At 43.6% G+C, this 40,822-nt stretch carries 30 protein-coding genes; 3 read left to right on the forward strand and 27 right to left on the reverse strand.

What is annotated here, in order from left to right; all coding sequences use genetic code 11:
- The first annotated feature begins 338 nt into the window (after nucleotides 1–338).
- The gene (locus LI074_RS13155) at nucleotides 339–1,202 is read left to right on the forward strand and encodes a serine hydrolase domain-containing protein (RefSeq protein WP_173698259.1); all 864 of its coding nucleotides are present in this window, start codon (nucleotides 339–341) and stop codon (nucleotides 1,200–1,202) included.
- 91 nt (nucleotides 1,203–1,293) lie between these two features.
- Here LI074_RS13155 and LI074_RS13160 read toward each other — a convergent pair whose 3' ends face one another.
- The 7 genes from LI074_RS13160 to LI074_RS13190 form a co-directional block, all read right to left on the reverse strand.
- The gene (locus tag LI074_RS13160) at nucleotides 1,294–1,500 is read right to left on the reverse strand and encodes a hypothetical protein (protein ID WP_173702530.1); all 207 of its coding nucleotides are present in this window, start codon (nucleotides 1,498–1,500) and stop codon (nucleotides 1,294–1,296) included.
- 81 nt (nucleotides 1,501–1,581) lie between these two features.
- Complete coding sequence (locus LI074_RS13165; RefSeq protein WP_118593413.1) at nucleotides 1,582–2,271, reverse strand: hypothetical protein; 690 nt, start codon at nucleotides 2,269–2,271, stop codon at nucleotides 1,582–1,584.
- Between the two features lie 449 nt (nucleotides 2,272–2,720).
- Entirely contained in the window at nucleotides 2,721–5,054 is a 2,334-nt protein-coding gene (gene feoB, locus LI074_RS13170; RefSeq protein ID WP_020993852.1) for a ferrous iron transport protein B, read from the reverse strand.
- A gap of 476 nt (nucleotides 5,055–5,530) precedes the next feature.
- Complete coding sequence (locus tag LI074_RS13175; protein ID WP_008704312.1) at nucleotides 5,531–6,190, reverse strand: DUF6465 family protein; 660 nt, start codon at nucleotides 6,188–6,190, stop codon at nucleotides 5,531–5,533.
- 223 nt (nucleotides 6,191–6,413) lie between these two features.
- Entirely contained in the window at nucleotides 6,414–8,468 is a 2,055-nt protein-coding gene (recG, locus tag LI074_RS13180; RefSeq protein ID WP_173679487.1) for an ATP-dependent DNA helicase RecG, read from the reverse strand.
- A 454-nt stretch (nucleotides 8,469–8,922) separates the two neighbouring features.
- Nucleotides 8,923–10,557, reverse strand: a complete 1,635-nt coding sequence (locus LI074_RS13185; protein ID WP_179961419.1) for a DAK2 domain-containing protein — start codon at nucleotides 10,555–10,557, stop codon at nucleotides 8,923–8,925.
- Nucleotides 10,558–10,615: 58 nt separating this feature from the next.
- A complete protein-coding gene (locus LI074_RS13190) occupies nucleotides 10,616–10,975 on the reverse strand; it encodes an Asp23/Gls24 family envelope stress response protein (RefSeq protein ID WP_020993850.1) in 360 nt (119 codons plus the stop codon).
- A gap of 208 nt (nucleotides 10,976–11,183) precedes the next feature.
- On the opposite strand from LI074_RS13190, the gene rpmB reads away from it, so the two are divergent.
- Nucleotides 11,184–11,372, forward strand: a complete 189-nt coding sequence (rpmB, locus tag LI074_RS13195) for a 50S ribosomal protein L28 (protein ID WP_019161496.1) — start codon at nucleotides 11,184–11,186, stop codon at nucleotides 11,370–11,372.
- Between the two features lie 332 nt (nucleotides 11,373–11,704).
- On the opposite strand, the gene LI074_RS13200 is transcribed toward rpmB, so the two are convergent.
- The 16 genes from LI074_RS13200 to rsxC form a co-directional block, all read right to left on the reverse strand.
- Complete coding sequence (locus LI074_RS13200) at nucleotides 11,705–12,076, reverse strand: GerW family sporulation protein (RefSeq protein ID WP_020993849.1); 372 nt, start codon at nucleotides 12,074–12,076, stop codon at nucleotides 11,705–11,707.
- 2 nt (nucleotides 12,077–12,078) lie between these two features.
- Nucleotides 12,079–13,107 carry a DUF2953 domain-containing protein gene (locus LI074_RS13205; protein ID WP_173698260.1) on the reverse strand — a complete coding sequence of 343 codons (1,029 nt, stop codon included), beginning with the start codon at nucleotides 13,105–13,107 and terminating at the stop codon, nucleotides 12,079–12,081.
- A gap of 4 nt (nucleotides 13,108–13,111) precedes the next feature.
- Entirely contained in the window at nucleotides 13,112–13,423 is a 312-nt protein-coding gene (locus tag LI074_RS13210; RefSeq protein WP_062807661.1) for a hypothetical protein, read from the reverse strand.
- Between the two features lie 104 nt (nucleotides 13,424–13,527).
- Nucleotides 13,528–13,983, reverse strand: a complete 456-nt coding sequence (locus LI074_RS13215) for an NUDIX hydrolase (protein ID WP_055060056.1) — start codon at nucleotides 13,981–13,983, stop codon at nucleotides 13,528–13,530.
- 180 nt (nucleotides 13,984–14,163) lie between these two features.
- Nucleotides 14,164–15,666: a peptidoglycan D,D-transpeptidase FtsI family protein gene (locus LI074_RS13220; protein ID WP_082809133.1), complete on the reverse strand. Its 1,503-nt coding sequence runs from the start codon at nucleotides 15,664–15,666 to the stop codon at nucleotides 14,164–14,166.
- Nucleotides 15,575–16,948 carry an FtsW/RodA/SpoVE family cell cycle protein gene (locus tag LI074_RS13225; protein ID WP_173698261.1) on the reverse strand — a complete coding sequence of 458 codons (1,374 nt, stop codon included), beginning with the start codon at nucleotides 16,946–16,948 and terminating at the stop codon, nucleotides 15,575–15,577. The genes LI074_RS13220 and LI074_RS13225 overlap by 92 nt, the downstream gene beginning before the upstream one ends.
- Nucleotides 16,949–16,953: 5 nt before the next feature.
- Nucleotides 16,954–19,149 (reverse strand): U32 family peptidase, encoded by a 2,196-nt coding sequence (locus LI074_RS13230; protein ID WP_173698262.1) that lies wholly within the window; start codon nucleotides 19,147–19,149, stop codon nucleotides 16,954–16,956.
- 128 nt (nucleotides 19,150–19,277) lie between these two features.
- Nucleotides 19,278–19,685 (reverse strand): cell division protein ZapA, encoded by a 408-nt coding sequence (gene zapA, locus LI074_RS13235; RefSeq protein WP_008704329.1) that lies wholly within the window; start codon nucleotides 19,683–19,685, stop codon nucleotides 19,278–19,280.
- Between the two features lie 133 nt (nucleotides 19,686–19,818).
- Nucleotides 19,819–20,823, reverse strand: a complete 1,005-nt coding sequence (ruvB, locus tag LI074_RS13240) for a Holliday junction branch migration DNA helicase RuvB (RefSeq protein WP_008704331.1) — start codon at nucleotides 20,821–20,823, stop codon at nucleotides 19,819–19,821.
- A gap of 79 nt (nucleotides 20,824–20,902) precedes the next feature.
- Nucleotides 20,903–21,511: a Holliday junction branch migration protein RuvA gene (ruvA, locus tag LI074_RS13245; RefSeq protein ID WP_173698263.1), complete on the reverse strand. Its 609-nt coding sequence runs from the start codon at nucleotides 21,509–21,511 to the stop codon at nucleotides 20,903–20,905.
- Nucleotides 21,512–21,646: 135 nt separating this feature from the next.
- Nucleotides 21,647–22,438: an RnfABCDGE type electron transport complex subunit B gene (locus LI074_RS13250; RefSeq protein WP_022380994.1), complete on the reverse strand. Its 792-nt coding sequence runs from the start codon at nucleotides 22,436–22,438 to the stop codon at nucleotides 21,647–21,649.
- 13 nt (nucleotides 22,439–22,451) lie between these two features.
- Complete coding sequence (gene rsxA / locus LI074_RS13255; protein WP_008704334.1) at nucleotides 22,452–23,027, reverse strand: electron transport complex subunit RsxA; 576 nt, start codon at nucleotides 23,025–23,027, stop codon at nucleotides 22,452–22,454.
- A gap of 6 nt (nucleotides 23,028–23,033) precedes the next feature.
- Complete coding sequence (gene rsxE, locus LI074_RS13260) at nucleotides 23,034–23,744, reverse strand: electron transport complex subunit RsxE (RefSeq protein WP_019161483.1); 711 nt, start codon at nucleotides 23,742–23,744, stop codon at nucleotides 23,034–23,036.
- Nucleotides 23,744–24,352 (reverse strand): RnfABCDGE type electron transport complex subunit G, encoded by a 609-nt coding sequence (locus tag LI074_RS13265; protein ID WP_008704336.1) that lies wholly within the window; start codon nucleotides 24,350–24,352, stop codon nucleotides 23,744–23,746. The genes rsxE and LI074_RS13265 overlap by 1 nt, the downstream gene beginning before the upstream one ends.
- Entirely contained in the window at nucleotides 24,349–25,326 is a 978-nt protein-coding gene (locus LI074_RS13270) for an RnfABCDGE type electron transport complex subunit D (protein ID WP_118331258.1), read from the reverse strand. The genes LI074_RS13265 and LI074_RS13270 overlap by 4 nt, the downstream gene beginning before the upstream one ends.
- Before the next feature lie 15 nt (nucleotides 25,327–25,341).
- A complete protein-coding gene (rsxC, locus tag LI074_RS13275) occupies nucleotides 25,342–26,658 on the reverse strand; it encodes an electron transport complex subunit RsxC (protein WP_173698264.1) in 1,317 nt (438 codons plus the stop codon).
- 186 nt (nucleotides 26,659–26,844) lie between these two features.
- On the opposite strand from rsxC, the gene LI074_RS13280 reads away from it, so the two are divergent.
- On the forward strand, nucleotides 26,845–27,870 hold the full coding sequence (locus tag LI074_RS13280; protein ID WP_173698265.1) for a ribonuclease H-like domain-containing protein: 1,026 nt from the start codon (nucleotides 26,845–26,847) through the stop codon (nucleotides 27,868–27,870).
- A gap of 14 nt (nucleotides 27,871–27,884) precedes the next feature.
- Here the strand turns inward: LI074_RS13280 and LI074_RS13285 are convergent, their stop codons facing one another.
- Genes LI074_RS13285 through LI074_RS13300 form a run of 4 tightly spaced genes read right to left on the reverse strand, consistent with a single transcriptional unit; the run spans nucleotide 27,885 to nucleotide 39,609 of the window.
- On the reverse strand, nucleotides 27,885–28,532 hold the full coding sequence (locus LI074_RS13285; protein WP_173698266.1) for a 4'-phosphopantetheinyl transferase family protein: 648 nt from the start codon (nucleotides 28,530–28,532) through the stop codon (nucleotides 27,885–27,887).
- An 11-nt stretch (nucleotides 28,533–28,543) separates the two neighbouring features.
- A complete protein-coding gene (locus LI074_RS13290) occupies nucleotides 28,544–28,846 on the reverse strand; it encodes an STAS domain-containing protein (RefSeq protein ID WP_008704342.1) in 303 nt (100 codons plus the stop codon).
- Nucleotides 28,847–28,865: 19 nt separating this feature from the next.
- A complete protein-coding gene (locus tag LI074_RS13295) occupies nucleotides 28,866–37,850 on the reverse strand; it encodes a non-ribosomal peptide synthetase (RefSeq protein ID WP_243868831.1) in 8,985 nt (2,994 codons plus the stop codon).
- A gap of 13 nt (nucleotides 37,851–37,863) precedes the next feature.
- Nucleotides 37,864–39,609 (reverse strand): MATE family efflux transporter, encoded by a 1,746-nt coding sequence (locus tag LI074_RS13300; protein WP_008704346.1) that lies wholly within the window; start codon nucleotides 39,607–39,609, stop codon nucleotides 37,864–37,866.
- Between the last annotated feature and the right edge of the window lie 1,213 nt (nucleotides 39,610–40,822).

Raw genomic sequence — 40,822 nt, forward strand, 5'->3', positions numbered from 1 at the left:
TAAATGTCAAGTAATCTCCGGAATATGCTTTATTTATCTAAATACCATTGGTTCATACACAATGTCATTAACTTAAGCAATTTGCCAATACTGCATTGATGAAAATATCAGCAGAAGGATTTAATTATGATAAAAAAGGGAATATTGAGTGATTAAGATGCAATGTCTTACTGAAATTCGGGTATAACAAAAAGACAAAATCAATATTTAATATTGAAATTTGTCTAAAGATGAAATATAGTAATATACCACCTTCTGCAATAACTGGTTTATCCACCATTTTTGTGTTAATATAAAAGTAATAAAATACATTTAAGGACAAGAAGGGTGTAAATATTATGGATATTTCAGATTTTGTTAAGAAAGCAAAAGAATATAATGTTCTTGGAATCAAAATTTCAAAAGATAATGAACTTGCAGCAGAGTGGTACAGCGAACCGGAATGCAGAAGGAATATTTATTCTGCAACAAAGAGTTTCACATCCTGTGCAGTTGGCTTTGCTGTTCAGGAAGGGCTGATCGATCTTAATGAAAAACTAACAGAAGCATTTTCAGGTGACTTGCCGGAGTGTATAGATGAGAACCTGAAAGAAGCAACTGTTCGTGATCTTCTTACCATGTGCCTTGGACAGGAGAAGGGTAGTCTGATGGGAGAACAACGACCATTCTATGAAGAAGATAACTGGGTAAAAATGTCTCTGGCTATTCCCTTTAAGTATAAGCCGGGTACGCATTTTGTGTATAATAACGTTGGTCCCTATCTGGCAGGCATTCTTGTACAGAGACGCTCCGGCTGCGATCTTGTTTCTTACCTTACACCCAGACTTTTTTCCAAACTTGGAATAAAACGTCCTACATGGGAGACTGATCCACTTGGAAACAGTTTTGGAGCCGGCGGATTATTTCTGACCCTTTCTGAACTTCACAAATTTGGACTGTTTTATCTTAATAAAGGCAAGTGGAATGGAAAACAGATACTGTCTGAGAAATGGATAGAAGAAAGTACAAAGGCAGCTGATGTTGGATACTATGGTTATCTTTTCTGGCGTGGTGAATATAATTCTTTCCGGGCAGATGGAAAATACTCCCAGATTTCTATGATCCTGCCGAAAAAAAACGCAGTCGTTTCGTTTGTTTCAGAATGCCGCAGGGGAGACGAACTTCTGAAGACAGTTTATGAGCTTGTCTGCGCAAAACTGTAATATCTTTTCTCCGCGGAAAAACAATCTTCTCTTTCTATAATGCTGGGTTAGTGGAGCAGAAAAGCGACGGGTTTCCCCGCCGCAATATCTCTTATACTTGATCAACCACCATTGGTTCTGTCTCTCTGTAGAACCGCCGCTGCTTTACCCTGAAAAGCTGCTCCAGTCGTGCCGGGCTGTCCAGTCGCCCTTCGTACTCCTCTTTATTCTCCGTATGTATAATAAACGGAGCAATATCTGCCTGCAGGCATTGCACAAATGCAATGATGCGGGCTACCTTATAACATGAGAAAAGCATTAAACAAGGATACTCACGCCAAAACTATGAATCTCCTTGTTTAATAAAGGTTCGAAGTATCCCTCCGGGTATATCTATATCTTATTTTTGATTAACCTCTGCGAATCCAGCAGCATCAATTTTTAATTCTATTTTTTCGCCTTTTTTAAGTTCTTTCCATTGAGAAAAATCCATTTCATATCTTCCTGTTTCGGTCTTGCCCTTCTTTTTCTCATATGTAGCGGTCACAAAATAATGCTCTTCTTCTGCTCCTGTTCTCTGTCCGTCTTTAAGTTTCGGTTCCGGCCAGGAAGGGTTCTGATCATTGCCGGAACTTTTTGCAGTATCGACAACCGTCCATTTGTCTATTTCATAGTAATATTTTGTAGCATACACAGGCTCCTTCCGGTAGACTGGTTTTTCTACATCTTCGGTGTAGGTTTCCTCAGTATATACCGGAACGCTTTCCGTTTGCTCCTCAAAATATCCATTTCCAAGATCAACATAAGAACTCTTCTCTTCGTAGTGGTCTATGACACTGCGTGTTTTGGTTTCTGTAACTGTCTCGTAATGGTCGAGAACGTCTTTGTAGGATTGAATTTCACTTTTTGTATATTGCAGCCTCGCATCATCGGGCAGCGACCAGTCACTTTCATTGTGAGTTACAACCTCTTCAATGTCAATGGTTCTTTCCCAATCCAAGTCATCAATCGTTACGTTTTTGATCTTCGGTGCCAGGCATGACATCATGCCAAAAATGATTGCTGCGAAGATTCCCAGAATGAGCAGCACCCGCCTCAGCAGTGGCTTTTTCTTTGGTGTATTTTGGGGGATATTTTTCTGACAGGATTCTTTTTTCTCTTCTTTCTTTTTGTCTCTTTTGGTCTCTTTTCTGTCTCTTTTTAAAAAACTATAGCAATTTCGTAAGATTTCTATAGTTTTTTCAGGGTTTCTGTACTATAATGAAACCCATAAAGAGATTGTCATATCAAAAATAGTAATATAATTTTCTGCTAGAAAATCAGAGCACCTCCCATCAAACTGGAAATTCAGGGAAAGTTGTTCTGATATTATTATGAAAAAGATGATCGAAGCCCAGGAAAGACAGATGTCCAGTGGTTCCCAGGGCGGACAGTACTAATCAGATAAAAGCCTCTCAGTTGAGGAACTGAAAAAAACCGATGGTGATGACTGAAAACAGTCAAATCCATCGGTTTTTCTATAAAAGCGAATTAATAAAATCAGATCATCCCTATCAGATGTACGATCAGCGCAGCCACCCAGGCAATCACACACTGCCATACCACAACACCAACAGCCCATTTGCTGCCCATTTCACGTTTGATCGAAGCGATAGCCGCCACACATGGTGTATAGAGCAAACTGAATACCAGCAGGGATGCTGCTGCCAGCGGAGTCAGTACAGAGGCAATATTTCCACTGAAAAGTACTTCCAGAGTAGATACCACGCTCTCTTTTGCCATAAATCCGCTGATAAGAGCTGTACAGATTCTCCAGTCTCCCAATCCGATCGGTTTAAATATAGGTGCCAGGACTCCCGCCACCATTGCCAGAATACTGTCTGCAGAATCTTTTACAAGATTTAAATGCAGATCAAAGCTCTGCAGGAACCAGATGATCATTGATGCAAGCAGGATAATAGAAAACGCTCTCTGCAGGAAATCTTTTGCTTTTTCCCACAAAAGCTGACCTACATTCCTTGCTCCCGGCAGCCGGTAATTGGGAAGTTCCATGACAAACGGTACGGGATCTCCCTTGAAAAGAGTTCTGTTATACAAAAATGCCGCCAGGATTCCCACCAAAATTCCAAGCAGGTAAAGACCTGCCATAATAAATCCGCCCTTCTTCGGGAAAAAAGCACTTACAAAGAAAGAATAAATCGGCAGCTTCGCAGTACAGCTCATAAATGGAGTCAGCAAAATCGTCATCTTTCTGTCACGCTCACTTGTAAGTGTACGTGTGGCCATAACAGCCGGAACCGTACATCCAAATCCGATCAGCATTGGTACAATGCTTCTTCCGGAAAGGCCGATCTTACGCAGAAGTTTGTCCATCACAAAAGCAACACGTGCAACGTATCCGCTGTCTTCCATAAGAGACAGAAAGAAAAACAGGGTTACGATAATCGGCAGAAAACTGAGTACACTTCCCACACCTGTAAAAATACCGTCAATGACCAGGCTATGCATGGCACTGTTTACATTTGCTGCTGTCAGTGCTGCTTCTACCAGCGCAGAAACCTTATCAATTCCAATCTCCAGAAGCCCCTGAAGCCACGCTCCGATCACATTAAAGGTAAGATAAAATACCAATACCATGATTCCGATGAAACAGGGAATCGCTGTATATTTTCCTGTAAGAATCTTATCAATTTTCTCACTTCGGATTCTTTCTTTGCTTTCTTTAGGCTTTACAACTGTCTGTTCACACAAACGCTCAATAAAGTCAAAACGCATATCTGCGATCGCAGCGCTTCTGTCAACCTGACGCTCTGTTTCCATCTGCTGTACGATATGCTCCAGCATCTCCGTCTCATTTGTGTCCAGCTTCAGCTTCTCAAGAATCAGCGGATCTCCCTCGATTGCCTTGGTTGCTGCAAAACGGGTAGGAATATCAGCCTGCGCCGCATGATCCTCAATCAGGTGCATGACCGCATGAATACAGCGGTGTACTGCACCATCATGGTCACTCTTATCACAGAAATCCTGACGCAGCGGATGTTCCTGATATTTCGCTATATGTAACGCATGGTCAACCAGCTCATCAACCCCTTCATTCTTTGCTGCGGAAATAGGGATTACAGGTACTCCAAGCAGCGATTCCATCTTATTTACATCTATAGAACCCTGATTTCCCAGCACTTCATCCATCATGTTCATTGCAACTACCATAGGAATATCCATCTCCAGAAGCTGCATGGTCAGATACAGGTTTCTCTCAATATTGGTAGCATCCACAATGTTGATGATCGCACTTGGTTTCTCATCCAGGACAAAATTTCTGGAGACAATCTCCTCACTGCTGTAAGGGGACATGGAATAAATTCCCGGAAGGTCTGTGATTTCTGTATCCGGATGGCCTTTAATCGAACCGGTCTTACGATCCACCGTTACTCCTGGAAAGTTTCCCACATGTTGACTGGAACCTGTCAGTTGGTTAAACAGTGTAGTTTTTCCACAGTTCTGATTTCCCACCAATGCGTACGTCAGTGTAGTTCCCTCAGGCAGTGGATGTTCATCTTCTCTGGAATGATACTTTCCATCCTCTCCAAGTCCCGGATGTGCCAGGTCGCTTACAGCCTCTATTCCGGCGTGACTTCTGCTTCGCTTCGGGATCTGTTCTATTTCTATCTGCTCTGCTTCCGCAAGTCTTAATGTCAGTTCATATCCATGTACCTGTAATTCCATGGGATCTCCCATGGGTGCAAACTTCACGACTGTGACCTCAGCTCCCGGAATCATACCCATATCCAGGAAATGCTGACGCAGGGCACCCTTGCCGCCAACCGACGTGATCACAGCACTTTTTCCGATTTCCAAATCTTTTAATGTCATTTTCAGTCGCTCACCTTTTGTATTTGTATTTGGTTATCATCGTCGTTATTATAGCAATCCTCGTAAATAATGCATCTTAATCCAGCCCATCAGAGTGTGAAACCCTGCGTCAGATATCTTTGCCGTGCGTCAGCACGCCTGCAGATATCTTCCTTGTCTTTCACACTCTGCTGAACTGTCTTAAATGCATTATTTACGAGGATTACTATAGCCGATTTTTCTCAATAACCTTATGCAGATAGCTTATACTAACTGATAAATTTTGTCAAGTAGCAGGTATGTCTCAATTTTTTTATAACCGAAAGCACAAAAAACTCAGATGAATTTATGTTATCATCTGAGTTTCTCAATGTCTTAACCTGACAGGTCATTAAACCTGTCTGTGATTACTTCATTACTTATTATTCTGATCATTCTCAAGTAACTGATTTATGTGATTGCCCTGAGATTTGAAAATTGTTCTTATTTTTTATATGTCAGATCCACACAGAACCAGTGATATCACCGTTAATTACATAATATGCTTTGTTCTCTTCAGGTTTGATATAAATCTTAATATCTTTGAGATCTTTCTCCTTTTTACCCAGTTCGTCTGTCCAGATTCTTCTGACATTACTTAAAATATTTTTTGTATATACTTCTCTGCCCATGAACTGAATATATACTTCTGCTGTTGCTTCTTTCTTAGTGGTTCTTCTTGTTGTCTTCTTCTCGGCAGCGGTCTCTTCAGCCGGTTTCTCAGCTGTCTTAGCAGGGGCCTTCTTTGTAGTTCTTTTCGTTGTTTTTGTTGGTTTTGCAGCAGTCTTTGTTGTTTTAGCTGTCTCTTTTTTCTCGGCTTCTTTCTCTGTTTCTGCCGGTTTCTTTTCTACAGTGTCTGCTGCTTTAGCTGTTTCTTTCTTCTCGGTTTCTTTCTCTGCTTCTGCTGATTTCTTTTCTGCAGTCTTTCTTGTTCTTCTTGCTGCCGGTTTCTTTGCTGTTGTTTCTTTCTTTACAGTCTCTGTTTCAGCAGTTTCTTTCTTGTTTGCTTCTTTATTTACAGCTACTTCTTCAGCAGTTGTCTTTGCAGGAGCCTCTTTAACTTCGGTTGTCTTCGCAGTGGATGTGTTGAGATCTGCTGTAGTTGCTTTTGTTGCCATATGATTAGCCTCCTTACAAGGTATAAGTATTCGTAACTGCTCAGTTTTGTACAGTTACAGGTATTCTTATGTTACCGAAAATATGATAAACAGTAACATTCTTTTATGAAAATAGAATACTACGAATCTTCTGCTTTTGCAATGTTTTTCTGTTTTTATAATTTAGGCATCTTATGAACAGTAACATGAACAGTATTATTTTTTACTCTGTATCCGTCATTTTCTATAGTCCTAGATTCTGCAGATCTTCCTTCATATATGCCAAAAGTCTCCTCTGAAGTTCCTCATTCTGCGGAAGGCTTAAATCCCCGTCAAGGGACAGAATCTCTGCGGCCGTCTCACTGGCAGCCTTCAGGATATCCGCATCCTGATAGATATCCCCCAGTTTAAATTCCAGCAGACCACTCTGTCGGATTCCAAAAAGATCACCAGGACCGCGAAGCTTCAGATCCTCTCCTGCAATATAAAATCCATCGTTGGATTTATTCAGGATCTGCAGACGTTTAGAAATCTCTTTTGCACCATTTCCCTGCATAAAAATGCAATATGACTGATATTCCCCTCTACCGACACGCCCGCGAAGCTGATGAAGCTGTGCCAGCCCGAAACGCTCGGCATTCTCCACCATCATCACTGTAGCATTAGGCACATTCACTCCTACCTCAACTACAGTAGTAGATACCAGAATCTGAATTTCCCCTGCGGCAAAAGCCTCCATGATCACATTCTTCTCTTTCGCTTTCATCTTTCCATGAAGAGAAGCAATCTTTATATCCGGCGAAAAAACATTGCGAAGCTTCAGGGTATAATCCAGCACATTTTCCCCATCCATCCCTTCGCTCTCCTCCACCATTGGACAGATCACATAAACCTGCCGTCCCTGACGGATCTGCTTCTCCATAAAGGAATAAGCCTTCGGCCTGTAAGAAGTATCCACCACACAATTTTTAATGGGAAGTCTCTGCGCAGGAAGTTCATCAATTACTGAAATATCCAGATCCCCGTATATAATGATCGCCAGCGTCCTTGGAATCGGTGTAGCACTCATCACCAGCACATTAGGCGGGTTTCCCATAGTAGTCAGTGCTTCCCTCTGTTTCACACCAAAACGATGCTGCTCATCTGTAATAACCAGTCCAAGATTATTGTACTGCACTTTTTCCTGAATCAGCGCATGCGTTCCTATCACCAGGTTAGCCTCTTTTGACGCGATCAGCGCATATTTTTCCCTTTTCTCCTTCGCAGTATCTGATCCTGTCAGCAAAACCGGATGCCCAAAATCAATATTCTGTTCCTGCAGCAATTTCTCCATTGCCTGAAAATGCTGCCTTGCAAGAACCTCCGTAGGTGCCATAAGCACTGCCTGATATCCATTCTCCACAGTCATGATCATTGCAAGAAACGCAAGGATCGTCTTACCACTTCCTACATCTCCCTGAACCAGTCTGGACATCAGAGCCTGGCCGCTTAAATCCCTCTCAATCTCATGCCACACATTCAACTGCGCCTTTGTCAGATCATAGGGCAGACTTTCAATAATCTGCTCTGTCGTCCATACCGGATGCATGGGAAACGTATTCGGTGCTTCCTCCGTCTTCTCCTTCAAAGACTGCACAGCAAGAATAAAAAGAAGAAACTCGTCAAACACCAACCTTCTCCTTGCAGCTAACAGCTCCTGCATATTTTTGGGAAAATGAATCGCAGGAATCGCAAAATTCCTGTCTGCCAGGTGATACCTCTCCTTATACTCATCTGCCAGATACTCTGCCTGAAGCTTCTGCTCATCAAGCACCTGATGGATCAGCTTCACGATCGTCTTATTAGAAAGCCCCGCAGTCAGTCCATAAATCGGCTGAAGACTGTGCAGAATCTCCTCATAAGCCGCAGGCGTAAAAATCTCAGGGTGCTCCATCTGCAGCTTCCCCTGCTTCCTGACGACACGCCCCCGCAGAACAAACCTGCTGCCTTTCCTGACTGCAGAGCGCAGATACGGTGCATTAAACCACGTAACAGAAATTTTCCCCGTAAGATCTGCCACAGTGGTTGTGATCACCTGAAGATTCCGCACCTGATTCACATACACACCCGTTATAACCGCCACAGAAATCGCCACAACAGCTCCCTCTTCCAGAGACCGGATCTCAACAGGCTCCTCATACGCATCATAATTACGTGGATAATAACTCAGAAGAGATTCCATATCCGTAACTCCTATTTTCGCAAATAACTTTTCCGTTTTCTCCCCCACGCCCTTAAGGGTTCTCAAAGATATCGACATCTATCTCCTTTTCCTTTCTAAAAAATCCATCACAAATATAAATTTAACCAAATCAAGTATCCGGCTATCCGGCAGAGCAATTATTCGGTTATAATCAAGTAAAAACGGACTATATCATCCGCCCAGCCAGCTGCCAGGCGGGAAAATTATTTGTTTTTGTGTGCATTTGCAGGGATCTTAGATATTCTTAGGTTCCGGAAAACTGCGTTATGAGCAGACAGTCTCACTGTCTGAGCGAAGTTTGCAACGGAGCGAGTTTGAGAGGGCTGCTCATGCCCTTAGCAGATTTCCGGAACCTTAGAATATCTTAGTTCCCGAAACCGCACACAAAAACAAATAATTTTCCTGCCGTCCCTTTTTAATACGAAAACGGATATACCCACCCTCAACAATGGCCTATACCCGTTTTCATCACATGAACTATTCGTTTATCTCTCTCAAAAACTCTATTATCCTACTCTACAGAAATAACATAATAATAAATCGGCTGTCCACCCGCATTCAGTTCCACATCACACTCCGGATAAGCCTCCTCCAGAACCGTTGCCAGCTCCTCAGCTTCAGCCTCCTCAGTATCAGCACCATAATAAATACTGATCACCTCAGACTCATCATCCACCATCTGGGCAACTGTCTCCTTGGCAACTTCCATGCGGTCCTTGCCAACAGCCAGGATTCCATGATCACCGATACCCATCATATCACCCTCATGGATCTCCTTATCATCAATCCTTGTATCACGCACAGCATACGTGATCTGTCCGGTCTTCACATGTTCGATTGCCTGAAGCATAGCCTCAGTATTCTCCGCACTGTTCTTCTCGGGCACATAACTGATCATGGCAGTAATTCCCTGCGGAATGGTCTTAGTCGGCACAACCACGATCTCTTTATCCTCAGTAAGATCCCTTGCCTGGTTTGCAGCAAGAACAATATTCTTATTGTTCGGGAAAATATAAATAGTCTTTGCATTTACTTTTGCAATGGCATTGAGCATATCCTCTGTACTCGGGTTCATCGTCTGACCGCCCTCGATCAGGTAATCCACACCCAATTCCTTAAAGATCTCTGTCATTCCCTTTCCCACAGATACGGAAATAAAGCCAACTTCCTTCGGCGGCTGTGCTGCTTCTTCTTTTTCTTCCTGTTCTGCCTGCTCTTTCGCCATTTTCTCGGCATCCTTTATAAGCTTCTCCTGATGCTCCTCACGCATATTGTCGATCTTCATACGTGAAAGTGCACCAAAGGTAAGAGCTTTCTCAATAGCCTGTCCGGGATGATTGGTATGAACATGAACCTTCACGATCTCGTCATCTGCAACAAGCACAATAGAATCACCAAGGGACATCAGGAATTTCTTAAATTCATGCTCTGTCTCCTCGGACATCGGCTGGTTCAGAAGAATAATAAACTCTGTACAATAACCAAATTTAATATCAGCCTCTGTCTGTGCATCGATCTTAGTCACAGCAGGACCTTTTGCCTTGTCAAACTGTGTATAATCAATCTCCTTGCCAAGGAAACCATCATATGCACCATGGTATACTTCCAGAAGTCCCTGTCCACCGGAATCCACTACTCCTGCTTCTTTCAGAACCGGCAGCATCTCCGGTGTCTTTGCCAGAGTTTCCTCCGCATGAGCGATCACGCTCTGGAAAAATGTATCCAAATCCTCTGCTGTCTCCGCAAGCTCTACAGCCTTGGCAGCAGCCTCTCTTGCAACAGTAAGGATTGTTCCTTCCTTCGGTTTCATGACTGCCTTATATGCAGTCTCCACACCTTTCTCCATGGCTGCCGCGATATCAATGGCATCCAGTTCCTTACTGTTCTTAACACTTCTGGTAAAGCCACGCAGAAGCTGAGAAAGAATAACACCTGAGTTACCTCTTGCACCGCGCAGGGAACCGGAAGAAATCGCCTTGGCCAGTGACTCCATGTCAGGCTCTCCCAGAGAACCTACTTCTGCTGCTGCTGCCATGATCGTCATTGTCATATTGGTTCCTGTATCTCCATCCGGTACCGGAAATACGTTCAGTTCGTTGATCCATTCTTTTTTAGCTTCCAGATTCTTGGCTCCTGCAAGAAACATCCTGGAAAGTATTCTGGCATCTATGGTTTTGTTATTCACCACAAGTTCCTCCTCTATCCTAATCAATTGCGCGTACACCTTCTACATAAATATCGATCTTATCAATCTCCATTCCTGTAAAGGCCTCGACTTTATATTTGACATTGCTGACAAGGTTGTCTGCAATTGTACTTATATTCACGCCATATGCCACAATAACATGGAAATTCAGGCGGATTTTATTGTCCTCTGTAATTCTGACGCTGATGCCATGTTTCAGGCTGTTCTTTCCAAGAAGCTTTACCAGTCCGTCCTTCATACTGACTGCAGCCATGCCTACGATACCAAAACATTCTACAGCAACGCTTCCTGCGTAGGTTGCGATTACATCTGTGTCAATTATGATCTGACCTAATCCGGAATCTATACGTCCATTCATATGGTTACCTCCAATGCTCATTATTGTATGTAAGTGTATTATAACCTCTTTTCACAGAAAAAGAAATATAATTTTTGAGTTTTTTCCTTTTTTTGCTTGCAAAAGCACAATTCATCTGTTACAATGTAATCTGTTGAACACAAGGTTACTGTTCAGACGCTATGCACACAGCACGACAGTAACAATAAAGCGTCAAGGAGGTGCTATCATGGCTAAATGTGCAATCTGTGAGAAAGCTGCTCATTTCGGAAATAATGTAAGTCATTCACATAGAAGATCCAATAAAATGTGGAAATCTAACGTAAAATCCGTTAAAATCAAGACTGCTGAGGGTGGAGCTAGAAAGACATATGTATGTACTTCTTGCTTAAGATCCGGTAAAGTAGAAAGAGCATAATAACACCATTACCCCTGTTGCAACAGGGGTATTTTTTTGCAAAAAAGACTGTCCCTCTGTTCAGATATTCTTTACCGAATATTCTGCCTGAGCTGACAGTCTTTTTTTATTTCATATGTCAAACGGGATATTCGCAATCTTCTGTAAAGTTAATGACAGAAAAGATGATATCCCAACAACAGGAAAACTCCGGCCGAAACCACCAGAACCACATTTTCTGCGATCAGCATCCCGATTATCATCCCAATCCCTATGAAAAACAGCATAAAGCCGAACAGCTTTTCCAATTCTTCTGCACCTTTTTCATCGGTTTGCTATAGTCTATGCAAAAATTATTTTTCTGATTCGCCGACAGATTCTTCGTCACCTTTTCCGGAGGTAAAACGGTCTACAAAATCCGGAACCATATCAAGGATCTTGGTGAGACCATCCTGATTTTTCACATTGACCAGCTTTGTTGTTCCATTCTGGATTACAAGCACTGCACAGGGAGTCATCTTTCCTGCCATTCCGCCGCCGCCGTTATCCTTCTTCTCTCCGGAAAAAGCACCGGCACCTACACCGAAAGATACATCCATCAGAGGAAGAATGATCGTATCGCCTACATGGATTGCCTCTCCTACCACTGTTTTCGCAGAAATAAAACTGTCCATTCCCTTGAATAATGAATTTACGGTTTCTTTAAAATTGTTTTCATTTGCCATGGTCATGCCCTCCTGGTTTTCCAACGTTTTATAACGTATTTTATATTTTTATTGAAATAAATACTCACTGCTGCCCGCACAGGAACAAATCCGTAGATCCTGCCTTTTGCCCTGATGTTTCCATACAGATAATTCTCACTGTCAAAACGGGGATTGATCTGTATATAATTTTTGTGAAATGGAATTGTCATCCCAAGTACAGCAAGTGCCGCACCTGTCAGCGCCGGATCTTCAAAAGAAAAAGTAACCTGCCCTTCTATCCTTGTAGGAAAAATATGCTTAAGCAAAAATTTTCCATGTTTCCATACAAGCTTTCTGGCAGCTGTCACTCTGGGATGTTCTATAAACGCCTTCCACCAGGACACATTCTTCTTAATCTTCCCGAATGTCCTGCGGATATTTTGCAGTTTTTTACGAATCGACTGAAATATATTTCGGATCCGGTCATAGATCCTTTTTATAAAAAACTGCCTCTTCTTTAGACTATTCCGATCTGTATCATCTGCATTCAGTTCCTGCTGTCCGGATATCTGACTGTTTCTGATCCTCTCTGTATCAGCAGATGTACCTGAAGCTGAATTTCTGTCTGTTTTCAGATCCTCAGTCTCCATATTCTCTGATTTCGGGTGATCAACCACTGATTTTTTATGCTCTTCTTCCCTGTTTCCGTCTGTGCCGGATACAGATACCTTTTCTGCGCCGGATTTCTCCGGATTTTTCCCGGATTTCTTTGTTACAGCCCTCTTCTCCTGCCGTTTTTTCAACAACTTGTCTACGGGAATTCCAAACAGATGAAAGGATATCTCCATCTGCTGATCTTTCCATTCCGCTCTCAGCGAAATCCCATGAAACAGCCAGCTTACGATACCCTCTCCCTCTGTCTGTTTCCAGCCACCTTCTGCCTTGACAGCTGATGCCTTATATCTTACAGGACAGAACAGTACAAGAAGAATTGCCAGTAAAAGAAGGCCCAGCAGAATTCCCAGGATGATCAGTATAAATTTAAGGATCAGCCATAAAATATGTAACATATTCTCACCTGTTTTCTATATATTCAGCTGTTGCGAAGGTTCCCGTTTCCCTGTACATTTCATCGATCAGACTTCGCACCATCTCCAGGGCTTCCTCTTTGCCCTTCGCCATTCCTATGATCTTCGGACAGATTCCATAAAAGCTCTTTTGTATCAGCATTGCTGCAGGAATAATATCCATCAGATTCACAGGATTCTCTGACAGAGTAAGGAGATAAATGCCCAGAACCGGTTTTCCGCTGTTCAGTTTCTTTTTTATCTTCTCAGGATTCTTTACAGATTCCCCTGCAAGAAAATTCTCCTGCCATTTCAGCATCTTACACCCTCTCCCGTTTCTATAACACTTCAGTTACAGTATTTCCATTTTCTCCAAAATTTAAACCGGGCTGCGTTGCAAAAAAACACAGCCCTGTTCTCTCGTTAATAATACTTATGCTGTTTTCCCCAGAGTCCATTGCTTCTCATCTCCAAATATTCCTGATAAGCACGCTCTACGATCTGCTTCTCGTTTGAAAACCTCAGCAGATGATAGATCTCATGAAATTTATAATATCCGGAATCTACAAAAAACTCCTCTCTCTGGGGCTTACTATGATAATTATCCGCAGTCATAAGATACCAGTGTACCTCTTTGGAAACCACGTCCTCCGGAACGGTAAAGTTATATTGGCTCTTTCCGATGTATTTCACAATGGTCGCACGCACTCCAGCCTCTTCCATCACTTCCCGCAATGCTGTCTGTTCATGCGTTTCGCCTGGTTCCACTGTTCCTTTCGGCAATACCCAGCCCTCATAACGGTTCCTGTAAGATTTATACAAAGTAAGAATCTTACCCCGATGAATTACCACACCGCCACAGCTCGTTGCTTCTATCATAATGCAATCCCTCCTGTTTTGCGTGGTATTATAAACTGAGTATAGTATATCTCTTTTTTTCCAAACCCGCAAGCTATAAATATCATTTCATAACATATTACCGATTAATTAGTTACTGTTCACTCCGTTCACAGTAACGTAGCCAAAATTCATTCCAGATTGCCTGCAACATGGAATTTATTATTGCTTATCATAATAATACGCATCAAATATCTGCTCTGCGATGGGCACTGCTGCTTCACTTCCGGTACCGCCATTCTCAACAATGATCGCAACTACCAGATCCGGATCATCCACGTTGGAATAACCGATAAACCAGGAATGACTGGAACCATTCTCATCAAATTCCGCTGATCCGGTCTTGCCTGCCACTGTATATCCTCTTCCGTTCAGAGCCGATGCGGTTCCGTTTTCCACAACACCTTTCATAAGCTTTCCAAGGATATTCGCCTCATTTGTTGTCATCAGACGTTTATAGCTCTCCGGCTCTGTTGTCTTCACTGTCTCTCCGTCTGAACTTACAACAGAATCAATGAGATAAGGCTTCATGAGCTCCCCGCCATTGGCGATTGCACTGGTAATCAGCGCCATATGCATAGGTGATACCAACGTATTACCCTGTCCGATGGCAGTCTGCATAACCTCTGCAACAGAAGATTTTCCATTTAATGTAAAAGTACTCTTTTTATAGGAAGAAAGCGGAAGACTCTTATTAAAAAGAAGATCCTCGGCTGTTTTTTTCAGAGAACTGCCTCCGAGCATGGTTCCGATCTCTGCAAATGCACTGTTACAGGAATTGGCAAAAGCACTGTAAAAATCTTCCTGCCCATGAACAGTTCCGCCATAGCACCTGATCGTGTGATCTTCTTTGGTAATACTTCCCTCACAGAGATAGGAAAATCCCTCCAGACTGCTCTTGGTTCTGAAATAGTCCAGGGCAGTTACCACCTTAAATGTAGATCCCGGAGGATAGGCTCCGTTTGTAGCTCTGTTCAACAGACTGCTGTCATTGGAATCATTTACCAGTGTGTCCCAGTTCTGGGAAATAGTATTCGGGTCAAAGTCCGGTCTGCTCATTTCCACCAGAATCTTACCTGTAGAGGGTTCTATGGCAACAACCGCCCCTCTCCTGTCACCAAGTGCATTATAGGCAGTTGACTGAAGATCTGCGTTTAACGTCGTGATCACAGAATCACCCGTATTTTTCTGATTCTTAAACTCATTTTTCATCTGGTTCAGGAAAAATTCATGAGAAGTCAGAAGCTGGAAGTTCGCCTCTGATTCCAGTCCGCTTTTTCCATTAGTGTCATATCCGACTACATGAGCGAACATATTTGCATAGGGATAAGTACGTTCCTCTGTTCCGTCTTCGTAAACATTGGTCTGGGCAAGCACCTGCCCATCTGCAGATATGATCTTACCTCTTACAACCCTGTCTGAAAAAGTATCCTGCCTTGTATTATAGGGACTATTGATAAAATCATCGCTCTTTGCATAATTAAAGTAGATCAGATATCCGATCATACTGACAAAGATCAGCACAAAAAAGCAGGATACCAGTGTATACTCTCTGTTACGGGGCCTTCTCTTTTCAGAAATCTCCCGGGCTTTGCGCTTCTGGCGCTTCTTCAAATCTCTGCGCCGTTCCTTTTCTTCGATATCTCTCAATTTCTTCGTCCTCATCTTCTCTCAAAATATACAATCCCTGAATGATTGCCAGCATCAGTACTGTACACGCGACAGAACTTCCTCCATAGCTGACCAGAGGAAGAGTTACACCTGTCATAGGGATAAATTTCGTTGCTCCGCCAATTGTCAGAAATACCTGAAATGCATATTCCGTACCAAGTCCAAGTGCGATCAGTTTGTAGAATGGTTTCTTAATCTTAAGCGCAATATTTACGATCATCAAAAAGAAACTCATACATACCAGGATCAGGCAGATTGCAAAAATCCCACCCAGTTCCTCACAGATTGCACTGAATATAAAGTCATTCTTGACAACAGGGATCTTCTCAGGCGAACCCTGACACAATCCCATTCCAAACCATCCGCCGGTTCCAATGGCAAACAGTGACTGGACGATCTGGTATCCTTCATTCTGATATACCGCCATGGGATCCTTCCAGGCTGTCACTCTCTGACGCACATGGCCAAACAGATGATATGCGACAACTGCCCCTGCAGATCCGCCTGCAAGACCAAGTGCCAGATATCCCACATTTCTGGATGCCACATAAATCATCACAAGATATGCCGCAAAGAAGATCACTGCACTTCCAAGGTCTCTGGAAAGTACAAGAATCCCCACATGCAGTCCCGCCACTACCGTAGCCTGGACCACTTTTGAAAAATCAGCACCTTTTCTCAGCAATGCCGCCATAAAGAACACAAATGTAATCTTTATCGCCTCTGAAGGCTGGATTCCCATCAGGGAAAGTTTTGCTCCATAGCTTGTCTTTGCAAGCACAAATACCGCCGCCAGCAAAACGATTCCGATTCCCGCATAAACCCATGTCAGGTCCTTGAGAAATTTCATCTTCCTGATCAGGACAGGTACGATCAATGCCACCACATTTACGCCTGCCACAATCACCAGCTGTCTGGTAGCTGTGGAAACATCCAGCCTGCACAGCATAATAAATCCTACGCTGAGAAGCATGCACATATTGTTGAGCAGTAAAATCGATGCTTTCTTATAAAAAATCCTGTACAAAATCTGGATTCCCGCAAAAAATGCCATCATTTCGATATAAAACAACACGACCTGAAACTTACCTGTCTTCAGGTAGATGACCAGAAACGCAGTGAAATCCATAAAAAAGATAAGCATCAGCTGCTGGCGCAGCGATTCGTTTCTCTCCTCCTCACTCTGCTGTTTCACCAGATAGAAACAGTGAAAGGTATAAATCACCATCAGGGTAAGGATCACATACTTGGATAATTCTACAATTACATTAATCATATGCCTTACTCGGCTCCTCTTTTAAAATGTCCCTTTGTATATTCCCGTTTCGGAGGATTCTTCCCATCACGATAAACATCTCTGAACTCTTCATATATCTTCACCGCATCCTGAGGCTTCTCAATGGTAAATGCAAGTCTCAGGGAAGAGACACCAAGTCTGTCTATCTGTGATTTCTCTTTCAACAGGCCGTAAGGGATACTGTTGTAAATGATATTATAGCAGGGTATACAGAAATCTGTATTCTCAGTTTTCCATGGGTTACATATACATTTCGCCGTAAATTCTTTATCGTAACGGTCTTTTAAAGTTACCCCTTCTTCCTTATGATTACATCCGTAAAGATTTTTATGCACACACTGGGCCGATATCATAAGAGGCAGATATCCATAGATCAGCATCTCGCTGTCCCGGTTATCTCTGTGGCGGATTTCCCCTTCGTTCAGCTCAAGCGGTACCGTATTTCTGAGGACTTTCTGATCTTTCCAGAAATCAGCAGCTTCATCATTCCATGTATACATACTGTGATCCAGAACACATTTCTCAGCCAGACCTGCCTTTCGCAGAACTGCAAAAGTCTCCAGATTTCTTACCAGAAATCCTGTCATTCCTCTATCCATCCACTCTCTGATCCTGGTGAGAAGTTCCCGGGGCATCTCACCTCTCATAATATGTGGAAGAGACAGATACATCTCCATTCCTCTGCTTACACAGTCATCCAGGCAGACCTCCATGGCATCAGCGTTCAGATACATTCCATGTATCCCCTCTTTTTTATATAACGCCAGTGCAGTGGATTTTTCTTCACAGGAAATATAAATCGGAAGATTTTTCTGCTTTGGCGAATCTGCTTTTCTTCCGGCATCCTCTGATAAGCGTTTCTTCCCATTATTTTCTTCTCTCTTATATGGTTTGAGCAATTCATTTTCCAGAGATTCCAGTGCCTCTCTTCTCGCCTCATTCAGCATTTTCATCGGGATAAAAATATTCTCATCCATCTGGATTTCCAGATTTTCCCACTCATATTCTGTATTTCCAAGCTTCTCCATCTGTGAACGGATGCGCTCCTCTGTCAGCGGCTGGTTCTGCGCATACTGTACCTCACCCACAGACGCAGATCCATGGATTCCCCTGCATGACACATCCAGTATAGCAGGACTTCCCGGAAAAAGAATGAATGTTCCCTGAATTTTTTCTTTCTTTTTTCTTAATACAGGACTGACATCTCCTGTTTTCTTCTCATTGCTGAATGCCATCATGGACGGACCATTCTGCATCTGATAATAACCGGTACAGGAACCTCCCCTGTTAAACAGATCCAGCAGATATCTCTTATCTTCCTCTGCTACCCTGTAATTCTCAGCTCCCTTCTCAAAAAGAAGATCCAGGTACTTCCGATATACAGAAGTTACCCCTGCTGTATATCCCGGCTGCTTCATCCTGCCCTCTATCTTAAGAGAAGTAACACCAGCCTCCAGAATCTGCGGAAGAATCTCTATCGTAGAAATATCCTTCAGACTCAGAGGACATAGTTCTTGCGCTTTCCTTTTCTCTGACCGTCTGCCATTTTCCCCGCAACAAAGTGCCGTCTGGTAAGGCAGACGGCAAGGCTGTGCACACCTTCCTCTGTTACCGCTTCTTCCACCCAGGATACTGCTCATCAGGCACTGTCCCGAATAACTGTAACATAAAGCTCCATGGATAAAAGATTCAATCTCGATAGGACTTGTCTCATGCATCCTCCGGATTTCCTCAAGGGAAAGCTCTCTGGCAGTTACCACTCTGGAAGCACCCTGTTCTTCCAGAAACTTCATCCCCTCCGGACCTGTCACAGTCATCTGCGTGCTGGCATGAAGATGCATACCCGGAAACATCTCCCTGATCATCTTAAACACACCCATATCCTGAACGATCACCGCATCCAGACCTTCCTTATAATATGGAAGCAGATAATCATACAACTGTTCAGACAGTTCCCTGTTCTTCAACAGCGTATTCACTGTCAGATAAAGTTTCCTGCCATGGATATGAGCAGTATCAATGGCACGCAAAAGCTCTTCCTCTCCGAAATTCTTCGCATAGGCCCGCGCGCCAAAGGCTGCTCCCCCTACATAAACCGCATCTGCACCTGCACCGATCGCTGCCTCAAATCCCTCATAGGAACCGGCAGGTGCCAGAAGTTCAATCTCTTCTCTTCTCAATTCTATACCTCACGTTTTCTATAACAGTCATCTTAAATGCATTATTTATGAGCATTGCTATAATATTCAAATCGAATACATATGAAACAAATCATAAAGGGGAAATCACCGAAGTAATCCCCCCTCTGTTATTTCAGCAGCTCATCAATCTGCTTTTCCAGTTCCTTATTCTTTCCCTCCAGAAGGCTCTTCTGTTCCAGGGCTTCCTGTTCATGCTTCTGCGCTTCCTCAATCTGCATACGAAGCGAGATCAGCTCATGCTTCAGATCATACATCTCCTGATCCTTCTGCTGTAAATCCTGTTCAAAAACCTCCGCCTGTTTCTTTGCCTTAAAATAGTCATCTGTAATATTCAGGCTGATAAGTGTATGCTTGGTCTCCATGGGCTGTCTGCTGTAACCCGGCATAGCACTTAACTCATCCATCTTTTTATTTATATAGGATGCTACTTTCTGAAAATATTCTTCCGATTCATAGCCTCCCAGCGTAATAATCTTACCACCTATGATTACCTTTGCTGTATTTTTGACCGCCATCCGTACGAGCCTCCTGTATCTTCCTTCAATCTGCCCGGAACCCCGGACATTTACTTCATTATACTCGAAAGCAGTCGAAATGTATAGGAATTTTTAAAAAACTTTTACTTTTTATATTTTTACGCCCTTAACTTCAGTTTTTCTCCGGCATCTGATAGCCCAGATGCTCATACGCAAGCGCCGATGCCATACGTCCTCTCGGCGTACGGTTCAGGAACCCATTCTGCAGCAGATAAGGCTCATACACATCCTCCAGCGTACCGGAATCCTCCCCTATCGCCGCAGCCAGAGTCTCCAGTCCCACAGGACCACCCTGAAAATTCACGATCATAGTCTGAAGAATCCTTCTGTCAATCTTATCCAGACCATACTGATCCACTTCCAGAAGATTCAGCGCAAAACACGCCACATCATAAGTAATCCGTCCATCATACTTCACCTGCGCAAAATCACGAACCCTCTTCAGCAGACGGTTGGCAAGCCTCGGAGTTCCCCTGGATCTCTTGGCAATCTCAGCCGCACCCTTCTCATCAATCTCCACTCCAAGAACCTGAGCAGAACGGATAATGATCGTCTTAAGCTCCTCATGAGTATAAAACTCCAGATGATGCATCACACCAAAACGGTCACGAAGAGGTGCAGACAGAAGTCCTGCCCTGGTAGTCGCCCCCACCAGTGTAAACTTCGGCAGATCCAGACGTATAGACCTGGCAGAAGCTCCCTTCCCGATCATAATATCAATAGCATAATCCTCCATAGCAGGATAAAGGACCTCCTCCACCTGCCTGTTCAGGCGGTGAATCTCATCCACAAACAGAATATCTCCCTCCTGCAGATTATTAAGGATCGCAGCCATCTCCCCCGGCTTCTCAATAGCCGGCCCGGAAGTCACCTTCATATGAACCCCCATCTCATTGGCAATAATCCCCGAAAGAGTAGTCTTACCAAGCCCCGGAGGACCATAAAACAAAACATGATCCAACGCATCATGCCTCTGCTTCGCAGCCTCTATATAAACCTTCAAAGTACTCTTGGTCTTCTCCTGACCAATATAATCATCCAACGTCTGTGGCCGGAGATTCCCCTCCAGAGAAAAATCCTCCTCCGTCACATCCGTAGTTATAATACGTTTCTCCATCTGTTACCCATCCTAACCTATAACAATTCTATAACAATACAGGCAATCCAATCTACCAGAGCGTGAAATCCTGCTTCAATTAAAAATTCTTCAGTGCAGCCTTCAAAAGACCTTCCACATCATCCGGCGGCACATCCGTAACCTTACGCACCGCACGAAGCGCATCCGCACTGCTGTATCCCAGCGCAACCAGAGCCTCAACAGCCTCCTGCCTGCCATCCAAAACCTCACCGGCTCCCACTGCTGCCCTCTCCTGCTCATGAGCCAGCTTCAATTCAAACGCATCCTCCAGCTTCATCTTATCCTTCAGCTCAAGAATCAGCTTCTGAGCCGTCTTCTTCCCGATACCCGGAGCCTTCGACAACGTCTTCACATCATCCGAAAGAATTGCAAACCTCAATTCATCCGCCGTAATCCCCGCCAGAACTCCCAGCGCAGCCTTCGGCCCCACACCATTCACGCCAAGAAGCAGCTTAAACATCTGCAGATCATCCTTAGCCCTGAACCCATACAGCTTCATGGCATCCTCTCTCACACTGAAATAAGTATGGACCTTCACATCCTCCCCCATACGAATCTCAGACAAATCCGCCCCCGTCATATATATCTCATAACCAATCCCCCCGGCCTCAACAACCACCGAGTTCTCAGTCATATCCACAGTCATTCCATGAACAAACGCAATCATGATACATCCTCCGTCCCAAATTCATCACTTCCGATTCATCATACCACATCCCACCCCATAACGCAAACATATATTCGCGTCCCTTAATCGAACAAAAAGAACTGCCATGCCTTCACACAGCAGTTCTTTCTCCCATTACTGAATAATATGTCTCGGACAAACCTCTTTACAAGCCCCACAATTCGTACACTTACTATAATCAATATGCGCACAGAAATTATCAACCGTAATCGCCCCATTCGGGCAAGTCTTCTCACACTTCTTACATCCGATACAGCCAACCTCACACGCAGAAGTAACAGCCTTACCTTTCGCATGAGAACTACACTGCACAAACGTAGTCTGCTCATAGGGCACAAGCTCGATCAGATGCTTCGGACACTTGGCAACACACTTACCGCAGGCCTTACAAGCCTCCTTATCAACAACCGCCACACCGTTCACAACATCAATCGCCCCAAACGGACAGGCCTTCACGCAGCTTCCAAAACCAAGGCATCCATAAGTACAGGACTTCGCACCACCACCGGGAATGAAAGCCATCATCTCACAGTCTTCCACACCTGTATACTCATAATTATCCTTCGTCTTCTCACAGGTACCCGCACACTTCACATACGCCACCTGACGGGCAGTCTCCACAACTTCCTGTCCCATGATCGCTGCGATTACTTTTCCGACAGGCTCACCGCCTACCGGACATCCGTTTACAGGTGCCTCACCTTTGGCGATCGCTGCTGCCAGACCATCACAGCCGGGATAACCACAGCCACCACAGTTATTACCGGGAAGCGCCTCACGAACAGCAACTTCCTTCTCATCCACTTCCACAGCAAACTTCTTACCGGCAACACCAAGGAAAACACCGATAAAAAGACCTACTGCCGCAACCAGTACAGTTGCCGCGATAATTGCTCCTATATTCATACCAGTCCCCTCCTTAAATCAGTCCTGAAAATCCGAAGAAGGCAATTGCCATCAGTCCGGCTGTCAGCAGAACTGTAGGGAATCCCTGGAAGGATTTTGGAATGTCATTGTATGCGATTTTCTCACGGATACCAGCCATCAGCACGATGGAAATAGTAAAGCCCACTGCTGTTGCAAATCCGTTCACTGTTCCCTGAAGAACATTATACTCTTTCTGCACGTTTGTAAGGGCAACACCAAGAACCGCACAGTTTGTTGTGATCAGTGGAAGATACACACCAAGTGCCTGATACAGGGAGGGCATTGTCTTCTTAAGGAACATCTCTACAAACTGTACCAGCGCCGCAATCAACAGGATGAATACGATAGTCTGCAGATAAGTCAGGTTCGTAGGAACCAGGATAGCATTGTAAATAATACCTGTCACAAAAGATGACAGTGTAATAACGAAAATGATCGCACCGCCCATGCCGGCTGCTGTCTCAACACTCTTGGAAACACCAAGGAAAGGACAGAGGCCAAGGAACTGGCTGAGGACTACGTTATTTACAATCGCTGAGCTTACAAGTATGATCAAAAGTTCTTTCATAATCCATTACCCCCTTTTTCCCTTACACATGGTATTGCCACAGGCTGCACAGCTTCCGCCGCAATCAGGATTGCTTGGATCAATGCCACGTTTGGCTGCACCGATTTTGAATTTGTTCTGTAATGCAGAAAGCGCTGCCAGAACAAAGAATGCTCCGGGTGCCAGGATAAAGATTGTAATCGGTTCATAACCTGCCTTACCTGCTGCAGCATCTGCCAGAGGAAGAATCTGATGTCCGAACAGAGAACCTGCGCCGATCAGCTCACGTACTGCACCGATACAGGTGATACTTAAGGTAAATCCAAGGCCCATACCAATACCATCAAACAGAGAGGCAATCGGTTTATTCTTGGATGCATATGCTTCTGCACGTCCAAGGATGATACAGTTAACTACAATCAGAGGAATATAGATTCCAAGGGAGTCATACAGGCTTGGAATAAATCCCTGTAAAAGAAGCTGTACAACTGTTACAAAGGAAGCAACAACTACGATAAATGCAGGCATACGCACTCTGTCCGGAATAAAGTTTCTCAGAAGAGAGATCATTAAGTTGGATGCTGCAAGGATCACTGTTGTAGTAAGTCCCATTCCGATACCATTGGTTGCAGATGTGGTGATAGCCAGTGTAGGACACATACCAAGCATCAGTACAAAGGTAGGATTTTCTTTGATGATTCCGTTATATAAACGTTCAGCAGGTGTGTTTGGTTTCATCACTGATTTCCCCCTTTCTCATACTGGAATGCACATAATCCGGCATTAACACCGTTTGTCATGGCATTCGTTGTAATAGTGGCACCACTTAACGCATCGATCTGATCATCCGCTGTGGCACCGGTCTTTGTATATTCAAATTTGTCTACGTTCTTATCTTTGAACTGATCCTTAAATGCATCTGTGTTTGCTCTCATACCAAGACCTGCGGTCTCACCGATGGAAAGAATGGAAATTCCATTTAAGGTACCGTCATCCTGGATACCCATTGCAAACTGGATATCTCCGCCGTAACCCTCGGAAGTGGTTACTGTAAATGCATATCCCAGTTCATTGCCTGAAGCATCTTTGGCAAGCATAGTCTCATCTATGGACTGTGCCGCATATCCGTTCTCATCCAGATAAGACTGCATGGCATCCGCATCCACATCCACTGTCTCAAAGCTGTCCGCATCTGCAAATACTGCCTTATACGCATCCTGTTTCGCCTGTGCTTCCTGCTTTGCAATAGGATCTGCTGTAATATCCTGGACTACACCAAGGGCAAGTCCTGCCACCAGTGTGATCACTGTAATGGCTATGGTATCTTTGATAATTCTGTTACTCATGCCTTTTTGCCCCCTTTCCCAAATGCCGGGTGACGAGTCACACGTTCAATCATCGGAACTAACAGGTTGCAGAAAATGATCGCATAAGATACGCCCTCTGCGGAACCGCCGAAGAGACGGAAGACCGCAGTCAGTACACCAAGACAGACACCGTATACATACTGTCCTCTTGGTGTGATCGGTGTTGTGACATAGTCTGTAGCCATAAACCATGCACCAAGCATAAGACCACCGCCGAAGATGTGGCTGAACAGATAGTTCACGTCAAATCCCTTGCCTGTTCCAAGCATGTAAAGGATTACAAATACTGCGAAACTTCCAATATAGGTAAGCGGAATCTTCAGATCGATCACCTTGAAAACCAGAAGGATTGCTGCTCCGATCAGGATCGCAAGGGCAGAAGTCTCACCGATAGTTCCCTGGATATCACCGATAAACATATGTAATACAGATACAGAACTGTCTGTAAATCCATTCTGTTTCAGAGCTGCCAGAGGAGTTGCACCGGATACAGTATCTACCACACCTCTGAAGCTGTCGCTTACTGCGAAGTCTGTCATCTTTCCTGCGAAAGAGATCATCAGGAAACATCTTCCTGCAAGTGCCGGGTTCATGAAGTTCTGTCCCAGACCACCGAAGAGCTGTTTTACAACGATGATCGCAAATGCACTGCCAAGTACAGGCATCCAGAGCGGAATTGATGCAGGCATATTTAATGCAAGTAATAAACCTGTAACAACTGCACTGAAGTCTGTAATTGTGTTCTTCTTATGCATCAGCTTGTCATAAATCCACTCAAAGAATACACTGGAAGCGACGGTGATCACTACTACCAGTAAGGCACGAAGGCCAAAATTATAAATTCCAAACAGTGTGGTCGGCAGAAGCGCCAGTGCCACAAGCTGCATGATTTTGCTTGTTGTCATCTTATCCCGGACATGGGGATTGGATGATACATGTAACATCTGATCCATTACGATGTCCCCCTTTTACTTTTTCTTACGGCTTGCCAGAACCATCTTACGCATAGATTTGATCATCTGGGTCAGCGGACGCTTGGCAGGGCAGATATAACTGCAGCAGCCACATTCGCAGCACTCCATACCATCAAATTTCTGGAAGCTCTTCATGTCACCATGCTCTGCAAAGGTTGCAAGTCTTGCAGGAATGACATGGCCGGGACAGACTCCTACACATCTGCCGCAGTTAATGCATGCAGTCTGTTCGGCATCTGCCACATCATCCTTCTCCAGGCAGAGACATGCGGAGCTTGTCTTAATACATGGTACATGAGTGTCATACATGGCAAATCCCATCATAGGACCACCTGAAATTACTTTGGATACATTGTCTGTCAGTCCGCCGGCAGCTTCTATAAGCTCTGCCATATCTGTTCCGGAAAGGACATCAAAGTTCTGCGGATTCTTAATCCCCTGTCCTGTTACTGTCACGATACGGTCCATAACAGGTTTTCCAAGGATAACGGCTTCATAAACAGCAATTACGGTATCTACGTTGTCAACTACGCATCCTGCATCTGCCGGAAGCATGGCAGAGTTGATCTCTCTGTCTGTGACAGCCTTGATCAGGAAACGCTCACCACCCTGTGGGTACTTGGTCATCAGCTCTGCTACTTCAATACGTGGAATATCTTTTACCATTTCTTTCAGTTTCGCAATACAGTCAGGCTTGTTATCCTCAATACAGATGTATCCCTTCGCATTGTCAAAGAGCTTCAGCATAACTCTTAAGCCCTCGATCAGCTTCTCAGAGTCATCCAGCATTCTTCTGTAGTCACTGGTAAGATAGGGTTCACACTCGGCACCGTTTACAAGGATATGATCGATCTTGTCCGGTTCCTTTGGCGCAAGCTTTACCTGTGTGGGGAATCCGGCGCCGCCCATTCCCACAACTCCGCCTTCTTTAATTCTCGCCAGAATTTCCTCTTTCGAAAGATCTTCCAGACGTGCAGGAGTAAATTCCACACTTTCATACTGCTGGTCATTCTCAATGATAATGGAATTGACCATAGAACCTGTTGCTGTCAGGCGCGGTTCGATTCCTTTTACCGTACCGGAAACAGACGAATGGATCGGTGATGAGACAAACCCCGCAGCATCTGCGATCTTCTGTCCTGCGAGCACATAGTCTCCCTTCTGAACTATCGCTGCAGCCGGAGCACCGATATGCTGGGAAAGAGGATATACCATATCTCCCTTTGGCAGATATTTCACTACCGGACTGTTCTTGGATAATTCTTTTCCGTCATAAGGATGAACACCACCCTTAAAGGTTAAAATTCCCATTTCGTTCCCTCCTTTTATATATTAAGCACCACCAAAGTGCTCTATTTTTGATAAAATCCATATACTTTTTTGTACATTTTTATCAACCTGTTTATAATATAAACCATTTTTTCAAAAAAAGCACTACCCAAATTTCATTTTCTTGTGTATAATTAAATACAATTTCAGAAAGGAAAAATTATTAACATGATTGTTAAAAAAATGCCCATTTTACAAGGGTTTCCAGACTTTGAGACTGTTAAATTTTTCACCGGAAAATTCTTCCAAAAATACAATTTTACACCTGTTTTTTACGACATTGAAACCACCGGATTATCAAGAAATTCCACGTATTTATACCTGATCGGAGCTGTTGGAATTGAAGATGAAACTTGGTATTTTTATCAATGGATGGCCGAAAATGCCAGTGAAGAAGAGACAATTCTGAGAATTTTTTCACAATTTCTTCAGCAATATAATTTGATGATTTCTTACAACGGAGAACGATTTGACCAGCCCTATCTGGAAGCACGATATGAAAAATATGGAATCCCCTCTCCATTTACAGGAAAACAGTCTCTGGATCTCTACCTGATATTAAAACCGTTAAAGTCACTTTTAAAACTGCCCGCCATGAAACAGCCCTGCATGGAAGAATTTCTGGGGATCAAAGACAGGATTTATGATAATGGTAAGGAATGCATTAAACTTTACAAAGATTTTCTGAAAAAAAGAGATGCCTTTACAGCTGATGAAATCCTTGGACATAACCTGGAGGATGTGCTGGGACTGGGAAGAATTTTTGATATGCTGGGATATCTTTGCATCTATGATGGAGATTATGAAGTTACATACAGCGAATTTGACGGAGACAACCTGATCCTGAAGCTGAAGCTCCCCTGCACACTGCCACAGGAATTTTCCAATGGAAACACCGACTTCTATCTGACAGGAAAAGACGAAGAAATCAATTTAATTATCAAAACAACTGACGGGAAACTGAAACAATACTATGCAAATTATAAGGATTACTATTATCTCCCGGAGGAGGATACGGTTATCCCGAAATCTCTCGGATCCGGAATTGACAGAAAACACCGGAAAGCAGCAACCAGAAATACCTGTTACACCTGGTTTACCTGCTCCGATGCCTTCCTCAGTTCTCCCGTACAGCAGAAGCAATATCTGACATATACGCTTTCCTGTCTGATTGGAACTCTAGAACGTGTCTGAAAAATCCTCTGTGATCATATATAAATATCGTCAAAAGCAATTTCCAATGGATTGTGAAGAGAAAAAGCCCTCTCACTGCTGACTGAGAAAATATAACCGTCAAATTCCATTGTCTCAAAAAAGCATGGCCTTTCTGAGGATTTTCCGAGGACAAACCCATCTGCTGTGGGAACCACTTCAAAAGAATCCAAAGGAAGGCTCATTCCTCTGCCTGTCATTTTCATATAACTTTCTTTTAATGTCCAGAGCGTAAAAAACGCCTTATCTTTGTTCTTCGCAGCCTTGATGTAAGCAAGCTCTGAATGGTAGAAATAATGTTCTGCCACCTCAAGAGGCGCATTGGCATTTTTCTCAATATCGCACCCGACTTCGCAGTCTGACAGCACACCCACAACATAGTCCCCCGCATGAGATACATTAAAAAAAAGGCCATCCACAACCGGCTTTTCATTGTCAGAATATCTCAGGCAGCTTTCCGTAAGCCCGTTTTCATCGAGAATTTTTCTGATGATGATCCCTGCACCCAGACTTCTTTTGCGGTCATCAGGCATACGATACCTGATGACCTTTTCTCTTCTTCTGATCCCAACCAGATCCAGAAGCCTTTCATTCTTAAGCGGATCCTCAAAATGATTAATATTGATCCTGTATAATTTCTGCATCTGATCAACAGTTACTTCTTCTGAATATCGATCTTGCTGTCAAACCCTGTAAGGCTGAATACATCGTAAACCTCATCAGAAACATTGATGATCTTAAATCCATCCTTTTGAGCCATTTTTTTGTAGGCTACGATCACCTGACGTAAGCCTGCAGATGAAATATACTCCAGATTTGTAAAATCAAATACCAGACTTGTGATGCTGTCTTCAAGTCCGGACAGAGCCTCCCCTAACTGGGGAGCTGTCTGTGTATCAAGCCATCCGCTGATTTCCATAGTTGCTTTGTTACCTTCTGTTTTTGTGATAATTTCCATTGTAATTTTCCCTCCTGAATCAATCAAAAAATGTAAGTCTGTCAAGTGCTGCAATTGCATTTTCCAGATATCTGTCATCTGTAACCGGCCATTTATAATCCAGCCTGTACAGAACCTGTGCTGTAAAACGATTGCTGTAATCAATGGTATAGATTTCATTTTCATTATGTGAGGTATAGGCGATCAGTCCGGAAACCGCATCAGAATCCTGACCGGTCTTTGCAAATTCCTTCACTGCTGCCTCAAACTCCTCATCTCTTACAATATCAATCCTGAATCCATAGCTGCGCATTGCGTAGATCAGGTCTGCCATATAAATATGATGGCTGTTGCATGCATGGAATACAGTAAATCTCCGGTCGGTCTGAGCCAGTCTCAGAACTGCCAGCGCAGTAGAATCAATCGGTGAGAATTCTGCCACCTCATGCATACCGCCCATAGGGAATTTACCTACAGCCACATAACCTCTCAGGCTGCGAAGGAATCCATTGGTAATGAAATTAATCTGGAACTCACCGTCAGAGTTTCGGCTCATCAGATTACCTACCCGGACTACCTTGCCGTCCAGTCCCTCGGAAACTGCTTCCAGAACCGCCCTCTCTGCCAGGAATTTGGTACGGATATATTCATTGGTAATATTCTGTCCGATGTACAGATCATTCTCACAGAAAACTCTGGACATTGGCGGAACACCGTCAGAACCTTCTCCCGCAACGGAAACCGTAGAAATCTGGATCAGTCTGCGGCCGTTATTCTTACAGAAATCGATCAGATTTTCCACACCCTGCACATTAATTCTTTCCAGTACATCATCAGCCGCAAAATGCTTTACGCAGGCAGCGCAGTTAATGATGGTGCTGAATTTGTATTCTGAAAATCCTGTTACCTGTTCCTTTGAGGTAATATCCCCATCCACACAGATAATACGGCTTTCAAACAGCTCTTTGTATGGATCATCAAAATAGTACATCAGCATGTTCATCATTCGCTTTTCAGACGATTCATATTTGCCCTTACGTACAAGACAGTAAACCTTACCGTCATAATTGTCAATGAATGCTTTAAGGACATGGATCCCCAGGAAACCTGTGGCACCTGTGACCATAATATCTCCCAGCTTTTCCTTTGTGATCCGGTCTGCATTTTCTTCTGTATTTGCGCTGATCACATTCTGGATCCTGTTATAGTTATAATCCGAAAATTCATTCTTGCTCTGTGCAGCCTCTGTAACTCCGTCATCATCAACCAAAGCTGCAAGTTCCCGTACAGTAGGATATTTGAAAATATCCGCATATACCAGTGAAATATTCTTTGACAGACACATAACAGCAACCTTGGATGCAGTAAGGGAAGATCCGCCCAGCTCAAAGAAGTTGTCCTCAATCCCTACTCTTTCAATTCCCAGTGCTTTCTCAAAAATCTCACAGAGTGCTCTCTGAGCTGCAGTAACCGGCTCTACATAGCTGGCAGTGTTCGTGGTTACCTCCGGCATTGGCAGTGCTTTTTTATCAATCTTACCGCCCGGTGTCACAGGCATTTCCTCAATGCTGACAAAGAAAGACGGCATCATATAATCCGGGATCAGCGGCTCCAGGAAGGTCTTCAGTTCATCCTCCGGGATGGCTTCTCCTGTATAATAAGCTGTGATATATTTATTTCCACCCTTTTCAATTACTGTAACGGCTGCATTTTTCACCAGCTCATGTTTCAGAAGGGCACCTTCGATCTCACCAAGCTCCACACGATATCCTCTGATCTTCACCTGTGAATCGATCCGGCCTATGTACTCAATATTTCCGTCACCTTTCATGCGGACCATATCACCGGTCCTGTAAAGACGGCTTTCATGCTCACATACAGCAAATGGATTTTCTACAAACACAGATGCTGTTTTTTCCGGAAGATTATGATATCCTCTGGCAATCTGCCTTCCTGCGTGACAAAGTTCGCCGGACGCACCCACCGGAAGCCGGTTCAGATTCTCATCCACAATGTAGCTGCGCACATTCCGCTGTGATTTTCCGATCGGGATGTTGTCATACTGTCTGTCTACCAAAAACTCTGTGGAAGAAACCGTATTCTCTGTAGGACCGTAGCCATTGATCATCTGATAGGTACGGTTACGGTAATGCTTGAATTTCTCGCCGCCAAGTGTAACAAATTTAAGAGCAGGTGCATCCTCCAGAAGTTCTGTAACCAGTTCTCCCATCTGGGTAGGGAAGGTTACGGTGGTGATCTCTTTTTCCTTTATATATCTGCTTATGGCAATGGCGTCCTTACGGATACTCTCCGGTAAAATATACAGGACTGCTCCTGCGGTAAGAGGTGCAAACAGATCGATCACTGATGCATCGAAACAGAAGCTCGCAAACTCTGCCACAATGTCATCCGGTGAAGTATTTCTGCTCAGTGTGATATATTCGATCAGGTTCAACAGATTTCTGTGCTCGATCATAACACCCTTTGGCTTTCCTGTGGAGCCTGAGGTATAGATCATATAGGCAAGGTTCTCCGGTTTCGGAGAAATAAGCTCTGCAGAAAGTTCAAAATCCTCAGCCTCATCTGACACACTGTCCAGACTGATCACATTTCCGTCATAAAATTCCACAAGATTCTGATACTGATCGATCACAAGGAGATTTCTTGCTCCTGAATCCTTCAGCATATATTCAATTCTGCTCTGTGGATACTCCGGATCCAGAGGAACATAAGCTCCGCCGGCCTTCATAACACCCACATAGGCTACTGTATATTCCTTTGTCCTGCCGCACAGGATACCTGCTGCCTGTTCCGGTCCAAATCCGTTTTCCGTAAGCTTCTGAGCAATATAATCAGACATTCTGTCCAACTCTCTGTAAGTAAAATCTCCGGAGTCATCCCGCACTGCCGGTCTGTCCGGATATCTGGCAGCCATCTCCTTAAACAAATCTATGAAGGTCTTTCCTGCATGTTCCGGAATATCCTCCATCTGAGTTTCTTCCTCAAACATCAGCCGGATATCAGCCGGATCGCATTCCCTTAAGATTCCCTCTGCAGTGGTTTCCAGATTGTCAGCCAGATACCGGATAGTTTCCTCATGGTACATATCCCCTCTGTACTCAATCTCAAAGACAAATCTGTTCTTTTCAATGGAAATGCTGACAGAAACCGGTGCCTTTGCCATGTTCAGGCTGACAGGCTCCTCCTGTGCATATTCCCCGCCAATGGTGTCAAAAGCAAAATTGTCGCCCTGGTAAATAACCATGGCATCTGCCTTAATATCAAACTCATGGCTGATCTGTGAGAAAGGATAAATATCGTTGTTCATGGAATCGATCAGCTGTTTCTGTACACCGCTTAAGCAATCTTTGGCTGTTCCTGAGAAATCGCAGAAAACAGGGAGTGTTTTTACCAGCATACCCACTGTTTCCGAAAGTCTGGAATCGTTTCTTCCATGGTAAATAGTGGTAAATACAGCATCCTTTTTGAAATTATATTTTCCAAGTGTGATACCAAAAGCGGAAATGAAGAATACATTCTCCGTAATTCCATGCTTTTTACAGAATTCCTTCACATCCTGCACAGAAATGGATCTGGTCTCTCTGTGGTAAAGTTCTGCTGTTGGAGCCGCACCGTTTTTGTCCGGATAGAAGCTGATGCTTCCACCTGCATGTTCAAATACTGACTTATAATAATTCTCTGCATTTTTATAGATATCACCTGCCAGGGCATCTCTGTTATCCAGTGCCAGATCATAGGAAGTATAACCTTCCGGTTCCAGCTTCTCACCGCTGTAAGCTCTGTTAATATCATTAATTATAATAGCCAGAGATGTACCATCGGCAACAATGTGGTGAAGGTCCAGGAACAGATAATTGCCATCACAGGTTCTGTAGATTTCAAACCGGAAAAGCTGTTCATTAAACAACATATATGGACGTACCAGAGTGTCTCTGTTCATTCCGTTTAAAATCGGTGTTTTATAACTGAGCCCATCGTTTCGTTTCTGAAGTACATTTCCGTTGTCATCCATAAACAGACGGGTTTTCAGATAAGGATGCGCCTCAACAGTACTGTCAATGGCTTCTGCCAGTCTGTCCAGATCCACCTTGTTATCAAGCTTTAACAGATACGGGATATTGTAAATAGTAGAACCCATATTTGCAGTACACTCAATGAAAATCCCCTCCTGAGTGTTGGTAAGAGGATAACTTTCCTGTACTTCCCTTTTGCTTTCTTTTCCCGCAGTTTTTACAAATTCCTCCATCATTCGGATAGTAGGATGATTCTTAATATCTGAAGTTTTGATCACAATGTCAAAGGCTTTGGAGATCAGGATATTCAGCTTAATGGCAGTGATGGATGTCAGACCTGCCTCATAAATATCTGTGGTAATCCCAAAATCCGTATACCCCAGAACCTCTGCGATACAGTCAAATAATATCTGCTGAACCTCATTCTCAGGCTTAATGATCTCCGCTGCTTTTTTCTCAGGCAGAGGAAGAGCCTTTTTATTTACCTTCTGGTTCTGGTTCAGAGGAATTTTGTCAATCTGCATGGTAACTGCAGGTACCATATAGGCAGGCTTTGTCTCTTTAATAAAATCATTCAGGGCATTGATATCAACAGTGCTGTCCGATACCACATAGGCAGCAATATATTTTCCACCATTTGGATCATCAAAGGCAACTACAGTGGCATCCCTGATGCCCTCATATCTGCGAATCACTTCCTCAACCTCAGAAAGCTCAATCCTGAAACCTCTGATCTTAACCTGGGAATCCTTTCTGCCAATGATCTGGATATTTCCATCCGGAAGAAATCTTGCCACATCACCTGAATGATACATCACTTCGTATCCCGGTGTATCATCATAAAGATTCTTTGTATAGACCTCGGCAGTTTTTTCCGGCTTGTTAAGATATCCTCTGGAAACCTGCCAGCCGGTGATCATCAGCTCTCCGCATGCACCGGGAGGAAGCATATGCCCCAGCTTGTCTGTAATATAAAGCTTCACATTGTCAAGTGCTTTTCCGATCGGGACATTTGGATAATATTTGTCCACTTCAAATACAGTCGTAAAAATAGTCGCCTCTGTAGGTCCATAAGCATTGATAAACTTATAATCTTTTGGCGGCTCACATGGAACCAGTTTCTCTCCTCCTACAGAAAGATATCTCAGGCTCTTACAATCCATCTCCAGCGCAAACTGCCTTCCCACCTGAGTAGTCATAAAGGAATGCGTGATGCCATTTTCCTCAAAATAGCGCTGCAGTCCAATGAAATCCAGACGGATCTCCTCCGGAATAATGTGAAGCTGTGCACCGTTTGCGATAGCACCGTAAATATCCATCATGCAGGCATCAAAACCAAAGGAAGCATATGCAGCTATCCTGGACTCCGAATCTATGCCATAATATCTCTTGAACCAGTGACAGAAAGCAGTAATATTTCCATATTCCAGCATACAGCCCTTTGGCACACCTGTGGAACCGGAAGTATACAAAAGGATAAACAGATCATGCAGCTGCGGCTTCTTAAGCACAACATCCCTATCCTCCAGCTGCCAGATCTGATCTGTAAACAGCACCGGTCCTTTATATCCGTCTACCAGAGGAAGAAGCTCTCTGTCAGCAATGAGAAGCTTTGCAGAGGAATCCTCCATCATGTACATCAGGCGGTCCCTGGGATAGGTTGGATCCAGAGGCTGGTAAGCTGCACCTGCCTTTATCACGCCCATCGGCGCGATCGCCATATATTCACAGCGGGGGATCAGAATGGAAACAACATCCTCACTGCCGATTCCCTGGGATGCGATATATTTTCCAAGTCTGTCGCTGATCTCATCCAGTTCCCTGTAGGTATATTTTTTATCCTTAAATACCACAGCCGTATGGTCAGGAATGGTCTGTACCAGCTCCTCAAACATATCAGCGATGGTCTTACTTCTGTCATATTCGCAGGCAGTATTATTAAATTCCGCAATTTTGTCCGCTCCATTTTGGGAAAGAACAGAAACTTCCGAAATATATTTTGCTTTCAGCAGAGAATCCATAGCTGCCTCATAGGATTCCAGCATTCCACGTACAAAGGCTTCACTGTACATGTCACTGCGGTATTCTGCAGTAAGCACATATTTATGATCATATTCTCTTACCTGGATCAGCAAAGGCATCTTTGACATATCCGGAGAAAGGTCATGACCCCTGGCAACGGTACCACCGATTGGGAAATCATCCCCAAGCTCTGCCTGATATGCAAATACCAGATCAGAATTAATCCCGTACTTTGCACAAATATCAGAGAACGGAAAAATATCATTTGCCATGGAAGACAGAATCTGCTCAGAGAGCTCTGTCATATAGGCCTGTATGGTGACTTTCGGATCACAGGAACAGTAAACCGGCAGAGTCTTTACAAGCATGCAGACTGTATTCTCCAGTCTGGAATCATTTCTTCCATTATAAATAGTTGCAAAAAGACTCTCCTCGGAATTGGAATATCTGCTCATGAGAATGCCGAATACACCTGTAAACAGAATGTTTGGAGTAACCCCCAGCTTCTCGCAGGCAGAAAGTACCAGAGACTCTCCGGTATCCACAGGCATCGACAGATATCCTCTCTCAGGAGTCTTTCCTGAGCAGTCAGGAAGAGGCAGGGATTCTGTCTCAATTCCCTCGAAAATACTGTCATAATATTTCTCGGCCTTCTTATATTTTCCCTCTTTCATCTGCTGTTCTTCATCAAGGGCAGCATCAAAGCCTGTGTAGGATTCTTTCTCCAATTTCTCACCCAGATAGGCCCGATCGATATCCTCAAAAATAATATCATAGGAATTACCATCTGCCAGGATATGGTGGAAATCTGTAAAAAGATATTTCCTGTCTTCTGTCACATAAATCCCCGCCCGGAACAGCCGTCCCTTTTCCAGCTTAAAGGAACGCACCAGCTCATCTTTCATCTTTTCAAACTGCTCATTTGTGGTCTGTACCACCTCTGGTACAAAGGCTTCCTCACAAGGCTTCTGCACCATCTCTCCGCTGTCACTTAAATAAACCTTTGTCAGCAGATACGGATGTGCAGCGATCATCTGAGAAATGGCATCTGACAGCTTCTGAACGTCAACAGAGCTTTCCAGTTCAAACAGGAACGGAATATTGTATACCGTACTCTCAGGATTCTTCATGCACTCTGCAAAAATACCCTTCTGGGAGCCGGTAAGAGGGTAAACTTCTCTCTTTTCATAGGTTCTGATCTTCGGTGCAAGCATCACATATTTTTCCAGTTTCTCCACCGTATTGTTTTCGTGGATATCACTGGTTTTCACAGTCACTCCGAATTCCTCTGAGATCAGAATACAAAGCTTCATGGCACTGATAGAAGACAGCCCCGCCCTGTAAAAACTTGTGTCAGTTCCAAAAAAATCATTCTCCACAACGTCTGCAACGATTTCAAAAATCTTCTTCTGCATAGGAGTCTGGGGTTCTTTCAGATTCTTTGGCTGTGCAACCGGCTTTGGCAGTGCTTTCTTATCAATTTTACCATTCTGTGTCACAGGCATCTTTTCCAGTTGGACAAAAACCTCAGGAACCATATAATGAGCCAGGGACTCTGATGCATAGGCAGAAAGCTCCTCTGTATTGATCTGGCGGTCAGCCATAAAATAGCAGCAGAGGAATTTGTTATCTACAGGCAGAGTAATGCTGGTAATGATTCCCTCATAGGAATTAATCACCTCCTCGATCTCACCAAGCTCAATCCTCAGACCGCGAAGCTTGATCTGATTGTCTATTCTTCCGAAAAATTCAATCTCACCCTCAGGGCTGATCCTTGCAAGGTCACCGGTCTTATAAGCTCTCTCTCCGTTAAGATCAATGAATACAGCCTCTGTTTTATCCGGCAGATTCATATAACCTCTGCCAACGCCCAGTCCTGCAATCACAAGCTCTCCGGTCTCTCCGTCCGGAAGGATCTTATTCTCTTTATCTACAATATATCCCTTCACATTACCGTTAGGCGTACCAATGGTAATGTTTCTGCTGTCCGTAATTACCTTCATGGTACAGCTGATGGTAGTTTCCGTAGGTCCATAACCATTCATAATGTAAGCATCCGGGTTTACTCTGCGAATCTTGTCATACAGAGCCGGAGGAAAAGCCTCTGCACCTACATCAAACACCTTAATCTGAGAAACTGCTTTTTCAAGCTGGGGCAGATCGATCATATTGGACAGGTAAGTAGGAGTTGTGGTCATAATATCCACTTTATTTCTGACGATCAGCTCACCCAGCATAAGAGGATTCAGAATCTCCTCATCAGAGGCGATCACCGCAGTCATCCCGTTGGTAAGTGGCAGAAATTCCTCCAGAACAGACACATCAAAGGTCATGGCTGCCATGGAAAGAGAAACCGATCCCCTGCTGACATAACCATAAGTTTCCGCATTTTTCGGATCCGGATTTACAAAATTGGCAAGGTTGATATGTTCGATCAGCACACCCTTGGGCTTGCCTGTGGAACCGGAAGTATAGATACAATAACAAAGATCATGCTCCCCGATCTTTACCTGAGGATTCTCTGTATTCTCATTCTCCAGAAGTTCCTCGATCAGAAGTACTGTACAGGGAAGCTTAGCAAACAGTTCCCTTCGTTCCTCTGCGATCTCCTTTGTTGTGATAATAAAAGGAGCTCGTGAATCCTCAAAAATATACCGGATCCTGTCATCAGGATAATCCGGTGTGGCAACTGCAAATGCGCCTCCTGCCTTCAGGATACCCTGTCGCACTGCATAGAAATCACAGCATCTCTCAAGAACCACACCTACGATGGTCTCCCGTCTGACACCTTTTTCCACAAGTGCATTGGCAATCCTGTTGGCCCGTTCGTTGAGCTGTGCATAGGTGAAGCTCTCTTTGCCGGAGACAACTGCACATTTCTCAGGATGAAGCTTCACCTGTTCCTCGAACAATTCTGTTACCGGCCGAAACTCAAAAACAAAATTGTTCCTTTCATTAATATTTTTCATTTTCATGTACCTCCTAAAAAGATATTATGGTATTATTCATATCAATCGCACGAATATAATCCATGGATTTTGATACCTTCTTGACAAGTTCAATCCCATGTATATCAAAGTCTTCACTGTCATACTGATATTCCAGAGGGTTGAAATTTACACCGTTATCTCTGATCCTCAGTCTGCAGAGATCATCCTCCAGACAGAGGTTAATGTCGATCCAGTTGGAGGTTTTTCCACCGAATCGTATAATATTTACAGTCATTTCCTCCGCACACACTGCGGCAAGATTTGCCTTGCTTTTAGAAGCTCCCTGTTCCTGGCAGAACTCTATGATCCTCTTATGAACCGTTTGTGCTTCCTCCATGGTACTCTTAATGGAAAAATCCAGATTAATCCCCGGATTTTTGTCAGGAACAATATAAAAGCTTGTATTCTTATGCCTGATTTTTCTGAAAATACAGGCTGCAACTGCAGTTATGATCTCAGTGGCAACAAATCCTGCTGCAATTCCGTCGATACCAATCCCGTCAATCTGTTTCCATACAAGGATTCCCACCAGGGTTGCAGGCAGAACTACCACCGCATTCTCCAGAAATGTGGCAAAACTTGCAATGGCTGTCTCCTCAATGGACTCGTAATAGCTGATAATAAACTTATTCCACAGATAAGGTGCCACACACAAAGCAAAGATGCGCAGCGCCTGGACCATATGACTGCCCAGCTCGCCACCGCCGCTTCCGAACATGACAGTGATTTCCTCGGTAAACAGCATAATAAAGACAAAGATCACAGCCAGCAGGATGTAACTGTATTTCAGCATCTTTTTACAGAGAACCCGGATTCCCACGTAGTCCTTCTCTCCAAAAAGGATTCCTGCCACATTGGGGATCACACCGATGATTCCGCCTGTAAGCATCTCGACGATCAGCAGCACATTGTCACAGACAGTAAATACTGCCATACCTTCCTCGCCCAGCTGGTTCATGATAATGGTATTCAGTCCAAGCGCCTTTACAAAATTAGCTGCCATAAAGATCAGCATTGGCACGCCTGTGATGATTGCTTCCTTTGTGATTCCAAGTTCGCCCGGCTTTAGCAGGATCAGGTGGAGGTTTCGCTTATCAGAGCGGATATAAAGCACAAAAATTCCCATTGCAAACAGGAAACCAAGAACAGTTGATAAGGATGCACCTGTAATTCCCAGCGGAGTATATCTGAGGAATATATAGTCCAGCACAAGATTGATCACATTGGCTGCGATAAGGTAGGCTGATGCCAGCTCCGGATGATTCTCCACACCAAGGTAATTGACCATCATCAGTCCAATTCCGATCACCGGTGCCCCCAGCATACTTACACGTATGTAATCTCTGGTATAACCGGTCAGGACACCGTCACCTGATACCAGAAGTCTGGCAACAGGTTCTGCTGCAGGAAGGGCGCAGATTGAAAAAATGATTCCCACCACAAGTGTTACTATAAATGTGGCAGAAAACAATTTCGATGCCCCTTCTTTGTCTCGTTTGCCAAGCATGTTTCCCACTGCTATGGAACCGCCGATACCAAGGCAGTATCCTGTCAGCTGAACGATTGTCTCCACAGGCAGGCTCAGGGTAACTGCAGACATTGCCTCCACCCCGATCAGGTTACTTACAAATATCGTATCTACGATATTTCCCAGCTGAAGCGCCAGAGACATCATAATCCCCGGAACAATATACTTGTTCAGCTTCGCATTCAGCAGTCTGTTATTTCTCTCTTCCATCGCTTCCTCTCCTTTGTTTTCAGTTTTTTCAAAATATTATGCCGTAAAACTGTAAGATATTTAAATTTTATCATTTAGTACGATAAATAGCAAGTTAATAAAAGGTGCAGAAGGGATAATAAAGCAAATAAAGTTACTGTTCACTCCGTTCACAGTAACGTAGCCAAAATTCATTCCAGATTGCCTGCGGCAATGGAATTTTGGCTTGTATGTCTCGGGATTTTGGCATATTCATGCCAAAACACCTCGCGGGATAGTGGTGTGTGAACAGTAACCAAATAAATGTTGTTGATAAGTATTGTTATATTTCTCCTTTTACTCAGATCAATGAGTCAGACACACCATTTTACATTACCTCTCATATCCTGTAGGAATTGAAGCCTTTTGGGGGGATGGGTGTTTGAGGGGATAGGTGTTTTGGGGGAATAGATGACTTGATTTGGGATTTTTATAAATTAAAGTCAACTTGTCTTTGGGGAGGGCTTGACTTGATTGGGAATTTTGTGGTTTCAAGTCATCTCATCTTGCGGAAGTGCTTGACTTGATTGGGAATTTTATGATTTCAAGTCATCTCATCTTGCGGAAGTACTTGACTTGATTGGAAATTTTATGATTTTAAGTCATCTCATCTTACGGAAATGCTTGACTTGATTGGAAATTTTATGATTTTAAGTCATCTCATCTTGCGGAAATGCTTGACTTGATTTGCGTTTTTGTGATTTGAAGTCATCCTTCCTTCAGGGAAGGCTTGACTTGATTTGCGTTTTTATAATTTGTAGTCATCTTTTCCTCAGGGAGGGCTTGACTTAATTGAAAGTTTCATAATTTCAAGTCATTTCATCTCAGGGAAGTACTTGACTTGATTTGAAATTTTACGAGTTGAAGTCAATGTCTAAGAGCTATAAATATAAAAAATTTCCAAAACTGCACAAATTTTCAATCAAGTTTAAAAATTCTTGTGTCTATGGAAAGTAAATCTTTCTGTTAAGAAATAGATATGTAAAATTTTGCTGTCGAATTAATGCATATGCGGTTGTCTAATATATCTTTGTATTTACAGTATTGCCATGTAGAAAAATTTTATACATCATTTCCGTTTTTGCATGATAAATAAAGCATCATCATTATTGCCTTTTTGTGAGCTCTGCCACACCTGACCTCTAGAGCGTGTCTGAAAAATAAAAATTGCACAAAACGCATGTTTTATTTCCCT

This window comes from Blautia sp. MSK18_10 (assembly GCF_020553185.1).
Classification (GTDB): Bacteria; Bacillota; Clostridia; order Lachnospirales; family Lachnospiraceae; genus Blautia_A; species Blautia_A wexlerae.

Coding starts and splice junctions, on each gene's coding strand:
- LI074_RS13200 (WP_020993849.1), bottom strand. CDS start 12,076: ATGGCAAATGAAAACAATTTTAAAGAAACCGTAAATTCATTATTCAAG.
- LI074_RS13280 (WP_173698265.1), top strand. CDS start 26,845: ATGATTGTTAAAAAAATGCCCATTTTACAAGGGTTTCCAGACTTTGAG.
- LI074_RS13225 (WP_173698261.1), bottom strand. CDS start 16,948: ATGATTAATGTAATTGTAGAATTATCCAAGTATGTGATCCTTACCCTG.
- LI074_RS13290 (WP_008704342.1), bottom strand. CDS start 28,846: ATGGAAATTATCACAAAAACAGAAGGTAACAAAGCAACTATGGAAATC.
- rsxA (WP_008704334.1), bottom strand. CDS start 23,027: ATGAAAGAACTTTTGATCATACTTGTAAGCTCAGCGATTGTAAATAAC.
- LI074_RS13300 (WP_008704346.1), bottom strand. CDS start 39,609: ATGGAAGAGAGAAATAACAGACTGCTGAATGCGAAGCTGAACAAGTAT.
- LI074_RS13250 (WP_022380994.1), bottom strand. CDS start 22,438: ATGAATATAGGAGCAATTATCGCGGCAACTGTACTGGTTGCGGCAGTA.
- rsxE (WP_019161483.1), bottom strand. CDS start 23,744: ATGAAACCAAACACACCTGCTGAACGTTTATATAACGGAATCATCAAA.
- recG (WP_173679487.1), bottom strand. CDS start 8,468: ATGTCGATATCTTTGAGAACCCTTAAGGGCGTGGGGGAGAAAACGGAA.
- LI074_RS13220 (WP_082809133.1), bottom strand. CDS start 15,666: ATGAGGACGAAGAAATTGAGAGATATCGAAGAAAAGGAACGGCGCAGA.
- ruvB (WP_008704331.1), bottom strand. CDS start 20,823: ATGGAGAAACGTATTATAACTACGGATGTGACGGAGGAGGATTTTTCT.
- LI074_RS13185 (WP_179961419.1), bottom strand. CDS start 10,557: ATGTTTCTTGCAGGAGCCAAGAATCTGGAAGCTAAAAAAGAATGGATC.
- LI074_RS13175 (WP_008704312.1), bottom strand. CDS start 6,190: ATGGCAACAAAAGCAACTACAGCAGATCTCAACACATCCACTGCGAAG.
- ruvA (WP_173698263.1), bottom strand. CDS start 21,511: ATGATTGCGTTTGTTCATGGAATGACTGTGGATATGACTGAGAACTCG.
- LI074_RS13190 (WP_020993850.1), bottom strand. CDS start 10,975: ATGAATGGACGTATAGATTCCGGATTAGGTCAGATCATAATTGACACA.
- rpmB (WP_019161496.1), top strand. CDS start 11,184: ATGGCTAAATGTGCAATCTGTGAGAAAGCTGCTCATTTCGGAAATAAT.
- zapA (WP_008704329.1), bottom strand. CDS start 19,685: ATGGCGGTCAAAAATACAGCAAAGGTAATCATAGGTGGTAAGATTATT.
- LI074_RS13155 (WP_173698259.1), top strand. CDS start 339: ATGGATATTTCAGATTTTGTTAAGAAAGCAAAAGAATATAATGTTCTT.
- LI074_RS13210 (WP_062807661.1), bottom strand. CDS start 13,423: ATGCTGAAATGGCAGGAGAATTTTCTTGCAGGGGAATCTGTAAAGAAT.
- LI074_RS13215 (WP_055060056.1), bottom strand. CDS start 13,983: ATGATAGAAGCAACGAGCTGTGGCGGTGTGGTAATTCATCGGGGTAAG.
- rsxC (WP_173698264.1), bottom strand. CDS start 26,658: ATGGGAATTTTAACCTTTAAGGGTGGTGTTCATCCTTATGACGGAAAA.
- LI074_RS13285 (WP_173698266.1), bottom strand. CDS start 28,532: ATGCAGAAATTATACAGGATCAATATTAATCATTTTGAGGATCCGCTT.
- LI074_RS13160 (WP_173702530.1), bottom strand. CDS start 1,500: ATGCTTTTCTCATGTTATAAGGTAGCCCGCATCATTGCATTTGTGCAA.
- feoB (WP_020993852.1), bottom strand. CDS start 5,054: ATGACATTAAAAGATTTGGAAATCGGAAAAAGTGCTGTGATCACGTCG.
- LI074_RS13265 (WP_008704336.1), bottom strand. CDS start 24,352: ATGAGTAACAGAATTATCAAAGATACCATAGCCATTACAGTGATCACA.
- LI074_RS13270 (WP_118331258.1), bottom strand. CDS start 25,326: ATGGATCAGATGTTACATGTATCATCCAATCCCCATGTCCGGGATAAG.
- LI074_RS13295 (WP_243868831.1), bottom strand. CDS start 37,850: ATGAAAAATATTAATGAAAGGAACAATTTTGTTTTTGAGTTTCGGCCG.
- LI074_RS13205 (WP_173698260.1), bottom strand. CDS start 13,107: ATGTTACATATTTTATGGCTGATCCTTAAATTTATACTGATCATCCTG.